A 57,671-nucleotide genomic window follows, 5' to 3' on the forward strand; every position below is an offset into this window, starting at 1 on the left:
CGGGACGGATCCGTGGTGACGGCGGATCCGTCCCTCTAGCGGTCAGTCCTCGATCGTGGCGATGAGCGCGCCCGCGGAGACCGTCTGGCCCGCCTGGGCCGTGAGCCCCCGCACTGTCCCCGCCCGGTGCGCGGTGAGCGGCTGCTCCATCTTCATGGCTTCGAGCACGACGACGAGATCGCCCTCGGCGACCACGTCGCCGTCGGCCACGGCGACCTTCACGATCGTGCCCTGCATCGGGGCGGTCAGGGCGTCGCTGCCGGCCGCCGAAGCCGACGAGCCGGCGCCGCGCACGCCCCGGACCTTCTTCTTGGCCTTGGCCGGCTTGCCTGCGCCGAGCGAGAGGCCCGCCGGGATCGTCACCTCGAGCCGCTTGCCGCCGACCTCGACGACGACGCTCTGCCGCTCGCCGGCGTCGTCCGCCTCGGCGCCGGCGCCCGCAGCCGCCGGGTATGGCGGGATGGTGTTGTCGAACTCGGTCTCGATCCAGCGCGTGTGGATGCTGAACGGGCCTTCTTCGGGTGCGAAGGCCGGGTCGCGCACGACGGCGGCGTGGAACGGCACCACCGTGGGCATGCCCGTGATCGTCAGCTCGTCGAGGGCGCGGCGGGACCGCTCGAGCGCCTGCTGCCGGGTGCGGCCGCTGACGATGAGCTTGGCGAGCATCGAGTCGAAGTTGCCGGAGATGACGTCCCCCGCCACGACCCCGGAGTCGACGCGCACGCCGGGTCCGGTCGGATAGGTGAGTGTCTCGACCGTGCCGGGCGCGGGCATGAAGCCGCGGCCGGCGTCCTCTCCGTTGATGCGGAACTCGAAGGAGTGGCCGCGGATCTCCGGGTCGTCGTAGCCGAGCTCCTCGCCGCGTGCGAGGCGGAACTGCTCGCGCACGAGGTCGATCCCTGTGACCTCCTCGGACACGCAGTGCTCCACCTGGAGGCGGGTGTTGACCTCGAGGAAGCTGATCGTGCCGTCCTGCCCCACGAGGAACTCGCACGTGCCCGCCCCGAGGTACGCGGCCTCCTTCAGGATGGCCTTGGACGCCTCGTACAGGCGCTTGGTCTGCTCCTCGGAGAGGAACGGTGCCGGCGCCTCCTCGACGAGCTTCTGGTTGCGGCGCTGGAGCGAGCAGTCGCGCGTCGAGATGACGACCACGTTGCCGGCTGCGTCCGCCAGGCACTGGGTCTCGACGTGGCGCGGCGCGTCGAGGAAGCGCTCGATGAAGCACTCACCGCGGCCGAACGCCGCGATGGCCTCGCGCACGGCCGACTCGAACAGCTCGGGGACCTCGTCCATGGTCCGGGCGACCTTGATCCCGCGGCCGCCGCCGCCGTACGCGGCCTTGATCGCCACGGGCAGGCCGTACTCCTGCGCGAACGCGAGGACCTCGTCCGCCGAGGCGACGGGGTCCGCGGTGCCGGGCACGAGCGGCGCTCCGACCTTCTCGGCGATGTGCCGGGCGCGGACCTTGTCTCCGAGGGCTGCGATGGCCTCGGGCGAGGGACCGATCCAGGTCAGGCCCGCATCGATGACCTTCTGCGCGAACTCGGCGTTCTCGGACAGGAAGCCGTAGCCGGGGTGGATCGCGTCGGCGCCGGAGGCGCGGGCGGCATCCAGGATCTTGTCCATGACGAGGTACGACTCGGCGGCGCTCGTGCCGCCCAGGGCGAAGGCCTCGTCCGCGAGCCGGACATGGAGCGCGTCGCGGTCCGGCTCGGCGTAGACGGCGACCGAACCGATGCCCTCGTCGCGGGCTGCGCGGATGACGCGGACGGCGATCTCGCCTCGGTTGGCGATGAGCACCTTCGTGAGGGGCCTGCTGGCGGCAATGGGGGACAAGGCTACTCCGTTCTGTACTGCCGGAAGCCTAGCGCTCCTTTGGTGGATTCGCCCATATCAGTGCGGTATTCGGCGGCTCCATGCCGGATCCTTTGTAGGGGATCTACAAATGTGCCCGGTGCTGCCCGGCGGGGCGTCACCGGACGACGGCGGCGCTCCACCAGTCCGTGAGCCTCACCCCGGCTTCGCCCAGGAGGGTGCGCAGGGCCGAGACGGACAGGCCGACGACCGCGTGGGGGTCGCCGTCGACGCGGGCCAGGAAGGCGCCCCCGAGCCCGTCGATGGTGAACGATCCCGCGCAGTGGAGCGGCTCGCCCGTGGCGACGTACGCCTCGATCTCCGCCGCGCTCATCTCGGTGAACTCGACTCCCGCGGAGGCGAGGGCCCCGCGCCCGGGCGCGGGGGCGGCGTCGTGCGTGCCGTCGGCGGGTGAGTGGTGCGAGGCGCGGCAGTCCACGAGCCAGTGTCCGGTGTGGAGGACGCCGGCGCGGCCGCTCATGGCGGCGAGCCGCTCGCGGGCCACCTCGGGGGTGTACGGCTTGCCGAGGGCCTGGCCGTCGAGCTCGAAGACGGAGTCGCAACCGAGCACGAGCGCGTCCGCAGCGGCGGGGAGGGCAGCGACGGCCTCGGCCTTCGCCCGGGCCAGGAGCAGCGCGGTCTCCGCCGGCGTCGCGTCAGGATGTCCGGACGCGACGGCGTTCTCGTCCACGTCCGAGACGAGGATCCGATGGGGGACGCCTGCTTCCTCGAGCAGCTTGGTCCGTGCGGGCGACTTGGATGCGAGGATGAGGGTGGGCGGGGCGGGCGGCGCGGCGTGGAGGGTCACGGCGCCAGCCTAGTCCTGGTGGGCAAGATCCTGCCGCGCCGGGCTCTGTCCCCCGGCGGCCGGAGCGGGGGAGGATGTCGCCATGGACGGTGAGCCGGACGGCGTCCCTGCGACCTATGACGTCAAGAAGGCCCTCCCCGGGCTCTACGCGCCGCGGGCGGGTGTGATGGCAGTCGTGGAGGTGCCTGAGCAGCAGTTCGTCATGGTCGACGGCCACGGGGACCCCAACGTCTCGCCCGCCTACGGGGAAGCCGTCCAGGCGCTCTACGCCCTCTCCTACGCCGTGCGCGCGGTGACGAAGGAAAGGCTCGGGCGCGTCCACACGGTGGCGCCGCTCGAAGGTCTGTGGAGCGCCGAGGATCCGTCCGCCTTCGTGACCCGGGACAGGGGGGCCTGGGACTGGACGATGATGATCTCCCAGCCCGAGTGGGTCGGTGCCGAGATCCTCGCGGCGGCCACGGCGCGCGCCGAGAAGAAGGGTCTGGCGGCTCTGGGACGGGCCCGGTTCGAACGGTACGCCGAGGGCACCAGCGTGCAGGTCCTGCACCTCGGCTCCTACGACGACGAGGGGCCGGTCCTCGCGCGGATGCACGGCGAGTTCATCCCCCAGCACGGGTTCGTACTGCGGGGCAGGCACCACGAGGTCTACCTCTCCGATGTCCGCCGGACCGAGCCCGCCAAGCTGCGCACCATCCTGCGCCAGCCGGTCGCACCGGCGCCGTGAGCTACCGTCTCCATGCCGGACGAACCTGACGTACCAGACGAGCATGAACGCCATGGTGACCACGTAGAACCCGTGCAGCGCCCAGATCGGCCCGGCGGGCAGGCTCAGGACATAGAGGGTGTGGATCCCGTTTGCCACGTTGGCCAGGACGAGGTTCGCCAGGCTGTACGAGGCGAGGTTCCTCGTCCGGGCGGCCTTGACCAGCATCGGCGCGTTGCTGGCCGCGAAGAGCGCCGTGGAGACTGTTCCGGCGAGGACCGCTGCTTCCATGCCTCGACCGTACGCGCGGCGCCCCGCCCCCGAATCGGCACCGCGGCCCATTGTGCCCGGGCCGCCCGCGGGCAGTGGCTACTTCTATGCAGGCTATTTCTGCCCAGGTGCCACGAGGCCCGTCCGGAACGCCTGGGCTGCCGCGGCCGTCCGGGATGGCACGCCGAGCTTGGCGAGGATGCTCCCCACGTGGTGGGCGACCGTGCGCTCGCTCAGGAACAGCTGCGACGCGATTCCCTGGTTGGACAGGCCCGCACAGACGAGCTGGAGCACGTCGAGCTCGCGCGCGCTCAGGGGCGCGTCCGACGGCGGCGGGGCGGGCGGGGTCGTCGGGCCGCCCGAGGGACGGGTCGCCCCGCCGTCGGCCGGCAGCCCGTCCAGGGCGGGCCGCGCACCGAGCCCGGCGAGGATGTCCCTCGCGAGCGTCAGCCCGAGGCGGGCCGGGGCCGCGTCCGAGAGCGCAAGGCAGGCGCGGGCCTTGAGGACGAGGCACCGGGCGGCCTCGTACGGCACGCCGAGCTCCGACCACAGCGACCAGGCCCGATCGGCGGCGTCGAGCGCCTCGGCGAACCGTCCCGCGACGAGCCGGATCCGTGCCGCGGCAGCGGCCTCGAGCGCCCGGGTCCACGGCGTCCCGTGCTGCTCGGCCAGCCGCGAGAGCTCCTCCCAGGCCGCCGTGGCCGCGTCCTCGTCGCCGGCGGCCAGCTCGACCTCGACGGTCGCCGCCAGCAGCTGGCGCCGGTACGCGCCGTCGTCCCTCAGGGTCGAGCGGCGCAGCAGCGACTGGGCCTCGGCGGGGCGCCCCTGGTCCAGCCGGAGCAGGGCCAGGCCGGGCAGGGGGTCCCAGCCGCAGCGGAGGGCTTCGGAGTACGCGCGGTCGGCATCGTCGTACCGTCCGCGCAGCCGGAGGACCTCCGCCTCTTCGTAGAACGAGCTGAACCCTGCGCTGAAGTCGCCCGCGCGGAACTTCTCCTGCGCCTCGTGGGCGGCGCGGACCGCGTCGTCCCACGCCCCGTGGAGGCGGAAGAGCTCGGCCCGGTGGGCGTCGCACTTCCCGCTGAACTCCACGAGGGGTCCCTCCGCCATCCGCCACGCATCCAGCGCCGCCGTCCATTCGCGGGCGCGGGGCAGGTCGAAGGCCAGATGGCAGCACTCGATCGCGTGGCAGTAGACGAGCCCCGCGGCGATCGGACCGGTGGCCCCTGACCCGATGATCGCGATGGCCTCGTCGAGGAGTCCGAGGGCCTCGTCGAACCCGCCCGAGCGGACGAGCGAGAAGGCGAGGCCCACCTCGGCGATCGAGACGACCTCGGGGTTCCCGAGCGGCCGCGCGATCTTCAGCGCGCGGCGGAAGAGCTCCTCGGCCTGCGCCTGGTCGCCCCTGAACTCGAGGGCGAACGCGCCCGGCGTGAGGGCGAGGGCGTGCTCGGGGGTCGGTCCCGGAAGCTCGTCGAGGAGCCGCTGGGACCGTGCGGCCCACCCCATGCACTGCGCGGGCTGGGCGCGGATCAGGAGGTAGAACGCGAGCCAGATCCCCACCCGTGCCGCAGCCCGGGCGTCGCCGGCGCGCTCGTACTCGTCGTGGGTCCTGGCCAGGGCGGCAATCGTCTCGGCAGTGCGGCCCAGCATCCAGTAGCTCGTGGCCAGCCGCTCGACGTCCGGCGCGTCCAGGGGAGCCCGGCTGTCCGTGGCCACGAGCTCCTGCACGGCCACGTCCCAGTGCCGTCCGGCGAAGGCCTCACGGGCGGCGTCCACGGAACCGGCCATCGCGGCACCTCCTCGGTCAACCGCTCCAAGCGCCGAGGGCGGGCATCCCGCACACGGAAGGTGCGCCGGGGTGCCCGCCCTGCTGCCGTCAGGATAGACCTGCGGCAAGGATGTCTCAACGGCCCGCGCTCACCGGCCTACGGGCTCGGGTTCCCCGGCCGCGCTGGGGCGGGCGGCCGACGTCGTGCGCTCCAGCTTGGCGCCCTCGATGTCGAGGTCCGGTAGGAGCCGGTCGAGCCAGCGGGGGAGCCACCACGCGCCCCTGCCCAGCAGGCGCATCACCGCGGGCACGAGGGTCATGCGGACCACGAAGGCGTCCAGCAGCACGCCGAGGGCGAGCCCGAAGCCGAGCGGCCGGACCATCGTCAGGTGGCTGAAGATGAAGCCCGCGAAGACGCTGACCATGATGATCGCGGCCGCCGTGATGACCCGGGCGGCGTGGTGGAAGCCGGTCCGGACCGCCAGATGCGCCTCCTGCCCGTGCGCGTAGGACTCGCGCATGCCGGAGGTGATGAACACCTGGTAGTCCATCGCGAGGCCGAACAGGATGCCGATGAGCAGGATCGGCAGGAAGCTCAGGATCGCCCCCGGATGGGTGACGTCGAAGACGGGCCCGAGCCAGCCCCACTGGTACACGGCGACGATCGACCCGAACGCCGCCCCGAGCGTGAGGAGGAACCCTCCCGTGGCCAGGAGCGGGACGAGGAGCGAGCGGAACACGAGAAGGAGCAGGACGAAGGACAGCCCGACGACGATCGTCAGGTAGGGCGGGAGGGCGTCGGCGAGCTTCGCCGAGATGTCCACGTTCGCCGCCGTCTGGCCCGTGAGGCCGATTGTCACGCCGGTCTGGGACTGGATGTCCGCGCCCTTCGCGCGCAGGTCGTGCACCACCTGGACGGTGCTCGCGCTCGCCGGGCCGTCGGTCGGGATGACCTGGAAGACGGCGGTGCGCCGGTCCTCGCTCAGGGTCGCCGGTACGGCGGCGACGACGCCGTCCACGGAGCGGAGCCGTTCCGCCACGTCGTACTGCTTGGCCTTCGCCGCGTTCTCGTCCAGGCCCGCGGGAAGCTCGCCGACAACGATGATCGGGCCGGTCATGCCCGCGCCGAAGTACTTCCCGGTCGCGTCGTACGCCTTGTACGCGGTCGACTCGACGGGCTCCGATCCGCCGTCGGGCAGCGCCAGGCGCAGGGAGGCCGCCGGGACGGCGAGCACGCCGAGCAGCGCCACGGACGCCACGAGGGACAGCCAAGGGTGCCTGGTGACCCAGGCGCCCCAGCCGCGGTTGGACGCGGCGAGGTCCTCGCGTTCCTCCTCCTGTTCGTGCCCGGCGCGCGCGTTCTCCGCCTCGGCACGCGCCCACCGGCGCTTCGAGATGATCCGGCGCCCCACGAAGCCGAGAACAGCCGGCAGCAGCGTGATGGCCACGAGGACGGCGACGGCGACGGTCGCTGCGGCGGAGAGGCCCATGACGGCCAGGAACGGCAGGCCCGGGACCACGAGCGCGGCCAGCGCGATCACCACGGTGAGGCCGGCGAACACGACCGCGTTGCCCGAGGTGCCGATCGCGAGGGCCACCGACTGACGGGGGTCCATGCCGCGCAGGAGCTGCGTGCGGTGCCGGTTGACGATGAAGAGCGAGTAGTCGATGCCCACCGCGAGGCCCAGCATGAGGCCCAGCATCGGGGTCACGGAGCTCATCTGGACGACGCCGGTGAGGGCGAACGTGCCGCCCACGCCCACGGCGACGCCGGCGAGCGCCATGAGGAGCGGCAGGCCCGCGGCGACGAACGTGCCGAGCATGAAGAGCAGGACGATCGCCGCAACCGCGACGCCGATCGCCTCTGACGTGCCGAAGATCGAGGAGATGTCCTGGGTGAGCTCCTTGCTCGCGTGCGCCTCGACCCCGGGGACCTCGCCCGCGATGCGCTGGATGTCGCTGCGCAGAGACGCGGGGAGGCCGTCGGTGGCTCCGGTGAACTGGATCGAGGCGATCGCGGCCTTTCCGTCGCCCGAGACGAAGCGGATGTCCTTCGCCGCGTCTGCCTGCCGTGTGGCGCGGGCGAGGTCGGCCTTGGCCTGGGCGATTTTCGCGGCGCCCTGGTCGGCCTGGGTGCGGCCGGCGTCGTACTGGGCCTGGCCCGCCGCCAGCTGCGCGCGCGCGGCGTCGAGCTGCGCCTGGGCCGCGGCGGTGGCCTGGGCGATCCCCGCCTCGGGGAGGCCCTGTGCCGCGAGTGCCTTCTTCTGCGCGTCGAGCTGGGTCTGGCCGGCGTCGAGCTTGGCGCGGTTGGCGTCCAGCTCGGCCTTGGCCGCGGCCAGCTGCGGCTCGCCCGCGGTGAGCTTGGCCTCGTTCGCTGCGATCTCCTGGTTGCCGGCCGCGATCTGGGCGGCGGCGCCGTCGAGCTGGGCCTGCGTGGTGAAGGGGTCGGTGACGTTGCGGACGCCGTCGAGGCCTTTGATCTCGTTCAGCTTCCCGCTGAGTGCCTGCTTCTGCGCGTCGGTGAATGCGGCGCTAAGCGACTCGAACACGATCGACGCGCTACCGCCGGAAGCTGAGGGCAGGTCTGCCTTGAGCTTGTCCGCCATGCGCTGGGTCTCGGTGCCCGGGATCTGGAAGTTGTTGGTCATCTGGCCGTGGAACGCGGCCGCGGAGCCGCCGACCGCGGCGACGACCACGAGCCAGACGGCGAGGACGAGCCAGCGGCGGTCATAGGCGAACCTGCCGAGTCGGTAGAGGAGGGTAGCCATGGGGAGCCTTCTGCGGTGGGTGGGCGGGACGGGAGGGGCGTGCAGCCTCAGGGCGCGGCGAAGCCGGCTTGGAGGTGTGTGATGGAGTCGGTGAGGAGCTCGCGGAGCCGGCTGAGGGACGACTGCGTGAGCTCGCCTCCTCGTTCGGCCATCCACACCTCGAGGGCGGTCTTGCCGCAGGCGATGACGCACCCGGCGAGGGCGCGGACGTACAGCTCGGGGAGATCGGCGCCGCCGTCGCGTTCGCGGATGGCGGCCGCGATCTTCTCGCCGCACTCGTCGAAGGCCTGGAGCTGGAAGCGGGTGACGGGGTCGTGGCCGCTCGCGACGATGAAGGACTGGGCCATTGGCGCGATGAGCTCGTTGTCCGCCAGCCCGGTGAGCACGTGCAGGGCGGACTCGAGGAGGGGCTCGCCGGCGGGCCGGTCGCCCAGCTTGCCGAGGGCGGCGTCGAGGAAGCCGAACGTGGGGGCGGCGAGGGCTTCCTCGAGGCTGCCGAAGTAGTTGAAGAAGGTCCGGCGGGAGACGCGGGCGGCCTCGGCGAGCTCTTCGATGGTGAAGCCGCCGATGCCTCTGGACGAGGCGAGCTCGAGGCCGGCGGCGATGATCGACTCCCGGGTCGCGGCTTTGTTCAGTTCGCGTCGGGAGGATGTTTCGGCGGTCACGTATTTACACTAGGTGCAACTTTGCACTGAGAGCAAGTTTGCACTCCGCGCAGTGCTGAGGTTGAGGGGTCATGTCCCTGCGAGGAGCGGTCGTATCCTCGCCCGCGCAAAGACGCCCTGTCGCCAAGGAGATCGCCTGAGGACGTCTCATTCGCGACAGGGCGTCTCGTGCCGAGTCATTGGCCGGTCAAAGTAGGGATATGACCCCTCAACGCGGGGCCGCGCCCCCACCGCGGAGAGCCGCGCGTTTGGAGGGGGTCAGCGCGAGGCGGCCAGCTCGCCGTCGTGCGCCTCGGCGGACGAGGCCTCAGGCGCGGACTCCGCGGACGACTCGTCGTTGAACGGATCGCCGTGGCGCGGGGCGTTGTAGAGGGCCTCGTCGAGGATGCCCTGGCGCTTGGCCACGATGGTCGGGACGAGGGCCTGACCGGCGACGTTCACGGCGGTGCGTCCCATGTCCAGGATCGGATCGATGGCGAGGAGCAGGCCGACGCCGGCGAGCGGCAGGCCCAGGGTCGAGAGCGTCAGCGTGAGCATGACGACGGCGCCCGTGGTGCCTGCGGTCGCGGCGGAGCCGAGGACCGAGACCAGCACGATCAGCAGGTACTGGCTGAAGTCCAGGTTGATCCCGAAGAACTGCGCCACGAAGATCGCGGCGACGGCCGGGTAGATGGCGGCGCAGCCGTCCATCTTGGTGGTGGCGCCCAGCGGCACGGCGAAGGACGCGTACCCCGAGGGGACGCCGAGGTTGCGCTCCGTGACGCGCTGCGTGAGCGGGAGCGTGCCGATCGAGGAGCGCGAGACGAACGCGAGCTGCACGGCCGGCCACACGCCGGAGAAGTACTGCTTGACCGAGAGGCCGTGGGACTTCACGAGCACCGGGTACAGGACGAACAGGACGAGGACGAGGCCCACGTAGATGGCTCCGGTGAACTTGCCGAGGGCGCCGATGGTGTCCCAGCCGTAGACCGCCACGGCGTTGCCGATGAGGCCCACCGTGCCGAGCGGCGCGATGCGGATGATCCACCACAGGACCTTCTGGATGACGGCCAGGGCGGAGGCGTTGAGGTTCAGGAACGGCTCGGCCTTCGCGCCGACCTTGAGGGCGGCGACGCCGACGGCGATCGCGATCACGAGGATCTGAAGGACGTTGAAGCTCACGCTCGTGGTGACGGCGCCTCCGTCGGCCACCGTGGAGCTGGCGCCGAGGCCGAGGAAGTTCTTCGGGAACAGGCCGGTGAGGAAGGCCCACCAGTCGCCGGTCTTGCCGGTGTACTTGGCCTCCTGAGTGATGCCGGTGCTGGCGCCGGGCTGGAAGACGACTCCGAGCCCGATTCCGATCAGCACGGACACGAACGCCGTGATGGCGAACCACAGGAGCGTGTTCCACGCGAGTCGCGCCGCGTTGGAGACCTGGCGGAGGTTCGCGATCGAGCTCACGACCGCGGTGAAGATGAGGGGGACGACGGCGGTCTGCAGCAGCGAGACGTAGCTGGACCCGATCGTCTTGAGGGTGTCGCCGAGGGCGTTCGGAGTCTTCGCCGTGTGCCCGGTGTACTTGGCCAGGAGGCCGAGGGCGACGCCGACGACGAGCGCCGCGATGATCTGCGGGCCGAAGGCTGTGGCCCACTTCGGGAGCCGGCGCGCGCCGGTCTGGGTGCTGGTGGAGGTGCTCACCGGAACACCGTAGGGGGAGGATTATTAGCAGACGAAGCTTGTATTGCGAAATGTGACATCGAGTGTGACGCCTACTCTTGCGGATGCGCCGCGGCATCCAGCGGCTTTCCGGCCGTTTGTTACGCTATTCCCTCGTCGGCTGTGGGCATTCTCACGTTCCTCGGGCCGTCATCCGAGCAGCGCGCGGCGGAGCGTGTCCAGGCCGACGGACCCGAGGTTCAGGGCCCGGGTGTGGAACTCCTTCAGGTCGAACCCGTGCCCGGCCGTCTCCGCCCGCTCGGCCAGGTCTGCGCGGATCTGCTCCCACAGCCGCTGGCCCACCTTGTACGAGGGCGCCTGCCCCGGCCAGCCGAGGTAGCGCGTGAACTCGAAGCGCAGCTGGCCCTCGCTGATCGGCAGGTTCGCCCGGAGGAAGGAGTAGCCCTTCTCCGGCGTCCACGGCCCGGTGCCCCAGCGCCCGGGCATCTCGAGTTCGAGGTGCACGCCGATGTCGAACACCACGCGGGCCGCCCGCATGCGCTGCATGTCGAGCATGCCCATGCGGTCGCCCGGATCGGAGAGGTAGCCGAGCTCCTCCATGAGCTTCTCCGCGTACAGGGCCCAGCCCTCGCCGTGGCCCGAGACCCAGCAGATGGTGCGGCGCCAGGCGTTGAGCATGTCCCGCCGGTACGTCGCCGTGCCCACCTGCAGATGGTGGCCGGGGACCCCCTCGTGGTAGACGGTCGTCGTCTCGGACCACGTGGTGAACGAGTCGTCGCCGGTGGGGACGGACCACCACATGCGCCCCGGGCGGGAGAAGTCGTCGGACGGCCCGGTGTAGTAGATCCCGCCCTCGTGCGTGGGGGCGATGCGGCACTCGAGCGTCCGCAGCGGCGCGGGGATGTCGAAGTGGGTGTCCGCGAGGTCCGCGATCGCGCGGTCGGACAGGCGCTGCATCCACGCCCGGAGCGCGTCGGTGCCCTTCAGCTGGCGGGAGGCGTCCGCGTTGAGGACCGCCTTCGCCTCCTCGACGGAGGCGCCGGGCCTGATCTCCTCCGCGACGCGCTCCTGCTCCTGAATGAGCCGGTCGAGCTCCTCGACGCCCCACGCGTAGGTTTCCTCGAGGTCCACGGCCGCGCCGAGGAACTCGCGCGAGGCCAGGGCGTAGCGCTCGCGGCCCACAGCGTCCTTCTCGGGCGCCTGCGGCAGCAGCTCGGCCTCGAGAGCGTCCGCGAAGGCCGCGTACGCCCGGGACGCCGCCTCGCAGCCGCGGGAGAGGGCCTCGGCGACGTCGTCCGGGAGGGGCGCGGCGGCGTCGTGCGCCGTGGACGACGCCGCGCGCTCCGGTGCCTGCCCCAGCCGGGCGTCCGCGGCGAGCTGGGCGAAGAACCCCGTGCCCGGTTCGGCGTACGCGCGGGCCTGCCCGACGACGGTGCGCACCTGCCGTGCGGCGGCCACCCTGCCGTCCGCGGCGGCGGCGCGCAGCGAGGCGAGGTAGCCGTCGAGGGCAGCGGGGACATTGGCCGCCCGCCCCGCGATGTGGCCCCACTGCTCGGCCGTGTCGGTGGGCATGAGGTCGAAGATCGCCCGGATGCCCTGCGCCGGGGACTCGATGTTGTTCAGCTGCGCCAGCTTCCAGCCGCTCTCGTGGATCTCGAGGGCGAGCCCGAGGCGTTCCCGCATCGCGTCGAGCGTGACCTCGTCGGTCGGGTCGGCTGCTGTTGCAGTGTTCAGTTCGGCGAGGGTCGCGCGGGCCAGGGCGGCCTTGGCCTCGTGGCCGGCGGGGGAGTAGTCCGGGTACTCCGTCTCGCGTCCGGGGAAGCCCAGTTCGGTGGCGAGCGACGGGTCCAGCGCGAGGAGGCGCGCGGTGTAGCTGTCCGCGATCGAGTCGACGGCGGTCGGCTCGCGGTGGGCGGCGGTCGTGGTGGTCTCGTCGCGGTTCTGAGTCACCCGTCGAGCCTATCCCGCGTCCCGCGGCTGTGAAAGGACACCTGCGCATCCGCCGGGCCGGGGCGTCTGGCCGTTTGCGGGGAGGGCTGGCGGGTACGAAGGCGGTGTTCCCGGGGAGGCTGATATTCCCGGCAGATGCCTCCGGTGCGGCGGTCCGCCGCGCCGGTACCGACGTGAGGAGTGGACCGTGGCCGAGCATTCTGACCCCATCCAGACGCACGAGTTCCTTGGCGGCGTGGACTATCCGGCCCACCGGAACACGCTCGTCGCCGCCGCCGAGAAGAGCGGTGCGGACGAGGACGTGATGCGCGCCCTGCGGGGGCTCCCGGACCGCACCTACGGCCAGCCGACCGAGGTCAGCCAGGCCATCTCCGGCGGCGGGCCCGGCGCCGACGCCTCGGGAGACGAGCCTGAGCCGGACGACGACGAGCGCACCGGCGAGCGCTTCGACGCCGGCTGAGCCGCTCGGACCAGAGCGGCCTCGACCAGAGCCGCTCGGACTAGAGCCGGCCGCGCCGCTGGGCGATCATGTGCCTGGGGCGCAGGGTCGCCTGGCGGATGCGCTCGCGCCGGGTCGGGGCCGCGGGGGTCTCGACGGCTTCTGCGGGCGCGGCGGCGGCGATCACCGCGGTGAGCGCGGCAAGCTCCTCCGGGGTCGGGCTGCCCTTCGTGACGGAGAAGAGCGGCGGCGGGCCGACGGCGGGCGAGTCCCCGCCGTCGTGCGCCTGGGCGTTCTGGGCCGTGCTCACAGCGGGATGTTCCCGTGCTTCTTGGCCGGCATGGACGCGTGCTTGTCGCGCAGCCCGCGGAGGCCGCGCAGCAGCTGGACGCGGGTCTCCGACGGCGCGATGACGGCGTCGACGTAGCCGAGCTCGGCGGCCTGGTACGGGTTGAGGAGCTCTTCCTCGTACTGCTGGATGAGCTCGGCGCGCTTGGCGTCGACGCCCTCGGCCGTCGCGTTCTCGTCGGCGGCGGCTGCGGCCAGCTCGCGCCGGTACAGGATGTTGACGGCCCCCTGGGCGCCCATGACGCCGATCTGCGCCGTGGGCCAGGCGAAGTTCAGGTCCGCGCCGAGCTTCTTGGAGCCCATCACGATGTACGCGCCCCCGTACGCCTTGCGGCAGATGACGGTGAGCTTGGGGACGGTGGCCTCGGCGTAGGCGTAGAGGAGCTTCGCGCCGCGGCGGATGATGCCCTGGAACTCCTGGTCCTTGCCGGGCAGGAAGCCCGGGACGTCCACGAGCGTGATGATCGGGACGTTGAACGCGTCGCAGTGCCGAACGAACCGTGCAGCCTTCTCCGAGGCGGCGATGTCGAGCGTCCCGGCGAACTGGATCGGCTGGTTCGCGACGATGCCGACCGTGTGGCCCTCCATGCGTCCGTACCCGATGATCACGTTCGGCGCGTACAGGGACTGCATCTCGAGGAAGTGGCCGTCGTCGACGATCCCCTCGATGACGGTGCGCATGTCGTAGCCCTGCGAGGCGGCATCCGGGACGAGGGTGTCGAGGACGGCGTCCTCGGGGCTCTCCTCGAGCTCCTGGTCGGACTCGAGCACGGGGGCCTCGACGAGGTTGTTCGAGGGGAGGAAGTCGAGCAGCTCGCGCACGAACTCGATCGCATCGGCCTCGTCGGAAGCGAGGTAGGTCGCGGTGCCGGTCGTGGCGTTGTGCTGGCGCGCGCCGCCGAGGGTCTCCATGTCCACTTCCTCGCCCGTGACCGTCTTGATCACGTCGGGGCCGGTGATGAACATGTGGCTCGTCTTGTCCACCATGACCACGTAGTCGGTCAGGGCGGGGGAGTAGGCGGCGCCGCCGGCGCACGGGCCCATGATGAGGGAGATCTGCGGCACGACCCCGGACGCGGCCACGTTGTTGCGGAAGATGTCCGCGAACATCGCCAGCGAGGCCACGCCCTCCTGGATGCGCGCGCCGCCGCCGTCATTGATCCCGACCACGGGGCAGCCGTTGCGGAGCGCGAACTCCTGGACCTTGACGATCTTCTCGCCGTTGACCTGGCTCAGCGAGCCGCCGTAGACGGAGAAGTCCTGGCTGTACACCGCGACGAGGCGGCCGTCCACGGTGCCGTAGCCGGACACGACGCCGTCGCCGAGCGGCTTCTTCTTCTCCATGCCGAACGCGGTGGAGTGATGTGTGCGGAGCGCGTCGAACTCGACGAAGCTGCCCTCGTCCAGGAGCAGGTCGATGCGCTCCCGGGCGGTGTTCTTCCCGCGCGCGTGCTGCTTCTCGATCGCCTCCTGGCCCGAGGGCGCGAGCGAGGCCGCCCGCCGGTCGCGGAAGTCCGCGATCTTGCCTGCGGTCGTGGTCAGGTCGTGGGTCACGCTCTCTCCAGCTGTCGGTCCATGCGCCCTCGGGGTGCTCTGTAGGTTCCGCACAACCGGCGGACACGTCACCTCAGTCTAGTGAGGCGTCCGCGGCGGGCGGCTGTAGGAACCCTACAATTTCTGGCCTGCGGCGGTCGCGTGGCGCACGACGGCGGCGGGCCGGCTCGGGCGGGTATCGCCCGGACCGCTTGTTACTCGTCGGTAACATCATCGCCTACACTATTCCCATGACCTCGATCACACCCGGCTCCGCCGCGTCCCTGTCCGGCCGCACCATCCTCATGAGCGGCGGCAGCCGCGGGATCGGCCTGGCGATCGCCAAGCGCGCCGCAGCAGACGGAGCGAATATCGCGCTGCTGGCCAAGACGGCCCAGCCGCACGCGAAGCTCGCCGGCACCGTCTACACCGCGGCCGCGGAGATCGAGGCTGCGGGCGGCCACGCCCTGCCGATCGTCGGCGACGTGCGCAGCGACGAGGACGTGGCTCGCGCGGTCGAGGCGACGATGACGCGCTTCGGAGGCATCGACGCCGTCGTCAACAACGCCTCTGCGATCGACCTCTCCCGCACGGACGCCGTGGACATGAAGCGCTACGACCTGATGCAGGACATCAACGTCCGTGGCACGTTCCTCCTCTCCAAGCTGGCCCTCCCGGCCCTGCGCGCCTCCGCGGCGTCGGGCGGTGGCGCCCACATCCTCACGCTCTCCCCTCCACTGAACCTCGACCCGGTGTGGGCCGGCCGGCACCTCGCCTACACGATGGCCAAGTACGGCATGAGCCTGACCACGCTCGGGCTCGCCGAGGAGCTGCGCGGGGACGGGATCGGCGTCAACTCCCTGTGGCCCGCAACCCTCATCGACACCGCGGCAATCCGCGCGATGCCCGACGGCGACGCCCTCGCCTCCGCCGGCCGCTCGCCGCAGATCGTGGCCGACGCCGCCTACGCCGTCCTCACCTCCGACCCGCGGGCCACGACAGGGAACTTCTTCATCGACGAGGACGTCCTCCGCGCCTCAGGCGTCACCGACTTCTCGCCCTACAGCCTCGGCGCGCCCGAGGACCGCCTGATTCCCGACATCTTCCTCTGAATCGCCCCGTGGCTGGCGGTGCCGCAGCCTTCGGCAGAGGCGGCGTCGGTAGGATTCACGCATGGACGAACACGCGCAGACCCCGGCCCGCGGACCCCTCGACAGGACGCTCCTCGGGGTCGACGCCGCGCGTGAGGCCGGGCTGTCCCGGCTCGAGATCGTCGACGAGGCCGACTCGACGAACGCCCAGCTCACCCGGCTCGCCAGCGAGGCCCCCGAGGAGTGGGGCGACCTCGCCGTCCTGGCAGCGAGCCACCAGACCGCCGGGCGGGGCAGGCTCCAGCGGCACTGGGAGTCCCCGGAGGGCACGTCGATCGCTGTCTCCGTCCTCCTGCGCCCCCACAACCGGGCCGGCCGGCCCCTGCCGACCCAGAGCTACTCGTGGTTCTCGCCCCTCGCCGCCCTGGCGCTGCGCGAGGCCCTCGCCGAGACCGCCGGCCTCGAAGCCAGCGTCAAGTGGCCCAACGACGTGGTGGTCGACGGCCTCAAGATCTCCGGCATCCTCGCCCAGCTGGCACCCGGCGCGCACGAGGAGCCACCCGCCGTCGTGCTCGGCACCGGGATCAACGTGGGCCAGGCGCAGGAGGAGCTGCCCGTTCCCACCGCCACGAGCGTCCGTGTGGCCACCGGCCGCGACCTGCCCCGCGAACAGGTCCTCTCCGCCTACCTCGCCGCGTTCGCGCGGCGGTACCGGCAGTTCTGCGCGGTCGACGGCGACCCCGACGCCCCGCTTGCAGGCGGCCGGGGGCTCGCCGGCCAGGTCGAGGACGCGACGGTCACGCTCGGCAAGCGGGTGCGCGTCGAGCTCCCGGGCGGCCGCATGCTGGAAGGCCGGGCGACCGGACTCGACCGCCACGGAGCCCTGCTGGTGGTCGAGGACGACGGTGCGCGGCACGCCGTGGCGGCGGGCGACGTCGTGCACCTCCGGCCTGCCGCCGGCGGCTATGCGTAGGATCCTCACACCGGGGGAGCAGCTTATCGTCCGCACGCGCCGCCAGCCGCGCATGCTCGTGCTGCCCGCGGTCGCCTTCGTGGCCGTCTGCGGGGCCGCGGCTTTCGCTGCCGGATGGCTCTGGAGAGGGCGGCTCGAAGGCCTGCTTCCCTGGGTGCCCCCGGCCACGCGCGCGTGGCTCCCGTTCGTGCCCGTGGCGTTCGCGGCGTGGGTGGCTCTCGGGTACTGCCTGCGCCGGGTCGTCGCGTGGCGGTCCGTGAGCTACGTCCTCACGAGCCGGCGGGTGATGCGCCGCCAGCGGGGGCTGCGCCGTCTGGACCGGGAGATGCCCCTGTCGATGGTCCGGGACGTGGACGTCCGGCAGGGCGTCCTCCAAGGGATGCTCGGGTCTGGGACGCTAACCTTGGCTTCGGGCCATGCGGCGCAGCTCACGCTGACCGACGTGCCCCAGGTGCGCCGCTTCCGGCAGTTCGTCCTCGACGCCATCGAGGAGCTCCCCGCCGCCGAGTGGGTGCCCATCGACGACGACGAGACGATCACAGACTTCACCGACGAGTCGCTGCCGTGGGAGCTGAGGGATGAATGAGGGGAGGGGAGTGATGGAGGAGCCAGTGCCTGACGAGCCGCGGTATGACGAGCCTGCGTTCGAGGAGCAGGATCTCGGCGACCAGGAGTCGCGCGCGGTCCAGCCGGCGCCGCCCCAGGAGCGGCGTATCTCCCCGAAGGAGCTCGAGGCGATGCTGCTCGGCGGCGAGCGGACCCTCAAGCGCCGCGAGGTCGCGGCCGGGGTGGGGCTGTCGCTGTACTCGGCCCGCAAGCTCTGGCGGGCCCTGGGGATGCCCAACTTCACCGACGACGACCTCGCCTTCACCCAGGCCGACCTCGAGCACCTCAAGGTGATGCCGCGCCTGGTCCGTGACGGCGTCCTGACCGAGGACGCCGCCATCTCGGTCACCCGCGCCATCGGCCAGATGACGGACCGCATGGTGGTGTGGCAGGTCGAGGCCCTCATCGAGGACATGGTGTCCACGGAGGGACTCTCCGACGCCGAGGCCCGAAGGGCCCTCATCGACCGGATCCCGGAGCTCATCGGCCCGCTCGAGGAGATGCTGGTCTACTCGTGGCGCCGGCAGCTCACCGCGGGCGTGCAGCGCCTGGCGCTGCGGGCCCAGGCCGGGCTCGAGCGCAGCGCCGAGGGCCGCGACGGCTCCGAGGACGACGCGCCGCTGCCGCTCGCGCGCGCCGTCGGCTTCGCGGACCTCGTCTCCTACACGTCGCTGTCCCGGCGCATGAACGAGAGGACCCTCGCCCAGCTGGTGCAGCGCTTCGAGAACCGCTGCGCCGAGATCATCTCGGTGGGCGGCGGCCGGCTCGTCAAGACGATCGGCGACGAAGTCCTCTACATCGCCGAGACCCCGGTGGCGGGGGCCCAGATCGCGCTCGCCCTGGCCAGGGAGTTCGCGGAGGACGAGATCCTGCCCGAGTGCCGCGTTGCGATGGTCTGGGGACGCGTCCTCTCCAGGCTGGGGGACATCTACGGCCCCACCGTCAACCTCGCTGCCCGGCTGACGGCCATCGCCGAGCCAGGCCAGGTTCTCATCGATGACATCACGGCGAAGGCCCTCGGGGAGGACGAGCGGTTCGTGCTCGACCCGCAGGCCCCGCAGCTCGTGCGCGGCTTCGGGGAGATCCACCCCGTCGCGCTGCGCCCCGGGACCGGCCCGGGCATTGTGCTCGACTGAGCGGCGCCGGCGGGTCCGGCCGGGACGGGGAGGCCTCCCCATCGCGGGCCCCCGCGGGAACCCACTAGGCTGTTCCGGGACGTCGCGGCCGGGCTCGGGGCCCGTAGGCCGGACGCAGGAACAACCACTTCCAGGGGGAACTCATGACGTTGACGACCGAACAGGCCGCGTGGTTCGCGGAGACCTTCGAACGGCTCGCCGCCAACGTCGGCCAGGCGGTGCTCGGCAAGGAGCACGTCGTGCGCCTCGCGTTCACCGCCATGCTCGCCGAGGGGCACATCCTGCTCGAGGACGCCCCCGGCACGGGGAAGACCTCCCTTGCGCGCGCCCTCGCCGCCACCGTCCAGGGCACCAACTCCCGCATTCAGTTCACTCCCGACCTCCTGCCCTCCGATGTCACCGGCGTGACGATCTACGACCAGCGGAGCCAGCAGTTCGAGTTCCACAAGGGCCCGATCTTCGCCAACATCGTCCTCGCCGACGAGATCAACCGCGCCTCCCCCAAGACCCAGTCCGCGCTCCTGGAGGTCATGGAGGAGTCCCGCGTCACCGTCGACGGCGTGACCTACGACGCCGGCCGGCCCTTCATGGTCATGGCGACCCAGAACCCCATCGAGCAGGCGGGAACATACAGGCTGCCGGAGGCCCAGCTGGACCGCTTCCTCATCAAGACCTCGATCGGCTACCCGGACCACGCCTCGACGGTGCGCCTCCTGGGCGGCTCCTCGGTCAAGGACCGCTCCCGGGACCTCAGCCCGATCATCACGACCCACGCGGTCGCAGAGATGGCGGATCTGGCGGCCCAGAACCATGTGGACACGGCCGTCCTCGAATACATCTCGCGGCTGTGCGAGGCCACCCGCAACGCGCCCGAGACCCGGCTCGGGGTGAGCGTGCGCGGCGCGATCGCCATGGTCCGCGCCGCGAAGGTCTGGGCCGCGTCCGACGGCCGGAACTTCGTCCTTCCGGACGATGTCAAGGACCTCGCCCCTGTCGTGTGGACCCATCGCTTCGTCATGGACCCCGAGTCCGAGTTCGCCGGCGTCACCGCCGAGCGCGTGCTCGAGCGCGTCCTCGGCGAGGTCGCCGCGCCGCAGTCGCGCGCCGCCGTCTGACGCCGTGCGGATCCGGCTCCGCTCCCTGCGCGAGGCAGGGGAGCTCGTCACGCTCGCCGCGACGCCCTGGGTCGCCCGCGCCGCTGCGCTGTACCGCAGGCGTGTCGACCCGGTCGCGTCGACCGTGAGCCCGCTCGGCTGGCTCGTCGCCGCCGCCACCGCGGTGCTCGCCGTCGCCGGCGCAGTCTGGGGATGGCAGGAGGCGACCGCAGCCGCGCTGCTGGGCGTCGCGCTGTTCCTCGTCTCGGTGCCGTTCGTCCTCGGCCGCAGCACCTACGCGGTCTCGCTCGACCTCGCCCGCACCCGTGTGGCGGTCGGGGACCACGCCGTCGGCAGCATCGAGGTGGTCAACACCGCCCAGCGCCCCGTCCTGCCCTCGCTCCTCGAGCTCCCCGTGGGCCCCGTCACGGCGCTGTTCCACCTCCCGCGGATGCGTCCGGGCGTCCCGCACGAGGAGCTGTTCACCATCCCCACGCAGAGGCGGGCCGTGATCGTCGTCGGGCCCGTGCGCTCGGTGCGGGCCGATCCGCTGGGCCTCCTGCGCCGGCAGGTGACCTGGACCGACCCGCAGGACCTCTACGTCCACCCCCGCACGACCGTGCTCGGGACCTCCGCCGCGGGCTTCATCCGGGACCTCGAGGGCCTGCCCACGAACGAGCTCGCCAGCTCCGACGTGTCCTTCCACGCCCTGCGGGAGTACGTGCCCGGAGACGACCGCCGTCACATCCACTGGAAGACCACCGCCCGCACCGGCACGCTCATGGTCCGCCAGTTCGAGGAGACCCGCAGGGCCCACCTCGCCGTGTGCCTCTCGGCGAACCTCGGCGAGTACGAGCACGACGACGACTTCGAGCTCGCCGTCTCCGTCGCCGGGTCGATCGGGCGGCAGGCCCTCGCGGAGCAGCGCGAGCTCAGCGCCCTGACGCAGCGCGGCCCCCTCCGCGCCGACAGCCCCCGCCGGTTCCTCGACGACCTGACCCGCCTCCAGGCCGCTGCGATGCGGCCCACCGCGGTCGATGCCGCCCGCATGGCCGCTGACGCCGTGCCGAACGCCTCCGTCGTGTTCCTCGTGGTCGGTGCGCACGTGACCCCCACGCAGCTCCGTGCGGCCGCCGCCGCGATCCCGCCGGGGATCCGGACCTTTGCGATCCGCTGCCACACCGGCGCGGCGCCGGCACGTGCGAGCATCGCCGACCTGGACGTCCTCACCGTCGGGGACCTGGACGAGCTCGCCCCCGTGCTGCGGAAGGCCGCCGCATGAGCGCCGAGCGGGCGGCCCTCCGCCAGGCGGTCGACGCCGCGGCGATCCTCGTCCTCGCGGGGCTCGCCATCGCGGGGTTCCACCTCGCGTACGGCGGCGACCTCCACTACCTGCTCGCGGGCCTGGCCGGGGCCGTCCTGGGCCTCGGCGTCGCCTTCGCCTCGGCACGGCTCCGGCTCGGCGTCCTCGTCACCGTGGCCGCCGCCTTCCTCGCCTACCTCCTCGTCGGCAGCCTCGTCGCGACCCCAGACGAGTCCGCGGCCGGCGTCGTGCCCACCCTCGCGTCGCTGCGGACGCTCCTGCTCGGAATCGTCGTGTCGTGGAAGGACAACCTCACCGTCGCCGCCCCGCTCGGGACGGGCGCCGGCATGCTCGTGGTCCCCTACCTGAGCGCCTTCGCATGCACTCTGGCCGCGGGCCTCACCGCGTGGCGCGTGCGCCGTCCGTACTGGCCCCTGCTCCCGCTCGCGGCCCTGTTCGCCATCGGCATCGCGTTCGGCACCAACGAGGCGTTCCTCGCCCTCCCGCGCGGCGTCGCGTTCGCCGTCGTCGGCGTCATCTGGGCGTCCTTCCGCCGGCACGCAGAGCGGGGCCGGACCACCCACGTGGTCTCCGGCGAGACGACTGTGCCGGACGCGGGATCGGCGAGGGCAAGCCGGCTCCGCCGGGCAGGACTCGGCGCGGCCATGGTCGCCGTGGCCGCGGCGCTGAGCCTCCTCGCAGCGCCCGCGCTGACGGCCGGCGCCCAGCGCGACGTGCTCCGCGACCGGGTCGTGCCCCCCTTCGACCCGCGCAGCTACATCAGCCCGCTCGCGGGCTTCCGCAGCCTCGTGAAGGACCAGCGCGACACGACGCTCTTCACGGTCGCGGGCCTGCCCGAGGGCGGCCGCGTGCGCCTGGCCGCGCTCGATTCCTACGACGGCACCGTCGCGAACGTCGACCAGAGCGGGTCGGGCAGCTTCGCCAAGGTCGGGGACGCGGCGTCGATCGCCGCCGCCGACGCGTCCGGCACCGGCAGCACCCGCTACGCGCTCGACGTCACCGTGGGCGGCTACCGCGGCTACTTCCTCCCCAGCGGGCGCATGACGACGGGCATCGCCTTCGCGGACGCGGACAGCGCCGCGGGGGAGGGGCTCTACTTCAACCCGCTCACCGACACCGCGATCACCACGGCGGGCCTCGCCGAGGGCGACCGCTACACCGTCCAGGTTCAGGAGCCGAGGCGCCCCGACGACGCCCAGCTCGCGCAGGCCGAGTTCGCCAAGACGACCCTGCCCACGGTCGACGGCGTGCCGCAGGTGCTCCAGGCGAAGGCCGGGGACATCCTCGCCGACAGCCAGACGCCGATCGAGCGGGTGCGCACCCTCGAGTCCTACTTCCAGAAGTTCGGCGCCTTCAGCAATGGCCTCATCGCCGAGGGGCAGGTGCCGAGCCTGTCCGGCCACGGCGCCGGCAGGCTCCGGGCGATGCTCACCGCCAAGCAGATGGTCGGCGACGACGAGCAGTACGCGGTGACCATGGCGCTCATGGCCCGCGAACTGGGCATTCCCGCCCGGGTCGTCATGGGCTTCTACCCCGAGCAGCCGCAGCCCGCGGGCGCGAGGCTCGAGATCAAGGGCAAGGACGTCCACGCGTGGGTCGAGGTGGCCTTCGCCGGGTACGGGTGGGTTGCGTTCGACCCGACGCCGCCCAAGGACAACGTCCCCATCCCGCCGGACCCTCAGGCGCAGTCGAAACCCCGCCCCCAGGTCCTCCAGCCCCCGCCCCCGCCCCAGGCCCCGGTGGAACTGCCGCCGGACTCGCGCCCGGACGTGCTGGACGACGAGGAGAAGAAGAACGACCTCTGGCTCCTCCTCGGCCCGATCCTCGCCGTGATCGGCATCGGCCTCATCCCGGTCGCCGTCCTGGCGCTCCCGCTGCTGCTCATCGCCTGGCTCAAGCTGCGCCGCCGCCGCAGGCGCCTGGGCGCCGAGCGCCCGGCCGACCGCGTGAGCGGGGGCTGGAGCGAGGTCACCGACGCCGCGACGGACCTCGGCGCGAGCCTCGACACGCGCAGCACGCGGCGGGAGACCGCCTCTGCCCTCGGGGAGGCCTTCCCGGACACCGCACGCACGACGACGGCGCTCGCCCACCGCGCGGACGCCGCCGTGTTCGGGGCGGGGAACCCGAGCGAGGCCGAGATCGAGGCGTACTGGGCCGACGTCGACGGCTCGCTCGAGAGGATGCGCGGCTCGGTGGGCTTCTGGCGCCGACAGCGCGCCAGGTACTCGCCGCGGTCGCTGGTGGCCGAGGCCAGCGTGTTCCTCGCGGCCCGGCGTGCCGTGGCACTGGCGCGGCGACGCGGACCGCGCGGCACGACGAAGGGGACGCCGTGAGCGCTGACGTGTGCGCCGCCTGTGGCAGTATGGTCCGGCGGGGGGCGCTCTACTGCCCCACCTGCGGTACCCCGGCTCCACGCCGGCACGGAGCTGGCCCGGTCCGGGGCGTGCTGGCGCACGACGGTCCCGCGCCTGGGGCGCCTTCCAGCGACGTCGCGGTTCAACCGCACGGCCTGCAGCGGCACGGGCGGCCGGGAGACAGCCGGCCGGGTCACGAGCGGCCGGGACGTGAGGGGCACGGACGTGAGGGGATGGTGGGGACCGTGGTGAATCTCGAGCTGGCCAATGCGTCGACCGGCAAACGGGCGGGCGCGAAGCTCATCGACCTCGGGATCGCGTGGCTCCTGCAGCTCGTCCCGTTCGCGCTCGGGGCCGCGTCGCTCCTGAGCCTGTCCGGCAGCCGCTACCCGACGAGCGCCGACCAGCAGGCCCTCCTCGCCGCCACCGTCTGGTATGTGGTGGGCGGCGTGCTCGGGATGGCCCTCTGGGTGTTCTGCTGGGCGTGGGAGGCCAAGACCGGGAAGACTCCCGGCCAGGCGATGCTCGGCCTGCGCACAAGCAGCCTCGAAGGGTTCGCCCCGGGCTGGGGTGCCGTGTTCGTCCGGAACCTCGTCTTCGGGCTCATCTGCCTCATCCCGTTCGTCGGCGTCATCCTCGCCCTCATCTCCAACGCGTTCGACCCGAACAGCAAGCGCCAGGGCTGGCATGACAAGGCCGCACGGACGTTCGTCTTCGACGTCCGGGCCGGGCGGGACCCCCTCACGACCGGCGGCATCAATGGACCCGCCTCGTTCGCGCCGCGGCCCGAGCTCCCTGCCGTGCAGGAAGTGGCCTCCCCCATGCCCGTGCGCAGTCCTACCCCCGTGACCAGCGCGGCCCCGGTGACCAGCGCGCCGTCGTCCGTGCCTCGCCCCGACCGCCAGCCCTCCGCCGCCGTGCACCCCGCCGCCGAGGTGCATCCCGACGCCGAGGTGGGACAGACGCGGTTCTCCCGGGTCGCGGGCGAGCGGGCCGGCGCAGACGAGGTCGTGCTGAGCTTCAGTGACGGGCGGCGCGTCGCGCTGCGCGGGCCGGTGCTGGTGGGCCGCAACCCCGCAGGGTACGAGGAAGAGACGGTCCAGGAACTCCTCGCGGTGGACGACCCGGGGAAGAGCGTCTCCAAGACGCATCTGGCGGTATGGAGCGACGGGAGCAGGGTCTGGGTGCAGGATCGCAGGTCGACGAACGGGACGCGCATCGTGCGGGGTGACGGCGGCTCGTCGCCGGCCCCGGCCGGTCAGCCGGTGGAGGTCGACGCCGGGGACGTCGTGCATTTCGGCGACTACTTCTTCTCTGTGGGCAGGAGCCGCGCGTGACCGAGGGACATTCGCCCGAGCTGGAGCCCCGGCTGACCCTCACCGTGGGATTCGGCACCGACCGGGGCCTGCGCCGGGAGCTCAACGAGGATTCGTTCCTGGCCCAGGACCCCGTGTTCATGGTCGCGGACGGGATGGGCGGCCACGAGGCGGGCGAGGTCGCGAGCCAGCTCGCTGTCGACACCCTCCGGGAGGCACCCGAGCTCGAGCCGGGGACGCACCGCGCCTCCGCCCAGGACATCCAGCAGATCATCGAGCGCGCCGACTGGCGCATCCGTGAAGCGACGGGAGCCCGGGCGGGCACGACGCTCACCGGGGCGGTGCTGATCGAGATCTCCTCGGTTCCCTACTGGCTCGTGGCGAACGTGGGCGACTCGCGCACGTACCGGCTCTCGGCCCAGGGCCAGCTCGACCAGATCAGCGTGGACCACTCCGAGGTCCGCGAACTCGTCGATGCAGGCGAGATCACCCCAGAGGAGGCGCTGGTCCATCCGCGGCGGCATGTCGTCACGCGGGCGCTCGGCACCGGGGAGGACGCCGAGGCCGACTTCTGGCTGCTGCCCGTCGAGGACGGAGACCGGCTCCTCATCTGCTCGGACGGACTCACCAGCGAGCTCCGCGACGGGGAGATCCACTGCGTCCTCATGACCCGCCAGCACCCTCAGGACGCGGTCGACGCCCTCATCGACGCCGCGATCAAGGCCGGCGGACGCGACAACGTCACCGTCATCGTGGTGGATGCCCGTGACACCGCCAGCGAGCTCGCCCTGCCCGAGACGGCGCCGCGGCTCGCCCCGGGGCAGGAGACGCGGGACCGTGACGCAGACGGCACCGGGCCGGCCGCCCACGCAGGGCCCACAGCCGAGCAGGGGCGTGACGAAGGGGCGACCGATGACGGCGCGTGAGCACGGCCATCGTGAGTACAGGCCTGGGCGCGATGCCATGCTCCTCGTGCGGGGGTCCCTCACCGTCCTTGTCCCCGCCACGCTCCCGGACGCCATCCTTGGGCGGCTCTGGGAGACGCTCGCGTCGGAGGGCGCAGACCTCTACGCAGTCCTCGACTCGCTGACGGCGGAGTTCGGCGTGGGGCGGCTCCCGTCCTTCGGCGTCGCCGAGCACGGGGACCGGCTCCGGCTGCTCGTCCGCGGTGACGTCCGGGCCACCGTCACGACGCCCACTGGCGCCGAACGCGTCAGCGGCGCCGAGGTGGGGACGTGGCTCGAGCGCGCGTTCGCGACGTGGTCGGCGGTCGAGCTGCTGGGCGCGGCCTCGCAGGACGGCGCTGAAGGACGGACGCTCCCTCTCCTGGGCGGCGCCGTGCGAGCGGACGCCGTCGTCGTCTCGGCCGGTACACGCGCGCCTGTGCCTGCGGCCCCTGACGCGACGAGCGTGGCCGAAGCCCTGGCGCCCGACGCTGTGGCGCCCGACGCCACGCTGGCTCCCGAAGCCACCGTCGCCCCCGAGATGACGGTTGCCGCCGATGCGGTGGCCTCCGAGGCGGCGGAGGCACCCTCCGCGGTCCCCGATGAGGAGCTCCCGACCACCACCTCCGGCTACGACCACCTGTGGGGAAGCACAGTCCTGCGTTCGGTCGAGGACGCGGCCGTCCGTTCCGAGGACGCCGACGGCGTCCCCGACAACGACGTCGACCACGGCGCGAACACCGCAGCACCCGCTGCCATGCCTCCCACTGGCACGCCCGAATCTCAGCGGGCTGCCGAATCTCAGCGGGCTGCCGAATCTCAGCGGGCTGTCGGGCCTGAACCCGCTGCTGACCCCGAGCCCGCGCCCTGGACTCCACCGCCGCTCATCGACTCGGTGCCGTGGGGCCCCTCCTCCGACCGGCCCGAGCACCACACCGTCCCTGAGCGCTCCATCACCTCCGAGCTGTTCGGCGACCACGACGGCGAGACGGTCATGCGCAGCGACGTCGACGCCCTGGACCTCACGGTCCCGCCTGAGTCCCAGGGCCGGCCGGCAGGCGAGGCGGCCCGGCCGGCGTCGTCCGAAGGCAGGCGCGCACCGGGACCGCTCGTCGTCGGGCGCCGCTGCCCGCAGGGGCACGCGAACCCGCCGTCGTACGCACAGTGCGCCTCCTGCGGCGACCCGATCTCGGGGGAGCCGGAGCAGCTGCCGCGCCCGGCCCTGGGCAGGGTCCGCTTCCCGGACGGCGAGGTGATCGAGCTGAGCCAGCCGCTCGTGGTCGGGCGGCAGCCGTCCGTCTCGCGGGTCGCGAGCGGGGGCATGCCTCGGCTGGTGTCGGTCACGAGCCCGTCCGGTGACATCTCGCGCAACCACCTCGAGGTGCGCCTCGAGGGGTGGCACGTCATGGTGCGGGACCTCAAGGCAACCAACGGGACCGTCCTGGAGCGGCCCGGGCAGGCGCCGCGGCGGCTCGCGCAGGGGGAGATGATGATCGTGCTCGACGGCGACATCGCCGATCTCGGCGACGGCGTCACGCTGCGCTTCGAGGCGGTGCCGTGAGCTCGAAGCGCCCGCCAGCCCCGCCGCCGCAGCTGCCGGGCTTCCGCTACCTGAGCCTGCTGGGCTCGGGCGGCTTCTCGGACGTGTTCCTGTACGAGCAGGACCGGCCCCGCCGGAAGGTCGCCGTGAAGGTCCTCGTCTCGGACCTGCGCACCGAGAGCGCGCGCAGGCAGTTCGAGTCCGAGGCCAACCTCATGGCCCAGCTCTCCTCGCACCCGTACATCGTGACGATCTACGAGGCCGAGACCACCGCCGACGGACACTCGTACCTCGCCATGGAGTACTGCTCCCGGCCCAGCCTGGACATCCGCTACCGCCGCGAGCCGCTCAGCGTCGACGAGGTGCTCGCGATCGGCATCCAGGTCTCCTCGGCCGTCGAGACCGCGCACCGGGCCGGCATCGCCCACCGGGACATCAAGCCCGCCAACATCCTGGTCACCGACTACAACCGCCCGGCGCTGACCGACTTCGGCATCTCGGGCACCGTCGAGGGCGGCGGGGAGTCCGACATGGGCATGTCGATCCCGTGGTCGCCGCCCGAGTCCTTCCGCGGCGGCGCGGTCGACGGCGTCGCCCTGGACGTGTGGGCCCTCGGCGCCACCCTCTACACGCTCCTCGCCGGACGGTCGCCGTTCGTCATCCCAGGCGGGGACAACTCGCAGCGCTCGCTCGTCCAGCGCATCCACTCCTCCCCGGTCCCCCCGATCGGCCGGGCGGACGTTCCCGGGTCCCTCGAGCTCGTCCTGTCCACGGCGATGTCCAAGTCGACCGAGGGCCGCTACTCGTCCGCCCACACGTTCGCGCTCGCGCTCCAGCGGATCCAGAGCGAGCTGAACCTCTCCGTGACGCCGTTCGAGGTGCTCGAGGAACCCACGGACGACGACGATCCGGACTCCGCCTTCGAGCAGACCCGGGTGCGCGGCATAGTATCCATCAGCCCACAGAGCACGGGAGAGGCCGGGCGCGCGGTCGGCCCGGCCTCCAGTCGCACCGCCCGGTCGCGGGCAGGGGCTCAGCGCTCCCCGGAGGCTGCGGCGGAGGTGCCGCCTGCGGAGGACTCCACCGTCCTTCGGGTACGGCCGGGCACCGGCACCGGGGACGGCCAGACCGCGCCCAGCGCCGGCGCAGGGACCGGCCTCGCAGACCCGACCGTGCCGCGAGGCGATGCGGCGCCCGGGTGGGACCGTTCGGCGCGTGCCCTGGACGATTCGGTGCAGCTCCGAGCCGGCGACACCGTGCTGCGTGGGGACGCGACCGTGCTCCGCGGGGACGCGACGGTGCTGCGCGGCGACCGGGACCACGCGGCCCCGCGGCGACCCGGTCAGCGCCCACACCCGACCACTGCCGGGCCCGAGGCCGCCAACGCCGCGGGGGGCGCCGGCGCACACGGGGCGACGCGGCGCCGTCGTGCGCTCATCGCGTCCGCGGCCTCGGGAACGGTCCTCGTGGGGGCGGTGGTGGCGGGCGTGCTGCTTGCCCCTGGCCTCGCGGCGCGGCCGGCCCCGAACCAGACGGCGCACAGCGCCCCGCCGGTCGACGCGGTCGACTCGGGAGCCGTGCCGAGCGTGGCAGACCTCAGGGGGACGGCGGCGGCCTCCGGGGTCACCTTCACGTGGAAGAACCCCGATCCGAAGCCCGGCGACGCGTACATGGTCACAGTCCTGCGGGTCACGGGGCAGCAGCCGCCCACCTCGGTCACGCAGCCGAGCGTCACCGTCCCGAAGGAACCGGGGCAGACGTGCGTGCGCGTCGTCGTGCGGCGCAGTGACGGGAGTGCCGGGGCGATGGACGAGAGCGCACCGAGCGCATGCGTCCCCGGCTGAGACGGGACGCGGGACAACCACACGCCGAGCTGGGGAGCGAAAGGCACATGGACCACACTGCACATACCGACGGCACACCACGTACGGACGGCACTGCACGTACCGACGGTGGCTCGGGGGCTGCCGCGCACGACCTTGTCGTGGAGTTCTGCGGCGAACTGTTCCGCCCGGACACGGAAGACGTGTTCAGCATCGGCCGGGAGGGCGACCTCGAGGTCGACGACAACCCGTACCTCCACCGCCGCTTCCTCGAGATCTCCCACGTGGACGGGATCTGGTGGCTCGCCAACGTCGGGTCGCTGCTGTCCGCGACGGTCGCCGACGTGAGCGGCGGGCTGCAGGCATGGGTCGTCCCGGGGGCGCGCATCCCCCTCGTGTTCGGCCACACCAACGTGATCTTCACGGCGGGCTCGACCACGTACGAGTTCTCGGTCCGCCTGCGCACCCCGGCGTTCCGGCAGCGCCCTGCCGAGGATGCCGGCGACGACATCGGCGAGACCACGATCGGGCCCATCACGTTCACCGACTCGCAGAAGGCCGTCATCGTGGCGCTGGCCGAGCCGATGCTGCGCCGCGACGGGACGGGCCTGAGCTCCATCCCGACCTCCGCTGCCGCTGCGAAGCGGCTCGGGTGGGCGCTGACGAAGTTCAACCGCAAGCTGGACAACGTGTGCGACAAGCTCGACCGGGTCGGCGTCGTGGGCCTGCGCGCCGGCGGGGGGAAGCTCGCCACCAACCGCAGGGCGCGGCTCGTGGAGCACGCCGTGAGCTCCCACCTCGTGACGACCGCCGACCTGGCGCTGCTGGACAGCCAGGCCGAGGCGGGGCGCGCGCGGCACGGGGCAGAGGGGGACTAGGTGCGGATCAGGCTCACGCTCCGGCGGGACCCGGAGGCCGCGGCGGATCTCGCCGTGACCGTGGACGGCCTCGCCACGGTCGGCGACGTGGCACGCGAGCTGTGGCTCGCTGACCCCGCTCGCCGCCAGGAGGGACACATCAGCGCGGGAGCGCTCTCGGGCCTCACGCTGCGTGTGGACGAGTCGGTGCTCGCCGGGGGCATGACCGGAAGGATCCTCGATCCGGCCGCGAACCTGCTCGAGTCGGGGCTGCGGCAGGGATCGACTGTGTCGATCTCGCGCGTCGACCCAGACTCCCCCGCCGGGGGGATCGACCGCGGGCCGGCTGCAGCGACCCTGCGCGTGCTCAGCGGGCCGGATGCCGGCAAGGAGTTCTCGCTGCCGGCCGGGGCGAGCCTCATCGGCCGGGGTGACGGCGTCGACGTTCCGCTGACAGACCCGCTGGCCTCGAAGCGCCACGCCCGCATCACGGTCGGGGAGACGATCGAGATCGCGGACCTCAACTCGTCCAACGGCCTCGTCGTGGACGGGCACACCGTCTCGCGGGCCGTGCTGGCGTCGTCGGACGCCGTGACGCTGGGGGACACGACGGTCTCGGTGGTCGGCCTCGGGCACGGCGCCGGCCGGTCGCAGACGTCTCCGCTCGTTCCGTTCAACCGGTCGCCGCGGGTCGTGCCCCGCTTCCCGCAGCAGGAACGCGAACTGCCCGAAGGGCCGCAGCGGCCCAAGGACCAGCCGTTCCCGGTCGTCATGATCATGCTGCCCATCGTCATGGGCGTCGTCATGTTCGTGGTCCTGCAGAGCGTCCTGTCGATCATCTTCATGGCGATGATGCCGCTCTTCGCCATCGGGATGTGGCTCGAGTTCCGGCGCCAGACGAGGAAGGAGCTGCGCGAGGAGACGCGCATCTTCGAGGAGCGGCTCGCCGAGTTCGCCCGGCAGATGACCGAGCTGCAGGACGTCGAACGTGCGGTGCGCCTGCAGGAGGCGCCTTCGGTGGCCGAGACCGTCGACTCGGTCTACCGGCTCGGTCCGCTGCTGTGGACCCACGCGCCCGAGCACCGCGAGTTCCTCTCCGTCCGGCTCGGGCTCGGCGCGGCACCCAGCCGCGTCCGGGTCTCGCTCCCCAAGGAGGGCCAGACCCTGCCCGAGTTCACCCGGCGGCTGCACGAGGCCGCCGAGCGCTTCGCGGTCGTCGACGCCGTGCCCATCACGGCGAGCCTGCGGCAGGGCGGCGGACTTGGGATCGCGGGGCCGCGCGGCCTCGTCGAGAACGTCGCGCGCGGCGTCGTGCTCCAGATCGCGGGGCTGCACTCGCCCGCCGAGGTCGCGATCGCAGGGCTTGCCTCGCACGGGTCGAAGGAGCGATGGGCCTGGCTCCAGTGGCTCCCGCACGTCGGGTCCCCGCACTCGCCCCTCGCCGGCGACCATCTTGCGGCCGGGTCGGCCGCGGGAAGCCTCCTGTTGATGCGGCTCGAGGAGCTCCTGGCCGTGCGCGCCGGGGCTGACCCGTCGTCGTCGCCCGCCCTGCGCGCCGCGGGAGGCCGGCGCGGCGCGGTCAAGGACGAGCACGAGGGCGTGACCGAGGCTATCGTGCCGACCGTCGTCGTCCTCGTTAAGGACGACGCTCCCGTGGACCGGGGACGTCTGACGCGGATCGCCGAGCTGGGCCCTGACTTCGGCATCCACGTGGTGTGGGTAGCCGCCGGTGCCGAGCAGCTTCCGCAGTGCTGCCGCGACTTCATTGTGGTCGACGGCGAGCACGGGGCCACGAGCGGCCAGGTCCGCCTCGGCCGGCACACGTACCCCGTGAGCTGCGAGAGCGTGGACGCGGCGCTCGCCGTCCAGCTCGGCCGGATGATGACGCCGGTCGTGGACGTCGGCAAGCCCGTGGACGACGACTCCGACCTCCCGCGGTCCGTCTCCTACGTCACCCTCGCCGGGAAGGAGATCGCGGACGACGCCGGCACGGTCGCCGAGCGCTGGAGGCAGTCCAACTCGGTGCGCGGGACCGCCGTGCCGAATCCGAAGGCGAAGGGGAGCCTCCGCGCGCTCGTCGGCTCCAAAGGGGTCGAGCCGTTCTTCCTCGACCTCAAGAACGACGGCCCGCACGCGCTCGTGGGCGGCACCACCGGCGCGGGCAAGTCCGAGTTCCTCCAGTCGTGGGTCCTCGGCATGGCGAGCGCCTACAGCCCAGACCGGGTCACCTTCCTGTTCGTCGACTACAAGGGCGGCGCCGCGTTCGCGGACTGCGTCCACCTCCCGCACACGGTGGGCCTCGTCACCGACCTGTCCCCGCACCTGGTCCGCCGGGCGCTGACCTCCCTGCGCGCCGAGCTGCACCACCGGGAACACCTGCTCAACCGGAAGAAGGCCAAGGACCTCCTCGCCATGGAGCGGGCAGGAGACCCCGATACGCCTCCGTACCTCGTGATCGTCGTCGACGAGTTCGCCGCGCTCGCCACCGAGGTGCCCGAATTCGTGGACGGCGTCGTGGACGTCGCGGCGCGCGGACGGTCCCTCGGCCTGCACCTCATCCTCGCCACGCAGCGGCCCGCCGGCGTCATCAAGGACAACCTGAGGGCCAACACGAACCTGCGCATCGCGCTGCGCATGGCGGACGAGGCGGATTCCGAGGACATCCTCGGTGAGAAGACGGCCGCCTACTTCGATCCGTCCATTCCGGGGCGCGGCGCGGCCAAGACCGGGCCGGGCCGCGTCCAGGGTTTCCAGACCGGCTACGCCTCGGGATGGACCACGGACCGGCCGGCGAAGCCGCGGATCGACATCGCCGAGATGGACTTCGGCACGGGAGCCTCCTGGGAGTCCCCGGCCGACCCCGCGGACCGCGGCCCGGAAACTGAGGGTCCCAACGACATCGCCCGCATGGTCCGCACCGTCTCGACCGCGGCGGACCGCCTCGCGATCGACGTTCCCCGCAAGCCGTGGCTGGCCGAGCTGCCGCAGACCTACGACTTCGCGAAGCTCCCCAACCCCCGCACCGACGAGCGGCTCCTGCTGGGCGTCGTCGACGACCCGGCCCACCAGAGCCAGCCGACGTTCTCCTACGAGCCGGACCGCGACGGCAACATGGCCCTGTACGGCACAGGCGGCGCCGGCAAGTCGGCCGCCCTGCGGACCATCGCGGTCGCCTCCGCCGTCACGGTGCGCGGCGGCCCCGTCCACGTGTACGGGATCGACGCCGGGTCGCGTGGCCTGCACATGCTCGCCGACCTGCCCCACGTCGGCGCGGTGATCGACGCGGACGACGCCGAGCGCGTGGGGCGGCTCATGCGGCACCTTGCCGCACTGGTCGACGAGCGCTCGGAGCGCTATGCCGCCGCCCGGGCGGGCACGATCGGCGAGTACAGGCGCCTCGCTGACCGCCCTGACGAGGCACGCATCATCGTCCTGATCGACGGCATGGGCGCGTTCCGCGAGCTCTACGAGTACTCGGCGGACAACGACGTGTTCGACGTGCTCACGCAGTTGGCGTCGGATGGCCGCGCGGTCGGGGTCCACCTCGTCATGACGGGCGACCGCACCAACTCCATCCCGGCCTCGATCGCGGCGAGCGTCCAGAAGCGCATCGTCCTGCGCATGACTGGCGAAGACGACTACATGATGTTCGGCCAGCCGAAGGATGTTGTCACGCCCCAGTCCCCTCCGGGACGCGGCGTCGTCGACGGACTCGAGGTCCAGCTCGCCGTCCTGGGAGGCAACGCCAACGTGGCGGTCCAGGCGCGCGAGGTCGCGAGGCTTGCCGCCGCGATGCATCGCCAGGACGTCGCGGAGGCGCCGGGCATCCGGAACCTGCCCGACATCGTCGTGGGCGCTGACCTCCCGCTCGACAGCGGCCGCGTTGCGCTCGGCCTCGAGGACTCGACGCTCGAACCGCTCTTCGTCGACCCGTCCGGGGCCTTCATGCTCAGCGGGCCGCCGGGGTCGGGACGCACGACCGCACTGGTGGCCCTCGCGGCCGCGCTGCGGCGCGCGCGGCCCGGGGTGCGGCGCGTGTACGTCGGGCCCCGGAAGTCCCCCATCGCGGGGCTGCCGCTGTGGGACGCGAGCTATGTCGGCGAGGATGCGGTCGCTTCCGCGGCGGATGGGCTCCAGTTGGACGTCGGCGTGCGCGAGTTCGCCCTGTTCGTCGAAGGGCTGCCAGAGTTCGACTCGACGCTTGCCGAGGCGGGGCTCTCGTCGCTGATCACCTCTATGGACCGTGAAGGCCTGTGGGCGGTCGGGGAGTCCGAGACCTCGGGCTGGAGCTCCGCGTGGAGCCTGTCCCAGCCGTTCAAGAACGGTCGGCGCGGGCTCCTGCTCAACCCGACCGAGATGGACGGGGACTCGCTGCTCAGCACGCCACTCGGCAGGATCCGCAACCCCAAGTACGTCCCCGGCCGCGGCTACTACGTGGCCCGCGGGCGCGCGCTCAAGGTGCAGACGGCGTACGAGGACCTGACCGTCTGACGCCAGAACGGCGGAGGAGCGTCGTTGTGCGGACAGGTCACGTAGTTCGGCCCGAGGGGGACGTCCATTCGAGCGTGCCCGGCTGTGGTCTCTGATCCGCAGGGTCGTCCATCGCCGCTCGTCCGCGGGCGACCGCATCCCGGCACAGGAGGGCGAGATGGTCGGTCTCGGTCGTACCGCCGTCGGCCCGCTCGTGAGTGTGGTCCGCCGCGGTGGCCGCTGCAGGTCGGTCACACCCGGGAAAGCGGCACGTGCGGTCGCGCGCGCCGAGGAACCGTCGCATCGCCGCGGTCGGCGCGTACCGGGCCCGGCCGCTGCCTCGCCAGCGAGGGCCCGGGTCCTCGGCGGCTGCTTCTTGGAGCGAGGACGCGAGGAGGTGCGGAGCCGGTTCGACACACCATCGCGGCAGCCTCCCACCCTTGGAGCCTCGGCTAAGGAAGGCCTGCGGTGGCACCGTCGAAGAGACCGCACGGAACAGTGTCGGAGGGTTAGGGCAAGATAGTCACCGTGAGCGCTGAATCCGTGAGCCAAGCCGTCTCCGACGAGGCCGTAGTCCCGCCCGAGTCTCTGAGGGAGGAGTACGAGGCCCTTTCAGACGAGGTGCGCAGGCACCGCGCCGCGTACTACAACGAGGATGCGCCGCTCATCTCCGACGCCGAGTATGACGTCCTGTACCGGCGCTTGGAGGAGTTCGAGGCCCTGCACCCCGAACTCGTCTCGAACGACTCGCCGACTCAGGAGGTGGGCGGCGAAGCGACAGCTGCGTTCGCCCCCGTCGAGCACCTCGCGCGCATGTACAGCCTCGAGGACGTCTTCTCGATCGATGAGCTCGAAGCGTGGATCCGCCGCGCAGAGGCGAGCGTTGCCGCCGTCGGACTTCCGCCCGCGAGATGGCTCACTGAGCTGAAGATCGACGGGTTGGCCGTCAACCTCCTCTACCGCAAGGGCGAGCTCGTCCGCGCGGCGACCCGCGGTGACGGGCGCACCGGTGAGGACGTCACCCACAACGTCCTCACCATCAAGGACATCCCCCAGCGTCTCGCCGGGGACAGCCACCCCGACGAGGTGGAGATCCGCGGCGAGGTCTACATACCCACCAAGGCGTTCAACGAGTTCAACGAAGCACTCATCGCCGAGGGCAAGGCGCCGCTCGCCAACCCCCGCAACGCCGCCGCCGGATCGCTGCGCCAGAAGGACCCGGCCGAGACCGCCAAGCGGCCCCTGAGCATGTTCGTCCACGGAATCGGTGCCCGTGAGGGGCTCTCGTCGTCGAGCCAGGCCGAGACGTACGAGCTCCTCAAAGCGTGGGGGCTGCCCACGAGCCCCTACTACGAGGTTCTCGACACCTATGAGGAGGTTCTGGCCTTCATCGAGCGCTACGGCGACAAGCGCCACAGCCTCATCCACGAGATCGACGGGATCGTGGTCAAGGCGGACGACTTCGCGACACAGCGCGCGCTCGGCCACACCTCGCGGGTCCCGCGCTGGGCGGTCGCCTTCAAGTACCCCCCGGAGGAGGTGCACACCAAGCTCCTCGACATCCGCGTCAACGTGGGTCGCACGGGAAGGGTCACCCCCTACGGGGTCATGGTCCCCGTGAAGGTCGCCGGTTCGACCGTCGAGATGGCCACCCTTCACAATCAGGACGTCGTGAAGGCCAAGGGCGTCATGATCGGCGACGTCGTCGTGCTGCGCAAGGCCGGCGACGTGATCCCGGAGATCGTGGGGCCGGTCCTCGCCCTCCGAGAGCAGCAGGATCCGCCGGTCCGGGATTTCGTGATGCCCTCCGAGTGCCCCTTCTGCGGCACGTCCTTGGCGCCGTCCAAGGAAGGCGAAGTGGACGTCCGCTGTCCCAACGCGCGCTCCTGCCCCGCCCAGCTGCGCGAGCGCGTGTTCCACTTGGCAGGCCGCGGGGCCTTCGACATCGAGGCGCTCGGCTGGGAGGCAGCGATCGCTCTGACCCAGCCCGCCGCTCCCGAGACTCCTCCGCTTGAGAACGAGGCGGGCATCTTCGACCTCGCTCCGGAGGACCTTCGCGACGTCATGATCCGCCGCGAGAAGCGCGCCAAGGGGGCGGGCACGGGGGAATGGGAGCTCGTGCCGTACTTCTACACCAAGCCCACGGCCAAGACGCCGTCGAAGCCCACGGCCAACACCGAGAAGCTCTTCCGCGAGCTCGAGAAGGCCAAGTCCCAGCCGCTGTGGCGCGTGCTCGTGGCGCTGTCCATCCGGCACGTGGGGCCGACGGCGTCGCGCGCACTCGCAACCCGCTATGGGTCCATGGATGCCCTGCGTGCGGTGCTCGCGGCCCCGGACGCCCGCGAGCAGCTCTCTGAGGTCGACGGGGTCGGGCCGATCATCGCGGACGCTCTCATCGAATGGTTCGCCGAGGACTGGCACCGCGAGATCGTCGACCGCTGGAAGGCCGCGGGCGTGGCGATGGCCGACGAGCAGCACGCGTCTGCGGCCCGCACGCTCGAGGGGCTCACCGTCGTCGTGACTGGAAGCCTGGAGGGCTTCAGCCGCGACGAGGCCAAGGAGGCCATCATCATCCGCGGCGGCAAGGCCTCCGGCAGCGTGTCCAAGAAGACCGACTATGTGGTGGCCGGCGAGAGCGCAGGATCCAAGCTCGACAAGGCCGAACAGCTCGGTCTGCCCATTCTGGACGAGGCGGGCTTCGTCAAGCTCCTCGCCGAAGGCCCGGGGAATGCGGAGGCTGCGGTGGATGAGGGCGAAGCGGCACCGGTCGCGGGGCATCCCGCGGTCGACGACGGCGCCTCCACGGGCGAGGAACTCGCCGCCCGGATCGGCGAGGCCGAGGAGGACGCGGAGACGGACGAGGAGCCAGCGCCGTGAGCGCCCAGTACTCACTGGACTTTCTGGCGGGCCTGCTCGCGACGGCCCGGCGCGCGGCTGCCGCCGGGGCGGCGGTCCTGTCCGGCCGCGCGGCGGGGACCCTTGCCGTGGGTGACGCCGAGCAGGAGACGAAGAGCTCCGGCAGCGACTGGGTCACGGCTTTCGACCTGGCAGCGGAGAAGGCCGTGAGGGACGTCCTCGCGTCGGAACGGCCCCGCGACGTCATCACGGGCGAGGAAGACGGGACCACAACCGTCGAGGATCCGAGCGGCTTCCGCTGGTCGATCGACCCGCTCGACGGGACCACGAACTTCATCCGGGACATCGTCTACTACGCCACGAGCGTCGCGGTCGCCGATGCCGAGGGCCACTGGCTCGCCGGCGTCGTGAGCGCGCCGGCGCTAGACCGGGAGTACTGGGCCGTTCGGGGCGGGGGAGCGTTCCGCTCCGACGGGCGTGGCGACCCGCGCCAGCTGGAAGGCCCCGCAGCGGGCCGCGCCGGCGCCGGGTCCGCGCTCCTTGCGACCGGGTTCAGCTACGACCCGGGCGTCCGCGCAGAACAGGCGGCCTTCTTGCCCGGCCTCATGGACGGCTTCGGGGACATGCGCCGACTCGGATCTGCAGCGCTGGACCTCTGCCTCGTCGCTGATGGCACGCATGACGCGTACGGCGAGCGCGGCCTCAACGAGCACGACTTCGCCGCGGGCGCCCTCATCGCCGAGGAGGCCGGCTGCTGGGTGCGCCGGCCTGCGCTCACCAGCCCTCTCGACGGCGGCCCCTCCGATGCAGAGCGTCTCGCAGCGTGGACCTGCGCAGGCAGCATCGAGTTCTCCGGTCGCTTCCCGATCGAGTGACCGGGGTGGCTGACCCCTCGGAGCGCGAGATCGCGCACCCTCTGGCCATCCGCGAGGCGGTCGCTGAGGACTATCCCGAGATCGCCCGCATTGCCGCCGAGGCGTACCTCGCGGCAGGGTATTTCGAGGACCCGGAGCACCCGTACATGAGGCAGGTGGCGGACGTCGCCTACCGGGCTGCGCGAGGCACCGTCCTGGTCGCTGAACGAGGCGGAAGGATCGTCGCCTCCGTCACGGTCATGGCGTTCGGCGACGGCTTCGAGCAGGTCGCCACGGAGGGCGAGTTCGAGTTCCGGCTCCTCGTCGTCGACCCCGCAGTCCAGCGCAGTGGGGCTGGGAGCGCCTTGGTCCGCGAGGTCGAGGCGAGAGCCCGGCGGGCCGGCGCGAGCGCCGTCGTGCTCACCACAGGGGTTGGCTGGGAGGGGCCGAACGCCCTCTACCCGCGGCTGGGCTACGAGCGTGCGCCCGAGCGCGACTGGCCTATTCCGGGCACCGACATCTGGCTGCCCGTGTACGTCAAACCACTCTGACCTCAGGTCTGGGGTGATCTCGGCGGCACACGGGGTGACCTCGGGTCAGGCGGAGAGTCCGTAGCGGTGCTCGGGGCGCCCCGTCGAGCCGTAGCGGAGCTGGATTTCCACCGCGCCGTCCTCGGCGAGCGCCGCGAGGTACCGCTGCGCCGTGGCCCGCGAGACGCCGACGACGGCGGCAACCTCGGCCGCGGACAGCAGTGCCCGGGCGGAGCCTGGACCCTGCGCGAGAGCCTCAAGCACGGCGGTTTCGGTCGCTGAACGGGACCGGCTCGGGCCCCCCGACGACGGCGCGTCCGCGCCCCCGAGCAGCGCGCGCCGGGCCCGGTCGAGCCCGGCCTGGTCGAGCGAGCCGGTCCCCGCCAGCACCCGCCGGTACCGGGCGTAGCCGCGCAGGGCTGCGGCGAGGTCGTCGGCGCTGAACGGCTTGATGAGGTACCCGAGCGCCCCGCGGCGCAGGGCCGTCCGGACGGACTCCGGATCGGATGCGGCCGTGAGCATGATCGCGTCCGTGTCGATCGTGCGCAGGAGCTCGAGCCCGGTCGTGTCCGGAAGGTAGGTGTCGAGCAGCACGAGGTCGGGCCGCAGCGAGTGGGCGGCCTGGAGCGCGAGCGCCGCCGTCCCTACCGGGGCCAGCGCCGCGAAGCCGGGCACCGCGTCGACCCACGTGGCGTGGAGCCGGGCGACGTGGAAGTCGTCGTCGACGATGAGCACCCTCAGATCAGCCATTCCCCGTCCTCCCCCTGGGACCGGCCCGTCCGAGCCTCGAGTCCCGGTCCGCCTTCTCCTCGTCCGTCAGCCCCACGATGCGGGCACCGAAGACGGCCCCCGGCCCGCCGGGGCGCCCGGGGGAGATCACCCACACGTCTCCGCCGTGCCGGCGCGCCAGCTGCCGCGACAGGTGCAGGCCCAGGCCGTGGCCGCCGGGCTGTTCCGCTGCGGGCGGCGCCGTCGTGAACCCCCGCTCGAATAGCTGCTCCGGCTCGATCCCGCCGATGCCGTCGCCCGAGTCGGCGACGACGACATGAAGCGTGGGGCCGTCGTCGAGCAGTTCGACCTCCACCCAGCGTTCGCCGCCGGCATCCGGAGAGCCGGCGACGGCGGCGCGCACCGCGTTGTCGACGAGGTTGCCGAGCACGGTGGTCACGTCCTGCGCGGCCGCCACCGGGTTCCGGACGAGGGTCTCGGCGCCGAGCCGCAGGACGACGCCGCGCTCCGAGGCCTCGATGCCCTTCGCCCCGAGGAAGGCCTGCAGGCTCGGGTCTCCGAGCAGCTCGGCCTGCTCGAGCGGGAAGCTCAGGGGCCCGGTCGCACCCAGCCGCCCCAGCACTGAGCGGGCCTCCGCCACCTCGCCGAGGTCCAGCAGACCGGCCACCGTGTGGACCTGGTTGGAGAACTCGTGCCGCTGGGCGCGCAGGGCCTCGCTGAGCGCGCCGACCGCGTCGAGCTGGCGGGTGAGACCGCGCAGCTCCGTGCGGTCGCGGAGCATGACGACCCACCCGAGTTCCTCCCGCGCATGCACGACGCGCCGCGCACTGGCCACGAGCACCCGCTCGCCCACGACGAGCTGCCGCCCTGTCCCGCCGTCGGCCTCCGCGGGAACGTCGCCGGCCGTCAGTTCGCGCAGCTCGGCCGGCACCGACGCCGAGTCCCACCGCTCTCCGGTGAGGTCGACGCCGAGGAAGCGCCGCGCGGCGTCGTTCGCGACGGTGACCCGGCCGTCCCGCCCGACCCCGACCACGCCCTCGTCGATCCCACGCAGCACGGCCTCCTGGTCCTGGACGAGGGTGCCGATGTCCTCCGGCTCGAGCCCGAGCGTGAGCCGCGCGAGCCTCCGCCGCAGCGCGAGCGACGCGACGACGCCGGCCGCGAGGGCCAGCACCGCGGTGCTCCCGACGGCGAGGGCATCGGCGCCGAGCCCCTCGGCCACGCCCGAGCGCGCGTACCCGACGCTCACCTCGCCCACCACCGAGCCCTCGCCCTGGGGAGCGCCGGCCGGGGCGTGGACGGGCACCTTCGCACCCACCGAGGGGCCGAGGGTCCCGGTGTTCCTGGTGGTCTCCTCGCGCCCGGACAGCGCCACATCCGGGGGCGTGCTCACCCGCTCGCCGAGCCGCGCCGGATCGGGGTGCGCCAGCCGCAGCCCCTCCTCGTCGGTCACGACGACGAACAGCGCCCCCGTGCTGGCCCGTGCCGACTCCGCTGCAGCCATCACCGGCCCCGAGGCGAGCTCCGCGGGCGGGGGAGTGCCGGCACCGGCGGCGATCTGCGCCGTCGTACGCCGCAGCACCGGGTCGGAGGCGAGTGTGCGGCCGAGGGTGAGGGCGTTCTGCTCCGCCTCGGTCCAGAGGCGCTCGTAGGCGAGCCAGAGGTGGGCCCCCGCGGCAAGCACGACGGCGAGCGCGACCGCCCCGACCTGCAGCAGGAGGGTGCGGGTCGAGAAGCGCATCTGCCCATCGTAGGCCCGGTTCCACGCGGTGAGCAGAATGCGCAGAACCCGTCGAATGAGCAGAAGATCAGCCAATGCCGGCAAACCCGGGGCGCGTCCTGCGGCCCAGCTACTTTCGTAGCGCGCATCACACCGCGGTGATGCGGTTCACAAGAGAGGAGCCACCGATGCTGGTAGTGCTCGGCTTCGCGATGATCGCCGTGTTCATGGCGCTCATCATGACGAAGAAGCTCACCCCGGTGCTTGCGCTGATCATCGTCCCGACCATCTTCGGCCTGTTCGCTGGGGCGGGGCTCGGGATCGGCCCGATGGTCATGACGTCCCTGAAGTCCATGGCCCCCACGGCCGCCCTGCTCATGTTCGCGATCGTGTACTTCGGGCTCATGATCGACGTGGGCCTGTTCGACCCGCTCGTGAAGTTCATCCTCCGCAAGCTGGGCAACGACCCGGCGAAGGTCGTGCTCGGCACGGCCATCCTGGCCGCGGCGGTCTCGCTCGACGGCGACGGCTCAACCACGTTCATCCTCACCACCGCGGCGATGCTGCCGGTGTACCTGCGCCTGGGGCTGAGCCCGGTGGTCTTGACCTGCGTCGCCGGCCTCGCGAACGGCACGATGAACATCCTGCCGTGGGGCGGCCCGACCGCCCGCGCTGCGACCGCGCTGAAGATCGACGTCAACGACGTCTTCGTCCCGATGGTCCCCTCGCTCATCGCGGGCCTCGCGATCGTCATGCTCTTCGCCTGGCGGCTCGGTCTGCGCGAGCGGAAGCGGCTCGCCGTCGAGCGCCCTGAGCTGTGGGGCCCGGAGGCGGGCGCTGCGGCCGCTGCAGGCGTCGCCTCGTCCGGCGGCGCCTCGAACGGCGGCGGCCTCGGCTCGCCGAAGGGCTCGCCCACGACGCCGGGTGGCGGGGTTGCGCTGCTCGACGCGCCGGAGCTGGTCGACCAGATGGACTCGGCCATGGCGGACACCGCGCTTGACCCGCACCGCAGGACGCTGCGCCCGAAGCTGTTCTGGTTCAACCTGGCCCTCACGGTGGGCATCATGGTCCTGCTCGTGGCGGATGTCCTGCCCCTCGCGTACGTGTTCATGGTCGGCGCGGCCGTAGCGCTCGTGGTCAACTTCCCGCGGGTGAAGGACCAGGCCGCGCAGCTCGTGGCGCACGCGCCGAGCGTCGTCGCCGTCGTGTCCATGGTGATGGCCGCCTCCGTGCTCACCGGCGTGCTGACCGGAAAGATCGGCGAGACGACGATCGTGACGGAGATGTCCACCTGGCTCGTCTCGGTCATCCCGGCGGACGCGGGCCCGTTCATGGCGGTCATCACGGGCATCCTGTCCATCCCGATGACGTTCTTCATGAGCAACGACGCGTTCTACTTCGGGGTCCTGCCCGTCCTGTCCGAGACGGCCGCGCACTATGGGATCGGTGCGGCGGACATGGCCCGCGCCTCCATCACCGGCCAACCGTTCCACCTGCAGAGCCCGCTCGTCCCGGCGATCCTGCTGCTCGTCTCGCTCGCGAAGGTCGAGCTCGGCGACCACCACAAGCTGGTCCTGTGGCGCACGGCGGTCATCTCGCTCGTGATGCTCGCGGTCGGCCTCCTCGTGGGGGCGATCGCGATCGGCTAGCCCGCACCCCTCCGTCTGGGGGTCACGTCCTGAAGGTCACCTCCTGTTGGTCTTTGTCCGCGCATTGGCCAACAGGAGGTGACCTTCAGGCGTGGGGAGGCTCTGCGCGGGAGCGGTCGCCGTCGTCCGCGCCGGCCCGCGACTAGACTGGACCGCGAACCTTCTGCACCCACTTCACAGGGAGATCCATGGCTGAGATCACTCGCGACGACGTTGCGCACCTCGCGCAGCTCGCGCGGATCGAGATGAGCGAGGCGGAACTCGACAAGATGGCGGGCGAACTCGCCCACATCGTCGACGCCGTCAAGAGCGTGAGCGAGGCCGCCGGGCCCGACGTCCCGGCCACGAGCCACCCGATCCCGCTGAGCAACGTCTTCCGCGAGGACGTCGTCGGCCACGTCCTGACCCCCGCCGAAGCGCTCTCAGGCGCCCCCGACTCGGACGAGGACCGCTTCAAGGTCCCGGCCATCCTGGACGAGGAGTAACCCATGAGCGAGAAGAACCTCAGCGACCTCATCACGTCCAGCGCCTCGGCCCTCGCCGAGAGGCTCGCCGCCAAGGAGGTCTCCTCCGAGGAGGTCACGCAGGCGCACCTCGACCGCATCGCGGAGGTCGACGGCGGGGAGCGCGGCGTCCACGCGTTCCTGCACGTCAACACGGAGGAGGCGCTCGCCGTCGCCCGCGAGGTCGACGCGGCCCGCGCCGCCGGCGGGGACGACGCCGCCGCCCTCCACCCGCTCGCGGGTGTCCCGATCGCGATCAAGGACCTCATCGTCACGGTCGGGCAGCCCACGACGGCGGGCTCCCGCATCCTCGAGGGGTGGATGAGCCCCTACGACGCGACCGTGATCAAGAAGATCCGGGCCGCGAAGCTGCCGATCCTCGGCAAGACCAACCTCGACGAGTTCGCCATGGGCTCCTCCACCGAGCACTCGGCGTTCGGGCCGACCCGCAACCCATGGGACCTGGACCGCATCCCCGGCGGCTCCGGGGGCGGCTCCGCCGCGGCCGTCGCCGCCTTCGAGGCCCCGCTGGCCCTCGGCACCGACACGGGCGGCTCGATCCGCCAGCCCGGGGCTGTTACCGGCACAGTCGGCGTCAAGCCCACCTACGGCGCGGTGTCCCGCTACGGCGCGATCGCCATGGCGTCGAGCCTGGACCAGATCGGCCCCGTCTCGCGCACCGTCCTGGACTCGGCGCTGCTCCAGGAGCTCGTGGGCGGCCACGACCCGTTCGACTCGACCTCCCTCACCGACCCGTTCGACACCCTGGTCGCCGCCGCGAGGGCCGGCGCCGCCGGTGGAGGCCTCGAGGGGCTCCGCATCGGCGTCGTGAAGGAACTCGGCGGCGAGGGCTTCCAGGCCGGCGTCGAGACCCGCTTCCACGAGGCGCTCGAGCTGCTCAAGGGCGCCGGCGCGCAGGTCGTCGAGGTCTCCTGCCCGAACTTCAAGTACGCCCTCGGCGCGTACTACCTGATCATGCCGAGCGAGGTCTCCTCCAACCTCGCCAAGTTCGACGGCGTCCGGTACGGACTGCGGGTCCTGCCCCAGGACGGCCCCATGACGATCGAGCGCGTCATGGGCGCGACCCGCGCCGCCGGGTTCGGCGACGAGGCCAAGCGCCGCATCATCCTCGGCACCTACGCCCTCTCGGCCGGCTACTACGACGCCTACTACGGTTCGGCGCAGAAGGTCCGCACGCTCATCCAGCGCGACTTCGACAACGCGTTCGCCCAGGCGGACGTCCTCATCTCCCCGACGGCGCCCACCACGGCGTTCCCGCTCGGAGAGAAGCTCGACGACCCGCTGGCCATGTACCTCAACGACGTCGCGACGATCCCGGCGAACCTCGCCGGTGTCCCCGGCCTGTCGCTGCCTGGCGGCCTCGCGGAGGAGGACGGCCTGCCCGTGGGCATCCAGCTCCTCGCCCCCGCCCGCGAGGACGCGCGCCTGTACCGCGTCGGCGCGGCGCTCGAATCCCTGCTCGAGGCGCAGTGGGGCGGCCCGCTGCTCGCCCAGGCCCCGGCCCTCTAAGGAGAGAACGAACGATGGCATCCACTGACGAGATCCTCTCCTTCGAGACGGCCATGGAGCGCTTCGAGCCGGTCCTCGGCTTCGAGGTCCACGTTGAGCTGAACACCAAGACGAAGATGTTCTCCTCGGCCCCGAACGTGTTCGGCGACCAGCCGAACTCGAACGTCAACGAGGTGGACCTCGGCATGCCCGGCGTCCTGCCCGTGGTGAACAGGGCCGCCGTCGAGTCGAGCATCAAGATCGGCCTCGCCCTGAACTGCGAGATCGCCGAGTCCTGCCGGTTCGCGCGGAAGAACTACTTCTACCCGGACACGCCGAAGAACTTCCAGACGTCGCAGTACGACGAGCCGATCGCCCACGACGGCTGGATCGACATCGAGCTCGAGGACGGGACCGTGTTCCGCGTCGAGATCGAGCGCGCGCACATGGAGGAGGACGCCGGCAAGCTCACCCACATGGGCGGTGCGACTGGCCGTATCCAGGGCGCCGAGTACTCCCTCGTGGACTACAACCGCGCGGGCGTGCCGCTCGTCGAGATCGTCACCAAGCCGATCGTCGGCGCGGGCTCTCGCGCGCCAGAGCTGGCCCGTGCCTACGTCGCGGCGATCCGCGAGATCGTGAAGAACCTCGGCGTCTCGGACGCCCGCATGGAGCGAGGCAACGTCCGCTGCGACGCGAACGTCTCGCTCATGCCGAAGGGTGCGGACAAGTTCGGCATCCGGTCCGAGACGAAGAACGTCAACTCGCTGCGCTCGGTGGAGCACGCCGTGCGGTTCGAGATCCAGCGCCACGCTGCGGTCCTGTCGGCGGGCGAGAAGGTCACCCAGGAGACCCGCCACTGGCATGAGGACACGCGCACGACGACGGCCGGCCGCCCCAAGAGCGACGCCGACGACTACCGCTACTTCCCTGAGCCGGACCTTGTGCCCGTGGTCCCGAGCCGCGAGTGGGTCGAGGAGCTCCGTGCGTCCCTGCCCGAGCCGCCGGCCGAGCGCCGCAAGCGCCTCAAGGATGCCTGGGGCTACGCTGACGCCGAGTTCCGCGACGTGGTCAACGCCGGTGTCATGGACTCGGTCGAGGAGACGATCGCTGCCGGCGCGACCCCGCAGGCTGCGCGCAAGTGGTGGATGGGCGAGATCGTCGGCCGCGCCAAGGCCGCCGATGTCGACCCGGCCGAGCTCGGCGTGACCCCGGCCGCGATCGTGGAGCTCAACGGCCTCGTCGAGGGTGGCAAGCTCAACAACAAGATGGCCGGCCAGGTGCTCGACGGCGTCATCGCCGGCGAGGGCACCCCGACGGAGGTCATGGAGGCCCGCGGGCTCGTCCTCGTCTCCGACGACGGCCCCCTCCTCGAGGCGATCGACGCCGCGCTCGCCGCCCAGCCCGACGTCGCGGACAAGATCCGCGGCGGCAAGGTCCAGGCCGTCGGCGCGATCGTCGGCGGCGTCATGAAGGCCACCCGCGGCCAGGCCGACGCCGGCCGCGTCAAGGAGCTGATCCTCGAGAGGCTCGGCGTCAACGCGTAGCCGAGCTCACCCGGCACTGTGCCGGGAACAGCGCACGACGGCGCCCCGCACCGGAAGGGACCACGGAACCTTCCGGCGCGGGGCGCCTCGTGCGTAGGGTGGCCCCATGTCGCCGCTCATCCAGTACCACGCCACCGTCCTCGGCACCCCGGATCCTCAGGCTGCGGCCCGCTTCTACGCCAACCTGCTGGGCTGGGAACTGGGCGACGACGAGCGGGAATGGGCCACCGTGCTCAACCCGGCCGGGGGCCCGAAGCTCTCGTTCCAGTTCGAGGAGGACTTTGAGCGTCCTGTCTGGCCCGAGGAACCGGGGAAGCAGCAGATGATGATGCACCTCGACCTGCTTGTCGACGACCTCGAGAAGGCAGCCGCGCACGCGAAGGAGTGCGGTGCGCGGAGGGCCGACCACCAGCCCCAGGACGACGTCCTCGTCTTCTTCGACCCGGACGGGCACCCGTTCTGCCTCTTCGAGAACTGAACCTGTGACGCTCCTAGCGGTTTCCTGTCAGTTGCCACGGGTTCCGCACAGCTTCCGGTCCCAGCGGCGCAAGATGGAGTCATGAGTTCTACCACGCCACACCGCGTTCGCCGCGGCATCGTCATCGGAGCCCTCGCCCTCGGGCTGGCAGGCGGGGGCGGTGCCGCTGTCTGGGCCGCCTCGACGCCGTCCCCGTCCGCGCCCTCGCAGGGATCAGCCCCCTCCCACGGCAGTCAGGGGCAGGGCGGCCAGGGACAGGGCAGTCAGGGGAAGGGGCACGCCTTCGGGCGCGGTCTGGCCCTGGGCGGCCTCCACGGCGAGATGACGGTCAAGAAGAGCGACGGGACGTTCGCGACGGTCGTCTCGCAGCGCGGGACCGTCACCGAGGCCACGGGCACGAGGCTCACGGTCAAGAGCGAAGATGGGTATGAGCACTCGTACGCCCTCAGCGGCGACACCAAGATCCACGCTGCCGGCCAGAAGGGCGCTGCGCTCACCGCCGGAGACCTCAAGGTCGGAGACGAGGTGGCCGTCCGGGCCATGCGATCCGGGAGCACGGACACTGCCGAGCAGGTCATGAAGGGCCCGTTCCCCACCCCGGGCAGCCAGAACGGCCAGAACGGCAAGGGCCACAACGGCCAGAACGGCAAGGGCCACATGAAGCACCAGAACGGCAGCAGCCCGGCCCAGCCGCAGTCGCCGTCGCCCAGCCCGTCGGCAACTGGCTCTGTCTCCTCCTGAAGCCCCTGCAGGCCTCTTCTTAGAGGCCCCTTAGAACCGCGCTCCTAGTCTGGGACTGCTTCATCTGAGCCCGTCCCAGGAGGAACCGCGTGTCCGAGCAGCACCCCACCGCCCGAGCCCTTCGGAGCCCTCTGGCCGAGCGCGCGGCGCGCGCCTTCGACCTGGACTTCCCGAAGGGGCGGCGCCAGCCCTCCCTCGCACGCTTCGTCGTCGCGAGCGTAGTCGCGGTTGTCGGGTCGGTCATGGCCTGCGCAGCGCTCGCTGGCGCTGCGGTAGCCGCGATGCCGGACCTGGCCGGCTACGAGCACTTCCAGTTCGGCGAGTACACGAAGCTGACAGTGGTCGGTGTGGTGCTCGCGTGCCTCGCCTGGCCGGCCATGGCGTGGCTCTCCTCAAGGGCGTGGAAGCCTTTCCTGTGGCTCGCCGTGGCGGTGACGGTGGCCGGCCTCGCGCCCGACGCATGGATCCTCCTGAAGGGCCAGCCCGCGGCGGCCGTCGGCGTGCTCGTGCTCATGCACGCGGCCCTCGCGCTCATCACCTACCCGGCACTCGTGCTCATCGCGCCGCAGCGCAGCCCGGGAGTCCGCGCCGCAGGGCGCAACCGGCTCCGCTGATCGCGCGCCCCCGTTGTCGTGACCCGCCGTCTGGCCTTGAATGGGCCCATGAAGGCCCTCTACAAGCCCGGCCCGCAGCCCGGTCTCGAGCTCACCGACCGACCCGAGCCGCAGGCTGGGCCCGCGGACGTCAAGATCCGTGTGCTCGCCACCGGGATCTGCGGAACGGACCTGCACATCCAGGCGTGGGACGCGAGCGCCCAGTCGATGCTCGTCACCCCGCTCGTGCCGGGGCACGAGTTCTACGGGGAGGTCGTCGAGGTGGGCGAGGATGTGCGGGAGGTCCGGGTGGGGGACCGCGTCTCGGGCGAGGGCCACATCGTGTGCGGGATGTGCCGCAACTGCCGGGCAGGCCGCCGACAGATGTGCATCAACGTCGTCAGCGTCGGCGTGCAGCGCGACGGGGCCTTCGCCGAGTACGTCGTGATCCCCGAGGCCAACGCCTGGGTCCATCACGACCCGTCGGTCACGCCCGAACTCGGGGCGATCTTCGACCCGTTCGGCAACGCCGTCCACACGGCGCTCAGCTTCCCGCTCGTCGGCGAGGATGTGCTCATCACCGGGGCAGGGCCGATCGGGCTCATGGCCATCTCGGTCGCCCGGCATGCGGGGGCCCGGAAGATCGCCATCACCGATGTCTCGGCCCAGAGGCTGGACCTGGCGCGGCAGATGGGCGCGGACCTCGCCGTCGACGTCTCGCGCATGACCGTCGCCGAGGCCCAGCGCGAGCTCGGCATGCTCGAGGGCTTCGACGTGGGCTTCGAGATGTCCGGGCGTCCCGCCGCGCTGCAGGGGATGATCGAGAACATGAACCACGGCGGACGGATTGCCCTCCTGGGCCTGCCAGCCGAGGCTGCCGAGATGGACTGGGGCAAGGTCGTCACCCACATGCTCACGCTCAAGGGCATCTACGGCCGCGAGATGTTCGAGACCTGGTACGCCATGAGCGCCATGCTGTCCTCGAACCCCGTCCTGCGGCGCCATGTCGCCTCGGTAGTGACCGACGTCCTCCCGGCCGAGCGCTGGGAGGAGGGGTTCGCCGTCGCCCGCTCTGGCACCGGCGGCAAAGTGGTGCTGGACTGGTCCGGCGTCTGAGCCCGCGGAACGCGAAGAGGAGAGGACACACATGTTTGCAGGCATCAAGGACCAGCTCGCCGCGGAGCTCGACGAGATCCGCGCCGCCGGGACCTTCAAGGAGGAGCGGCACATCGACTCGCCGCAGTCGGCCCACATCCAGGCTGGCAACCTCGGACAGCCGGCCGGGGAGGTCCTGAACTTCTGCGCCAACAACTACCTCGGCCTGGCCGACCACCCGGACCTCATCGCCGCCGCGAAGCAGGCCCTCGACGAGCGCGGGTTCGGCATGGCGTCGGTGCGGTTCATCTGCGGCACGCAGGACGCCCACCTCGCCCTCGAGCGTCGGCTCTCCGAGTTTCTCGGCACGGAGGCGGCGATCCTGTTCTCGAGCTGCTTCGACGCCAACGGCGGTGTGTTCGAGGCGCTCCTCGGGCCCGAGGACGCCGTCATCTCCGACGCCCTCAACCACGCCTCGATCATCGACGGGATCCGCCTCTGCAAGGCCGCCCGGCTGCGCTACGCCAACCGGGACATGGGCGAGCTCGAGGCCCGCCTCCAGGAGGCCGCGGCGATGCACGACGGCGCGGGGGCGCGTCGGGTGCTCGTCGTCACCGACGGCGTGTTCTCGATGGACGGCTACCTCGCGCCCCTGGCCGAGATCTGCGACCTCGCCGAGAAGTACGGTGCGATGGTCATGGTCGACGACTCGCACGCCGTGGGCTTCATGGGCGCCACCGGCGCCGGCACCCCCGAGCATGCGGGCGTCTCGGACCGGGTGGACATCTACACGGGCACGTTCGGCAAGGCCCTCGGCGGCGCCTCCGGCGGCTACGTCTCGGGACGCGCGGAGATCGTCGCCATGCTGCGGCAGAGGGCCCGGCCGTACCTCTTCTCCAACTCTGTGGCCCCCGCAATCGTCGCCGCGACCCTGCGCGCCCTCGACCTCGTGGCCGACTCCGGCGAGCTGCGCGAGCGGCTCTTCGCCAATGCGGCCCTCTTCCGGCGCCGCATGGGCGAGGAGGGCTTCGACCTGCTCCCCGGCGAGCACGCCATCGTGCCCGTCATGTTCGGCGACGCGGCGCTCGCCGGGCGCATCGCCGCCGAGATGCTCGCCCACGGGGTGTACGTGACGGCATTCTCGTACCCGGTGGTCCCGAAGGGCCTCGCCCGGATCCGCGTCCAGCTCTCCGCCGCCCACACCGCCGACGACGTCGAGACGGCCGTGCACGCGTTCGCCGCGGCCCGCAAGGCGGTCGCCGGGCAGGGGACAGGCGCTGGCTAGAGTCCATCGGCCCCCTGTGGGCTGCCTCACGCCCGGGCTAGAGTGGGCCCATGAGCGCCACCACGAACAGCACCCATGACGTCGATGTCCTCATCGTGGGAGGCGGCATCGCCGGCCTCTCCCTCGCCGCCGAGCTCGCCGGGAAGTGCCGCGTCGCGCTGGTCGAGGCGGAACCCTCCCTCGCGTACCACACGTCAGCACGCTCGGCGCAGCAGCTCATCCCGAGCTACGGCCCAGCGCCCGTCCAGGACCTCACCCGCCGCACGCTCGCCAAACTCGCGGGAGCGGCGGACGCAGGCTCTGCGGCCGGGGGCCGCCCGCTCGTGTGGCCCAGCCGGTTCATGCTCGTGGGAACCTGGGCGGACGTGGGCCAGGCGTCCCATGCCGGCATGCAGCCGCTGCGCCGCGACCAGGCCCGCACTCTCGTACCCCAGCTCCGCGAGGACGCGTTCGAGGCCGCGGCCCTCGACTCCGACTCCGTCCGCGTGGATGCCGCCGCGCTGCTGGCCTACCACGAGGAGAGGGCCCGCGCCGGCGGCGTCGAGATCCAGGTCGGCTCGCCCGTCCACACGGCCCAGAGGGTCGGTGAGGGCTGGCTCGTGGGCGCGGGCGCCGAGGGCTTCCACGCGGCCAACGTGGTCAACGCCGCCGGGGCGTGGGCAGACGACCTCGCCATCCTCTTCGGCGTCGAGCGGCTCGGCCTCCAGCCCTACCGGCGCACCGCAGCCATCGTCTCGCTCGCCGAGCCGCTCGATCCGGACCTGCCCATGGTGGCCGCCGCGGACAACACGTGGTACTTCCGCCCCGACGAGGCCGGAGCCCTGGTCTCCCCGAGCGAGGCCGAGCCGAGCCGGGCCGAGGACGCCGTCCCGCGCCCCGGCGACATCGAGGCCACCCTGGAGCTCATCCGGTCCGTCGCAGACCTCAGGGTCACCGGCATCGTGAAGGCGTGGACCGGGCTGCGCACCTCGCCCAAGGACGGGCTGCCGGTGCTCGGCTTCGACCCCGAGGGCCCCGGGTTCTTCTGGCTCGCCGGACAGGGCGGCTACGGCTTCCAGACCTCCTCGGCCCTCGCTGAGGATGCCGCCGCCGCGCTGCTGGCGGGTCCCGATGCGCTCCGGTCGGGGGCGAGTCCGGTATCGGAGACACAGCGGGCCCTGGATCCGCACCGCCTCTCGGTCCGGACGTGAAGATGGAGGCATGACCCTCCTCATCGACAACATCGGCGAGCTCTCCACCCAGCACCTCGCGGGCGAGGCGAGCCTCGGCTCCGGCGGGGCCGCAGGCGTCATCCGCGGCGCCGCCGTCGTGCTCGAGGGCGAGCGGATCGCGTGGGTCGGGCGGTCGTCGTCCGCGCCCGCCGCCGACGAGCGGTACGACGCGGGCGGCCGCGCCGTCCTGCCGGGCTGGGTCGACTCGCACTCGCACCTCGTCTTCGCCGGCGACCGGACCGCCGAGTTCGAGGCGCGCATGGCTGGCCAGGCCTACGCGGCCGGCGGCATCGGGGTCACGACGGCGGCCACCCGCGCCGCGTCCGACGGCGAGCTGCGGCGCCTGCTCGCCGCCCGCGTCGCCGAGGCCGTCGCCGGCGGGACGACCTACCTCGAGACCAAGACCGGGTACGGGCTCGACGTCGAGAACGAGCGGCGCAGCGCCGTCCTCGCGGGCGAGGTCGCCGACGAGGTCACCTACCTCGGGGCGCACCTCGTCCCGGCGGGGGCAGACCCGGAGGCATACACCGAGCTCGTCTGCGGCGAGATGCTCGAGGCCGTGCGGCCGCACGTGCGCTGGGCCGATGTCTTCTGCGACCGGGGAGCCTTCACCGAGGACCAGTCGCGGCGGGTCCTGCTCGCGTGCCGCGACGCCGGGCTCGGGCTCCGGGTGCACGGCAACCAGCTCGGCCGCGGCCCAGGGGTACGTCTCGCCGTCGAGGTCGGCGCCGCGAGCGTGGACCACGTGAACTTCGTGGACGACGCGGACCTCGAGGCACTCGCCGGGACATGGGAGGGATGGGCCGCGGCGGGATCGCCCGGAGGCGCCGGCGTGGTTGCCACAGCCGGCACCGTCGCGACCGTCCTGCCCGCGTGCGACCTCTCGACCCGCGCACCCCTCGCCCCGGCCCGGGCCCTCCTCGACGCCGGCGTCCAGATCGCGATCGCCTCCAACTGCAACCCTGGCACGAGCTACACGAGCTCGATGAACTTCTGCGTCGCCACCGCCGTCCTCCAGATGGGGCTCTCAGTCCAGGAGGCGGTCCGTGCCGCGACCTTCGGCGGCGCGCTCGCCCTGCGCCGCAACGCAGGGGAGGACGCCGACGGGAAGCGGGCGGTGGGGTCGGTCGCCGTCGGGCATCGCGCCGACCTGCACGTGCTCGACGCGCCCTCCGCCACGCACCTCGCCTACCGGCCGGGGATGCCGCTCACCCATGCGGTCTGGCGGGCGGGCACCCGCGTCCGGTAGGCGCCGGTGCCGTCTGCCGCTAGCCCATCACGGCGATGGCGGCGAGCCCCGCCGTCGGCAGCGGGCTCGGGAACACGCTCGGTTCGGGCTCGGCGACCGGCTCGACACTGATCTCCACCGGATCCGTCCCGACCGCGTAGACGCGCCCGCGCACCTCGACCTCGAGGGGGCCCTCGCTGAAGCGGTCCGTGCGCTGGAGGTCGGCGCGTGCGTCGGCCTCGCCAGCCGCGGCGGTGACCTCAGGCTCGGCACGGAACGAGATCATCCCGGGCGTCAGACGCACGGCGAGCGTGCGTCCCCGCATCCGGAGCCGGAACCCGAGGCTCTCCCAGCCCTCGGGCAGCCGCGGGTCGAAGCGGGGCGTCCGGCCCTGGTCCCGGAAGCCCGCGAAGCCGTTCGTGAGCGCCGCCCAGACCCCGCCTGCCGACGCCGTGTGCACGCCGTCGACCGTGTTGCCGTGCAGGTCGTCCAGGTCGATGAACGCCGCATGCGTGAAGTGCCCTAGCGCCGTGCGGACATAGCCCACCTCGGCGGCCATGATCCCCTGGACGCATGCGGACAGGGTCGAGTCGCCAGTCGTGATCGGGTCGTAGAAGTCGAAGGCGCGCTGCTTCTCCTCCGCGGTGAAGTCCTGCCACTGGAGGAACATCGCCAGCACGGTGTCCGCCTGCTTGAGCACCTGATGGCGGTAGATCACGAGCGGGTGGAAGTGCAGGAGGAGCGGGTACTTCTCCCGGGGCGTGTCCCAGTCCCACGGCTGGAGCGTCATGAAGTCGTTGTCCTGCGCGTGGACTCGCTGGTCCGCGTCGTAGGGCAGCGCCATCCGCTCGGCAGCTGTGGACCACAGCAGGCGGTCCGCCTCACGGACCGAGGTATGCTCGAGCGCCGCCGCGGCGCGGAGGTTGAAGCGCGCCATGACGTTCGTGTAGAGGTTGTCGTTCACCACTGCCGTGTATTCGTCCGGGCCCGTCACCCCGTGCAGGTGGAACTTCCCGTCCTTGCCGAAGAAGCCCAGCGAAGACCACATGCGGGCCGTCTCGGCGAGCAGCTCGGCTCCCTCGCCGTCGCGGAACGACGAGTCGGCCGTGGCCCACGTGTACCGGGACGCGGCGAAGGCGATCGCGGCGTTGATGTGGAACTGGGCCGTGCCTGCGGCGTAGTACGCGCTCGCCTCCTGGCCGTTGATCGTGCGCCAGGGGAAGAGGGCTCCGTCCACGTTGAGCTCTGCGGCGCGGGCCTTGGCCGCGGGCAGCATGCGGTGCCGGAACTCGAGGACCTGGCGGGCCGCCTCCGGACACGTGTATGTCAGGTACGGCATGAGGTACACCTCCTGATCCCAGAAGTAGTGGCCCTCGTACCCGGACCCGCTCACACCCTTGGCCGGTATGCCGGCCACACCCGCCTGGGACGTGGCCTGCGCGAGCTGGAACAGGTTCCAGCGCACCGCCTGCTGCAGCTCGGGCTGACCGCCGATCTCGACGTCGGCCGTGGCCCAGTGGCGTCGGTAGTGCTCGGCGCTCTCCACGGTCAGGTCCTCGATCCCCCGCAGCGAGGCCTCCGCCACGGCCAGGAGCGCGCCCACGCCGTCGGACGCGTCCCCGGCCGTTGCGGATCGGCCCTGCAGTGGTTCATCGGCCGCAAGCGCGGGGTCATCGGAGTCCCAGTCCGGCTCCGGCGCCGGCTCGACGGCATAGGCGAGTCGCTTCTCGAGCCGGAACTCCTCGCCCGGGTCCAGCGGCAGGACGTAACGGACAGCGCTGCGGTCGCAGTCCGCCTCGGTGGAGAACGGCGGGACGGGCCCGTTCGTGAGGTGGTCCACGGCCAGGGCTATCCGCTGCCGGGAAGCCGCCGTCGCCCACGCCAGCCGGAGGGAGCCGTTGAGCCCCTCGGCGCGCAGCGGGGAGAGGACGCGGCCCGCGTGCCGGCCCGCGCGGCGGGGGTCGTGCTCTGAGTGGTCCTCGGCGGGCTGGTCCTGACGGTTGACGACGGCGGAGGCGACGTCCGCGACGACGCGCCGGTCCGCGGTCACGAGGAGCTCGATCCCCAGAGATGCGCGCGAGGCCGCACCGACGACCCGGCGCTCGCGGGTCGTCACGACGGCGCCCGAGGATGTGCGCCAGACGATCGTGCACTCGTAGGCGCCCGAGGCGAAGTCCAGCGTGCGGCGGTAGTCCAGGACCGGCGTCGTGGCCAGGGCCAGTTCCTCGCCGTTGATCCGCACCGCGCACTCCTGCCCATCCGGGACGTAGAGGATGCGCTGGCCCTCTTTGGCGAAGCCGTAGGCGCTCTCCGCGTGGCGGATGTCGAACGTCTCGTGGAAGCCGTTGATGAACGTCCCGGGCAGGTGGGCGTCCTGCGCCGAGGCGTGGGCTCCGCGCAGCCCGAGATGGCCGTTGCCGAGCGTGAAGAGGGTCTCGAGGGTTCCTGTGTCGCCGGGCGCGTGGCCGGCTTCGACCAGGGACCAGGGTTCCGCCGGGAAGCGGTGGCGGTCAGCGGAGACAAGCGTCATGGGGGCGTCCTGCAGGGGAGTAGGGGATCGGACGGGTCGTGCTGAGGTGCCTGCGTGTTCCGGGGCGGTCAGAGCAGCTCGTCGAGGTCCTGCACGACCACGGTTGCGCCGGCTTCGAGCAGTGCGCCGCGGCCCGCGCCCCGGTCGATCCCGACGACAGCGCGGAAGCCGCCCGCAGCGCCGGCCTGGACGCCGGAGACTGCGTCCTCGATGACCACGCACGCAGAGGCGGGCGTACCAAGGAGCTCGGCCGCCCTCTCGTACGTTGCGGGGTCCGGTTTGCCGGGCAGACCTTCGGCTGCGGCCGCTGCGCCGTCGACGACGACGCCGAACTCGTCCGCGAGGCCGGCGGCGCGCAGGACCGCCGGGGCATTGCGGGAGGAGGAGACGATCGCGACGCGCAGGCCGCGGGACTTTGCTTCGGCGATGAAGCGGACGGAGCCTGCAAAGGGCTCTACCCCCTCATTCTCGATGATCGAGGTGAAGATCCGGTTCTTGCGGTTGCCGAGGCCGTGGACGCTCGCGTTCTCCGGGCTGTCGTCGAGAGGTCCCTCCGGCAGGACGATTCCGCGCGAGGCCAGGAAGTCCCGGACGCCGTCGAAGCGGGGCTTTCCGTCGATGTGGTCGAAGTAGTCGCCGTCCTCGTACGCCGGACCTGCCCCGACTTCGTCGAGGTAGCCCTCGAAGAGGCGCCGCCAGGCGAGCTCGTGCACTGTCGCCGTGGGTGTCAGCACGCCGTCGAGGTCGAAGAGGACGGCTTCGGTTCCGGCCCAGAGGTCGAGGTGCTGGTCCTGCTGCGTGGTCATGGGTCCTCTCCGGAGGGGGAGCCCGGCGGGCGGCCGGGTTGAGGTGCTTGGCTTGGCGCTGGTGGCGGCGCGGCAGATCGGATGCGGCGTCTTCGCCTCGGGCGGCCGCGGGAAACGGAATCGGCGGCCCCTGCGGTCGGGCTAACCGTCAACTCTAGGCTCTGCACCGGTCCTGTGCAAGCGTCGCCGGGTGCGTTCCGCGCGCCCACCCGGCGACGCCTTAGGGCTCGTCGAGGGTGCTCTCGAGGACGGTGTCCCTCGTGGTCCGCACGGCCCACTGGCTGAACGGCGGCGAGAGCCGGTACCGCCCGCTCGGCTGGCGGACGAGGGTGTGGACGCCGGCGTTCTCGGGGTTGTTGAGCGACTCGAAGTACTCGACCGTCCACCGGAACCAGCGCATGCAGAACAGGCGCATGGTCAGCCCGTGCGTCACCAGAAGCGCGTTCGGCGGGTAGGCCGGCCTGGCCCAGTGGCGGTACAGGGTCTCCATGAAGCCGGTCACGCGGTCGTACACGTCGCTGCCGGACTCGCCGTCGCGGAACCGGTAGAAGAAGTGGCCGTAGGTGTCCCGAAGCCGCTTCTGCTCCTCGATCTCCTCGGGCACCTGGTAGTTCGCCCAGTCCTGCTCCCGCAGCCGCGGCTCCTCGACGACGCTGTCGGTGAGATCCTCGATCCCGAGCGCCTCGAGCGTCTGGTATGCCCTCAGGTACGGCGAGACGTAGACGCGGACCCGCTCGCCGTCCAGCTGGCGCCGGATCTGCTGCCCTGCCCGGCGCGCCTCGTCGACGCCCTGCTCGGTCAGGGGGATCCGGTAGTCGGGGACGCGCTCGTAGATGCTCGTGTCCAGGTTGGCGGCCGAGTGGCCGTGCCGGACCATGATGATCTGCCGCGGCGCGCTCATGGAACCCTAGCGTAGGCCAGCCGCCCTGCAGGAGGCGCCCAACCTGCAGGAGGCGCCCAGCCTGCAGGAGGCGCCCAGCGACGGCAGGCAAGATGGGTGCATGCCGGAAGCACCCGCCGTCGTCCGTTCCGCCTCCCGTCCCCGGTGGCGCGCCCAGCTGCTCATCGTCCTCGGCCTCTCGCTCGGGCAGTCGGCCGTCTACTCGGTCGTCCAGCTCATCGACAAGGCGACCCGCGCGCCGCTGTCCGAGGGGACCTCCACCCTCAACCGGTCCCTCAACTCGCGCGAGTACTTCGACCTCACCTACCAGCTGCTCGACATCCTCTTCGCGCTCGTGCCCGTGGCGCTGGTGCTCTACTTCGTGTGGGACGCCGCGGCGCGCCGTGGTGCCGTCGCCGCCAGATGGACGACGCCGTTCGCGCGCCTCGGGCTCGACCTCGCCCGCCCGGGGCGCGACTGGCTGTGGGGCGCGGGGCTGTTCCTCGCGATCGGGATCCCGTCGCTCGGCCTCTACTGGGCGGGGCGAGTGCTGGGAATCACCACGGCCATCATCCCCAGCGGGCTCGACCAGTACTGGTGGACGGTCCCGGTGCTCATCCTCTCGGCTGTGCGGCAC

44 protein-coding genes and 1 pseudogene (1 of these 45 running past the window's edge) are annotated in these 57,671 nt (G+C 72.1%); 30 read left to right on the top strand and 15 right to left on the bottom strand.

Annotated elements, in window-relative coordinates; translation table 11 throughout:
* Nucleotides 1-42: 42 nt before the first annotated feature.
* Together ABD298_RS10625 and ABD298_RS10630 are read right to left on the bottom strand one after the other, a co-directional pair.
* Nucleotides 43-1,836: an acetyl/propionyl/methylcrotonyl-CoA carboxylase subunit alpha gene (locus tag ABD298_RS10625; protein ID WP_344299656.1), complete on the bottom strand. Its 1,794-nt coding sequence runs from the start codon at nucleotides 1,834-1,836 to the stop codon at nucleotides 43-45.
* Nucleotides 1,837-1,972: 136 nt separating this feature from the next.
* Entirely contained in the window at nucleotides 1,973-2,662 is a 690-nt protein-coding gene (locus ABD298_RS10630) for a Maf family protein (RefSeq protein ID WP_344299657.1), read from the bottom strand.
* 82 nt (nucleotides 2,663-2,744) lie between these two features.
* On the opposite strand from ABD298_RS10630, the gene ABD298_RS10635 reads away from it, so the two are divergent.
* Complete coding sequence (locus tag ABD298_RS10635; protein ID WP_344299658.1) at nucleotides 2,745-3,386, top strand: GyrI-like domain-containing protein; 642 nt, start codon at nucleotides 2,745-2,747, stop codon at nucleotides 3,384-3,386.
* Between the two features lie 363 nt (nucleotides 3,387-3,749).
* Here ABD298_RS10635 and ABD298_RS10640 read toward each other — a convergent pair whose 3' ends face one another.
* The 5 genes from ABD298_RS10640 to ABD298_RS10660 form a co-directional block, all read right to left on the bottom strand.
* On the bottom strand, nucleotides 3,750-5,423 hold the full coding sequence (locus ABD298_RS10640) for a LuxR C-terminal-related transcriptional regulator (RefSeq protein WP_344299660.1): 1,674 nt from the start codon (nucleotides 5,421-5,423) through the stop codon (nucleotides 3,750-3,752).
* Between the two features lie 129 nt (nucleotides 5,424-5,552).
* Nucleotides 5,553-8,171, bottom strand: coding sequence for an MMPL family transporter (locus ABD298_RS10645; protein WP_344299661.1), 2,619 nt, complete (start codon nucleotides 8,169-8,171; stop codon nucleotides 5,553-5,555).
* A 47-nt stretch (nucleotides 8,172-8,218) separates the two neighbouring features.
* Entirely contained in the window at nucleotides 8,219-8,836 is a 618-nt protein-coding gene (locus tag ABD298_RS10650; protein ID WP_344299662.1) for a TetR/AcrR family transcriptional regulator, read from the bottom strand.
* 258 nt (nucleotides 8,837-9,094) lie between these two features.
* Nucleotides 9,095-10,513, bottom strand: coding sequence for a dicarboxylate/amino acid:cation symporter (locus ABD298_RS10655; protein ID WP_344299663.1), 1,419 nt, complete (start codon nucleotides 10,511-10,513; stop codon nucleotides 9,095-9,097).
* 168 nt (nucleotides 10,514-10,681) lie between these two features.
* Nucleotides 10,682-12,442, bottom strand: coding sequence for a DUF885 domain-containing protein (locus ABD298_RS10660; RefSeq protein ID WP_344299664.1), 1,761 nt, complete (start codon nucleotides 12,440-12,442; stop codon nucleotides 10,682-10,684).
* 187 nt (nucleotides 12,443-12,629) lie between these two features.
* On the opposite strand from ABD298_RS10660, the gene ABD298_RS10665 reads away from it, so the two are divergent.
* The gene (locus ABD298_RS10665) at nucleotides 12,630-12,902 is read left to right on the top strand and encodes a DUF2795 domain-containing protein (protein ID WP_344299666.1); all 273 of its coding nucleotides are present in this window, start codon (nucleotides 12,630-12,632) and stop codon (nucleotides 12,900-12,902) included.
* Nucleotides 12,903-12,942: 40 nt separating this feature from the next.
* Here ABD298_RS10665 and ABD298_RS10670 read toward each other — a convergent pair whose 3' ends face one another.
* Together ABD298_RS10670 and ABD298_RS10675 are read right to left on the bottom strand one after the other, a co-directional pair.
* A complete protein-coding gene (locus ABD298_RS10670) occupies nucleotides 12,943-13,191 on the bottom strand; it encodes an acyl-CoA carboxylase epsilon subunit (protein WP_344299667.1) in 249 nt (82 codons plus the stop codon).
* Nucleotides 13,188-14,783, bottom strand: coding sequence for an acyl-CoA carboxylase subunit beta (locus tag ABD298_RS10675; RefSeq protein ID WP_344299669.1), 1,596 nt, complete (start codon nucleotides 14,781-14,783; stop codon nucleotides 13,188-13,190). Before ABD298_RS10675 ends, ABD298_RS10670 begins: the two co-directional genes overlap by 4 nt.
* A 230-nt stretch (nucleotides 14,784-15,013) precedes the next feature.
* Between ABD298_RS10675 and ABD298_RS10680 the strand changes: the two genes are divergently transcribed.
* The 16 genes from ABD298_RS10680 (at nucleotide 15,014) to ABD298_RS10755 (ending at nucleotide 38,551) form a co-directional block, all read left to right on the top strand.
* Nucleotides 15,014-15,874, top strand: a complete 861-nt coding sequence (locus tag ABD298_RS10680) for an SDR family oxidoreductase (protein WP_344299670.1) — start codon at nucleotides 15,014-15,016, stop codon at nucleotides 15,872-15,874.
* 61 nt (nucleotides 15,875-15,935) lie between these two features.
* Entirely contained in the window at nucleotides 15,936-16,826 is an 891-nt protein-coding gene (locus tag ABD298_RS10685; RefSeq protein ID WP_344299671.1) for a biotin--[acetyl-CoA-carboxylase] ligase, read from the top strand.
* Entirely contained in the window at nucleotides 16,819-17,412 is a 594-nt protein-coding gene (locus tag ABD298_RS10690) for a PH domain-containing protein (RefSeq protein WP_344299672.1), read from the top strand. Before ABD298_RS10685 ends, ABD298_RS10690 begins: the two co-directional genes overlap by 8 nt.
* A gap of 13 nt (nucleotides 17,413-17,425) precedes the next feature.
* The gene (locus ABD298_RS10695; RefSeq protein WP_425564376.1) at nucleotides 17,426-18,568 is read left to right on the top strand and encodes an adenylate/guanylate cyclase domain-containing protein; all 1,143 of its coding nucleotides are present in this window, start codon (nucleotides 17,426-17,428) and stop codon (nucleotides 18,566-18,568) included.
* A 143-nt stretch (nucleotides 18,569-18,711) separates the two neighbouring features.
* A complete protein-coding gene (locus ABD298_RS10700) occupies nucleotides 18,712-19,683 on the top strand; it encodes an AAA family ATPase (protein WP_344299673.1) in 972 nt (323 codons plus the stop codon).
* Nucleotides 19,684-19,687: 4 nt separating this feature from the next.
* The gene (locus tag ABD298_RS10705) at nucleotides 19,688-20,944 is read left to right on the top strand and encodes a DUF58 domain-containing protein (RefSeq protein ID WP_425564377.1); all 1,257 of its coding nucleotides are present in this window, start codon (nucleotides 19,688-19,690) and stop codon (nucleotides 20,942-20,944) included.
* Nucleotides 20,941-23,319, top strand: a complete 2,379-nt coding sequence (locus ABD298_RS10710) for a transglutaminase TgpA family protein (RefSeq protein WP_344299674.1) — start codon at nucleotides 20,941-20,943, stop codon at nucleotides 23,317-23,319. The genes ABD298_RS10705 and ABD298_RS10710 overlap by 4 nt, the downstream gene beginning before the upstream one ends.
* 266 nt (nucleotides 23,320-23,585) lie before the next feature.
* Nucleotides 23,586-24,677: an RDD family protein gene (locus ABD298_RS10715; RefSeq protein WP_344299675.1), complete on the top strand. Its 1,092-nt coding sequence runs from the start codon at nucleotides 23,586-23,588 to the stop codon at nucleotides 24,675-24,677.
* Nucleotides 24,674-25,582, top strand: coding sequence for a PP2C family protein-serine/threonine phosphatase (locus tag ABD298_RS10720; protein ID WP_344299676.1), 909 nt, complete (start codon nucleotides 24,674-24,676; stop codon nucleotides 25,580-25,582). The genes ABD298_RS10715 and ABD298_RS10720 overlap by 4 nt, the downstream gene beginning before the upstream one ends.
* Entirely contained in the window at nucleotides 25,569-27,161 is a 1,593-nt protein-coding gene (locus tag ABD298_RS10725; protein WP_344299677.1) for an FHA domain-containing protein, read from the top strand. Before ABD298_RS10720 ends, ABD298_RS10725 begins: the two co-directional genes overlap by 14 nt.
* Entirely contained in the window at nucleotides 27,158-28,984 is a 1,827-nt protein-coding gene (locus ABD298_RS10730) for a serine/threonine-protein kinase (protein ID WP_344299678.1), read from the top strand. The genes ABD298_RS10725 and ABD298_RS10730 overlap by 4 nt, the downstream gene beginning before the upstream one ends.
* A 47-nt stretch (nucleotides 28,985-29,031) precedes the next feature.
* Nucleotides 29,032-29,841, top strand: a complete 810-nt coding sequence (locus ABD298_RS10735; RefSeq protein ID WP_344299679.1) for a hypothetical protein — start codon at nucleotides 29,032-29,034, stop codon at nucleotides 29,839-29,841.
* Complete coding sequence (locus ABD298_RS10740; RefSeq protein WP_344299680.1) at nucleotides 29,842-34,311, top strand: type VII secretion EssC family protein; 4,470 nt, start codon at nucleotides 29,842-29,844, stop codon at nucleotides 34,309-34,311.
* A gap of 507 nt (nucleotides 34,312-34,818) precedes the next feature.
* A complete protein-coding gene (ligA, locus tag ABD298_RS10745) occupies nucleotides 34,819-37,167 on the top strand; it encodes an NAD-dependent DNA ligase LigA (RefSeq protein ID WP_425564378.1) in 2,349 nt (782 codons plus the stop codon).
* The gene (locus ABD298_RS10750) at nucleotides 37,164-38,021 is read left to right on the top strand and encodes an inositol monophosphatase family protein (protein WP_425564379.1); all 858 of its coding nucleotides are present in this window, start codon (nucleotides 37,164-37,166) and stop codon (nucleotides 38,019-38,021) included. The genes ligA and ABD298_RS10750 overlap by 4 nt, the downstream gene beginning before the upstream one ends.
* A gap of 5 nt (nucleotides 38,022-38,026) precedes the next feature.
* A complete protein-coding gene (locus ABD298_RS10755; protein WP_344299681.1) occupies nucleotides 38,027-38,551 on the top strand; it encodes a GNAT family N-acetyltransferase in 525 nt (174 codons plus the stop codon).
* 45 nt (nucleotides 38,552-38,596) lie between these two features.
* On the opposite strand, the gene ABD298_RS10760 is transcribed toward ABD298_RS10755, so the two are convergent.
* From ABD298_RS10760 to ABD298_RS18695, 3 genes and pseudogenes are all read right to left on the bottom strand, one after another.
* Entirely contained in the window at nucleotides 38,597-39,280 is a 684-nt protein-coding gene (locus tag ABD298_RS10760) for a response regulator (RefSeq protein ID WP_344299682.1), read from the bottom strand.
* A complete protein-coding gene (locus tag ABD298_RS18690) occupies nucleotides 39,273-40,040 on the bottom strand; it encodes a sensor histidine kinase (RefSeq protein WP_425564389.1) in 768 nt (255 codons plus the stop codon). The genes ABD298_RS10760 and ABD298_RS18690 overlap by 8 nt, the downstream gene beginning before the upstream one ends.
* Nucleotides 40,041-40,478: 438 nt before the next feature.
* Nucleotides 40,479-41,000 (bottom strand): annotated as a pseudogene (locus ABD298_RS18695) (histidine kinase); the annotation flags it as partial.
* A 167-nt stretch (nucleotides 41,001-41,167) separates the two neighbouring features.
* On the opposite strand from ABD298_RS18695, the gene ABD298_RS10770 reads away from it, so the two are divergent.
* From ABD298_RS10770 to ABD298_RS10820, 11 genes are all read left to right on the top strand, one after another.
* Nucleotides 41,168-42,628: a CitMHS family transporter gene (locus tag ABD298_RS10770; protein WP_344299684.1), complete on the top strand. Its 1,461-nt coding sequence runs from the start codon at nucleotides 41,168-41,170 to the stop codon at nucleotides 42,626-42,628.
* 188 nt (nucleotides 42,629-42,816) lie between these two features.
* Complete coding sequence (gene gatC, locus ABD298_RS10775) at nucleotides 42,817-43,113, top strand: Asp-tRNA(Asn)/Glu-tRNA(Gln) amidotransferase subunit GatC (protein ID WP_208712112.1); 297 nt, start codon at nucleotides 42,817-42,819, stop codon at nucleotides 43,111-43,113.
* A gap of 3 nt (nucleotides 43,114-43,116) precedes the next feature.
* Nucleotides 43,117-44,661: an Asp-tRNA(Asn)/Glu-tRNA(Gln) amidotransferase subunit GatA gene (gene gatA / locus ABD298_RS10780; protein WP_344299685.1), complete on the top strand. Its 1,545-nt coding sequence runs from the start codon at nucleotides 43,117-43,119 to the stop codon at nucleotides 44,659-44,661.
* 14 nt (nucleotides 44,662-44,675) lie between these two features.
* Nucleotides 44,676-46,187, top strand: a complete 1,512-nt coding sequence (gene gatB, locus ABD298_RS10785; protein WP_344299687.1) for an Asp-tRNA(Asn)/Glu-tRNA(Gln) amidotransferase subunit GatB — start codon at nucleotides 44,676-44,678, stop codon at nucleotides 46,185-46,187.
* A gap of 106 nt (nucleotides 46,188-46,293) precedes the next feature.
* Nucleotides 46,294-46,665 (top strand): VOC family protein, encoded by a 372-nt coding sequence (locus ABD298_RS10790; protein WP_344299688.1) that lies wholly within the window; start codon nucleotides 46,294-46,296, stop codon nucleotides 46,663-46,665.
* Nucleotides 46,666-46,746: 81 nt separating this feature from the next.
* Nucleotides 46,747-47,406, top strand: coding sequence for a hypothetical protein (locus ABD298_RS10795; protein WP_344299689.1), 660 nt, complete (start codon nucleotides 46,747-46,749; stop codon nucleotides 47,404-47,406).
* An 89-nt stretch (nucleotides 47,407-47,495) separates the two neighbouring features.
* Nucleotides 47,496-48,020 (top strand): DUF6069 family protein, encoded by a 525-nt coding sequence (locus ABD298_RS10800; RefSeq protein WP_344299690.1) that lies wholly within the window; start codon nucleotides 47,496-47,498, stop codon nucleotides 48,018-48,020.
* Nucleotides 48,021-48,068: 48 nt separating this feature from the next.
* The gene (gene tdh / locus ABD298_RS10805; protein WP_344299691.1) at nucleotides 48,069-49,115 is read left to right on the top strand and encodes an L-threonine 3-dehydrogenase; all 1,047 of its coding nucleotides are present in this window, start codon (nucleotides 48,069-48,071) and stop codon (nucleotides 49,113-49,115) included.
* Nucleotides 49,116-49,146: 31 nt separating this feature from the next.
* Nucleotides 49,147-50,379, top strand: coding sequence for a glycine C-acetyltransferase (locus tag ABD298_RS10810; protein ID WP_344299692.1), 1,233 nt, complete (start codon nucleotides 49,147-49,149; stop codon nucleotides 50,377-50,379).
* A gap of 50 nt (nucleotides 50,380-50,429) precedes the next feature.
* Complete coding sequence (locus ABD298_RS10815; RefSeq protein WP_344299693.1) at nucleotides 50,430-51,569, top strand: NAD(P)/FAD-dependent oxidoreductase; 1,140 nt, start codon at nucleotides 50,430-50,432, stop codon at nucleotides 51,567-51,569.
* 10 nt (nucleotides 51,570-51,579) lie between these two features.
* Nucleotides 51,580-52,839, top strand: a complete 1,260-nt coding sequence (locus ABD298_RS10820; RefSeq protein ID WP_344299694.1) for an amidohydrolase family protein — start codon at nucleotides 51,580-51,582, stop codon at nucleotides 52,837-52,839.
* Nucleotides 52,840-52,858: 19 nt separating this feature from the next.
* On the opposite strand, the gene ABD298_RS10825 is transcribed toward ABD298_RS10820, so the two are convergent.
* The 3 genes from ABD298_RS10825 to ABD298_RS10835 all read right to left on the bottom strand — a co-directional run bounded on the left by ABD298_RS10825 (nucleotide 52,859) and on the right by ABD298_RS10835 (nucleotide 57,055).
* On the bottom strand, nucleotides 52,859-55,348 hold the full coding sequence (locus ABD298_RS10825) for a glycoside hydrolase family 65 protein (RefSeq protein ID WP_344299695.1): 2,490 nt from the start codon (nucleotides 55,346-55,348) through the stop codon (nucleotides 52,859-52,861).
* Nucleotides 55,349-55,416: 68 nt separating this feature from the next.
* A complete protein-coding gene (locus ABD298_RS10830) occupies nucleotides 55,417-56,154 on the bottom strand; it encodes an HAD family hydrolase (protein WP_344299696.1) in 738 nt (245 codons plus the stop codon).
* A 220-nt stretch (nucleotides 56,155-56,374) separates the two neighbouring features.
* Complete coding sequence (locus tag ABD298_RS10835) at nucleotides 56,375-57,055, bottom strand: histidine phosphatase family protein (RefSeq protein ID WP_344299697.1); 681 nt, start codon at nucleotides 57,053-57,055, stop codon at nucleotides 56,375-56,377.
* Between the two features lie 100 nt (nucleotides 57,056-57,155).
* Here ABD298_RS10835 and ABD298_RS10840 point away from each other — a divergent pair, with 100 nt between their 5' ends.
* Nucleotides 57,156-57,671: the 5' portion of a CPBP family intramembrane glutamic endopeptidase gene (locus ABD298_RS10840; protein WP_344299698.1), read on the top strand. 285 nt of this gene lie beyond the right edge of the window; the window shows 516 of its 801 coding nt (coding positions 1-516); its start codon is at nucleotides 57,156-57,158; its stop codon lies beyond the right edge, outside the window.

It is taken from the genome of Sinomonas flava (assembly GCF_039531875.1).
GTDB classification, from domain to species: domain Bacteria; phylum Actinomycetota; class Actinomycetes; order Actinomycetales; family Micrococcaceae; genus Sinomonas; species Sinomonas flava.

Excerpts from the sequence above, each read along its gene's own strand:
- tdh (WP_344299691.1), top strand. The coding sequence starts at position 48,069 with ATGAAGGCCCTCTACAAGCCCGGCCCGCAGCCCGGTCTCGAGCTCACC.
- ABD298_RS10700 (WP_344299673.1), top strand. The coding sequence starts at position 18,712 with ATGACGTTGACGACCGAACAGGCCGCGTGGTTCGCGGAGACCTTCGAA.
- ABD298_RS10635 (WP_344299658.1), top strand. The coding sequence starts at position 2,745 with ATGGACGGTGAGCCGGACGGCGTCCCTGCGACCTATGACGTCAAGAAG.
- ABD298_RS10810 (WP_344299692.1), top strand. The coding sequence starts at position 49,147 with ATGTTTGCAGGCATCAAGGACCAGCTCGCCGCGGAGCTCGACGAGATC.
- ABD298_RS10725 (WP_344299677.1), top strand. The coding sequence starts at position 25,569 with ATGACGGCGCGTGAGCACGGCCATCGTGAGTACAGGCCTGGGCGCGAT.
- gatA (WP_344299685.1), top strand. The coding sequence starts at position 43,117 with ATGAGCGAGAAGAACCTCAGCGACCTCATCACGTCCAGCGCCTCGGCC.
- ABD298_RS10685 (WP_344299671.1), top strand. The coding sequence starts at position 15,936 with ATGGACGAACACGCGCAGACCCCGGCCCGCGGACCCCTCGACAGGACG.
- ABD298_RS10820 (WP_344299694.1), top strand. The coding sequence starts at position 51,580 with ATGACCCTCCTCATCGACAACATCGGCGAGCTCTCCACCCAGCACCTC.
- ABD298_RS10695 (WP_425564376.1), top strand. The coding sequence starts at position 17,426 with ATGGAGGAGCCAGTGCCTGACGAGCCGCGGTATGACGAGCCTGCGTTC.
- ABD298_RS10795 (WP_344299689.1), top strand. The coding sequence starts at position 46,747 with ATGAGTTCTACCACGCCACACCGCGTTCGCCGCGGCATCGTCATCGGA.
- ABD298_RS10835 (WP_344299697.1), bottom strand. The coding sequence starts at position 57,055 with ATGAGCGCGCCGCGGCAGATCATCATGGTCCGGCACGGCCACTCGGCC.
- ABD298_RS10640 (WP_344299660.1), bottom strand. The coding sequence starts at position 5,423 with ATGGCCGGTTCCGTGGACGCCGCCCGTGAGGCCTTCGCCGGACGGCAC.
- ABD298_RS10680 (WP_344299670.1), top strand. The coding sequence starts at position 15,014 with ATGACCTCGATCACACCCGGCTCCGCCGCGTCCCTGTCCGGCCGCACC.
- ABD298_RS10825 (WP_344299695.1), bottom strand. The coding sequence starts at position 55,348 with ATGACGCTTGTCTCCGCTGACCGCCACCGCTTCCCGGCGGAACCCTGG.
- ABD298_RS10690 (WP_344299672.1), top strand. The coding sequence starts at position 16,819 with ATGCGTAGGATCCTCACACCGGGGGAGCAGCTTATCGTCCGCACGCGC.
- ABD298_RS10830 (WP_344299696.1), bottom strand. The coding sequence starts at position 56,154 with ATGACCACGCAGCAGGACCAGCACCTCGACCTCTGGGCCGGAACCGAA.
- gatB (WP_344299687.1), top strand. The coding sequence starts at position 44,676 with ATGGCATCCACTGACGAGATCCTCTCCTTCGAGACGGCCATGGAGCGC.
- ABD298_RS10770 (WP_344299684.1), top strand. The coding sequence starts at position 41,168 with ATGCTGGTAGTGCTCGGCTTCGCGATGATCGCCGTGTTCATGGCGCTC.
- ABD298_RS10760 (WP_344299682.1), bottom strand. The coding sequence starts at position 39,280 with ATGGCTGATCTGAGGGTGCTCATCGTCGACGACGACTTCCACGTCGCC.
- ABD298_RS10790 (WP_344299688.1), top strand. The coding sequence starts at position 46,294 with ATGTCGCCGCTCATCCAGTACCACGCCACCGTCCTCGGCACCCCGGAT.
- ABD298_RS10710 (WP_344299674.1), top strand. The coding sequence starts at position 20,941 with ATGAGCGCCGAGCGGGCGGCCCTCCGCCAGGCGGTCGACGCCGCGGCG.
- ABD298_RS18690 (WP_425564389.1), bottom strand. The coding sequence starts at position 40,040 with ATGCTCCGCGACCGCACGGAGCTGCGCGGTCTCACCCGCCAGCTCGAC.
- ABD298_RS10735 (WP_344299679.1), top strand. The coding sequence starts at position 29,032 with ATGGACCACACTGCACATACCGACGGCACACCACGTACGGACGGCACT.
- gatC (WP_208712112.1), top strand. The coding sequence starts at position 42,817 with ATGGCTGAGATCACTCGCGACGACGTTGCGCACCTCGCGCAGCTCGCG.
- ABD298_RS10645 (WP_344299661.1), bottom strand. The coding sequence starts at position 8,171 with ATGGCTACCCTCCTCTACCGACTCGGCAGGTTCGCCTATGACCGCCGC.
- ABD298_RS10815 (WP_344299693.1), top strand. The coding sequence starts at position 50,430 with ATGAGCGCCACCACGAACAGCACCCATGACGTCGATGTCCTCATCGTG.